Below are 41,088 nucleotides of genomic sequence, written 5' to 3'. Positions count from 1 at the left end.
TTGGCGTTAGCCGACTTGAGCTGCTGTTCGGCAAGATCGTGATCGGCAATGCTGGCTGCGTTGCTCTGGGCGAGCCTTCGCTTGCGTGTTTCGGTGGTCGCGGCGTTCTCCAACTGCGCCTGGGCGCTGCGCAGATCGGCTTCCGCGCTCTTGACCGCGAGCTGCAGAGTGAGAGGATCGATTTCCGCGAGGACATCGCCCTTGTGGACGAGGTCGCCGACGTCCACCTTGCGAGACACCATTCGTCCAAGCGTCCGGAACGCCAGGTCGGTCTCGATGCGGGCCCGCACCACGCCGGGCGAGCTTGCGATTTTGTGCTGTTCGGCCGCAGCCATGACGACTTTGACAGGACGGGGGGCCGTCTCCTGCCCTGCGACGGAGTTCTGATCGCAGCCTGCAAGCAGCGACACTGACAGAAGAAGCGGGAGAGAGGTGCATACGCGATTGAGAGTCATCTCATTTGCCATCCCAGGCGACTGCCTGGCCTTCCTTGAGGAACTTTCCGCCTTCGGTGACGATCAGGTCTTGTGCGGCGACGCCGCCGGTGACGACGAAGTCGCTCTGGCGGTATCGGTCGACCGAAATCTTCCGGAGCGAAACGGAGCGGTTTTGAGTGTTGACGAGCCACACGGCGGGTTCGCCTTCGGCTGATGCGAGCGCGGTGTAGGGCAGTACAATTCCGTCGCGCGACGAGGCCCGCAGCCTGCCGACGACAGGCGTTCCGAGCGGCCATGGCGTGCCCTCCTGGATCCCCACCTTGATCCGGATCGTGCCCGCCTTCGCGTCTATGACGGGAGAGACCTCGCGTATGCGGGCGTGGACCTCGAGCGACGGGTCCGACACCGGTGCGACCTCGATGTCGCTCAGCGGCCGGCCATCCAGAAAGAACGCCTCGAAGACATCGAACACTGCGTCTCGGGACCCGTCATGGGCGAGCGTGAAGGCGGACTGCGCCGCTGATACCACCTGCCCCGCCTCAATGCCGCGCGACGTGATGATGCCGTCCGCGGCGGGCTTCAGTACGGTGTAGGACAGTGCGTCCTCGACTGCCGCGAGCGCGGCCTCCGCGGCCTCGAGGGAAGCCTGCGCGCTCAGCAGCTCCTTCTGCGCATCGTCAAAGACCGCCCGCGGAACCGCCTGCGACTGCAGGAGCGACTTCGACCGCTCGAAGGCCAGCGTCTTCTGTACAACGACGGCCTGCGCTGACTCCAGCGCGGCGCGGGCGACACTCACGTCCGCCTGTTGTTCCGTGTCGTTGAGCCTTGCAAGGACGTCACCGGCGCGGACATGCGAGCCGACATCGACCCTTCTTTCAAGAACCCGACCGCTGACGCGAAAGGAGAGTTCGGTCTGGACCCGTGCCTTCACCTCGCCGGTGATTTCCGCACCCGGTTGATACTGCGCCTTCGACGCCGTAACGACGCGGACCTGCTGCGGCGGTGGCGCCACTTCAGCTTTCTCCTCGCAGGCAGCAAGAACTGCGCAGGCGAGACCAATTCCCAGCAATCGAAAGGACTGCATTTTTGCTCCGGTACGGTTTGCGAAGTGAGCCGCGTTGTTGATCGGCCAGCCTCAATCTGCTGCGTAAATCAGGCCATCGCCCGATGTTGACGATGCCCACTTAACGATTGGAGTGGACAATGTCAACATCTTCCGGGGCTAGAATGTTGACATAAGCAACTTGACACTCTACATGGACGGCATGACCCAAGACATTTCCACCGATGACCCGCGGCCCTACCACCACGGCGACCTTCACAGAGCGATCGTAGCGGCCGCTCTCGACGTGCTGAGCGAGTCTCAAAGCACAGAGTTCTCGCTCCGCGAGCTCGCCCGCCGGGCGGGCGTCAGTCACAACGCCCCATACAAGCACTTCGCCGACAAGCGCGAATTGCTAGCAGCCGTCTCGGCGGTGGGGTTCGAGCTGCTGGCGAAGCGGATGGCAGAAGCGACCAAGGAACTCGACAGTCCGCGCAAGAGGCTGGCAGCTATGGCGCGCGCATATGTCTGCGGCGGCGTTAACAATCCGGCGCTCTACAGATTGATGTTCGGCGGCTACCTTGCCGGTCAGGACGATGGGCGTCCCGCGATCGAAAGAACCGCGGCTTACAACATGAAGACCCTTGTAGTAGACGCGATTTCCGACGGCGCTCTCGGGCGCCCAATCGCAGATACCGAGGCCAATACCCGCACGATGGATGGGGCGATTCTCGTCTTCTGGTCCCAGATGCACGGTCTCACGTTGCTGCTGGTCGATCGCCTCGTCGGCCCTGGCGACAAGATGGAGGAGCTGACCGAGAACGTCCTGCAAGGAATGCTCGACGGACTGGTGAACAGCATCCCGACCATACCAGAAGGCGCTTGGGTAGGTCCTCCGCTAGCGGGGTAGGAGTACCGATGGCAAGCACGCTTGGTTCGGAGCTTGTCGGTGAAAGCCTTGTTATCTTCCTGGTACCCACCGCTCTCATTCCGAGAGGAGAATTCACGTGGACGCATACATCTCAGCTCTGATGGGTCTCGCCGGCATCGCGATTGGCAGCCTGACCTCGTTTGCCACCACGTGGACGACGCAGCGATCCCAGGTGAAGGAAAAACATCGCGAGGTCGAGATTGCTAAGCGCGAAAAGCTCTTTTCGGATTTCATCGCCGAAGCCACCCGGCTTTACGGTGACGCGATAAACCACCAGAAGGACGACGTCTCTGACCTCGTGCTACTCTATGCATTGGTCGCCCAGATGCGTCTGATCTCCTCCCGGCCGGTAGTCGATGCAGCCGAGCTGGCGATGGCCAGGATCGTTGAAACCTATCTGACGCCCAATCGCTCACTCTCTGAAATCCGGGACCTCGCGCGTTCCGGCGCGCTGAACTTTCTCCTCGATTTTGGTGAGGCTTGCCGAGCGGAATTGGCGGCAGGGCACCTGTCGACCCGATGATAGGATTTGGGGAACCCGGTGGGCCACCAGCAGCCTTTCGGCACGCAAACCAGCCAAACAACGAACGACGCGCGGTCGCCCTCAGTGAAAGCTTCTCGCCTTCACCTTGACGGTGTCGATGTGAAGATCCCGCACGTATCTCCCTCGGCCTGAGCGTGGCCTCTCTATCCAGTGGATCCGGGCTTCCGGGCGAACCGTGAGCGAACTCGCCTCCTCTGCCGGTCGGCAGCTTGAAGTCCGTGTCGCGTTCGGCCAGCCAAGGTCGCCCCTAAGATCAACTGCTGCGCGATCAGACGGACGACTGCCCCTTTGAGCTGCAACACATAATGTCGGGATCTGGCGATGCGCGAACAGAGTGTTTCGAGACTGATACCAAGAGATAGATTGCTGATGCCCGGCCCAGGACATAGGTAGATCCATCATAAATTCTTCAGGCTAAACGACTATGAAAGTCTCCGAACTCTCCTCGAGGCAAACCGTGCAGTCGAAGAAGGGCGCCGCTCTCAAACTGCGGCTTCTAGCGCCTGCCAACTCGAACATCCCCGCGCCTCGCACCACGCCGGGGACATTACGGGAATGCGATGATCAAGCGAACGCCCTGTCGACCGCTGATCAGATCGAACCATCAGCTCTCCTTTCCGTCGCTCTGTTTTCGCTCAGCCTCGCGATCCTTGTCGCAGCGACATCGATGATGTTCGATTCCACCTGGTCCCAAGCCCTTCGCGACGCCTTTGTAAACCTCCCGGCCAGATTGGCGATGTAGGGAGGCCAACTTCTCCGCCGGATGTCTTTTCGAGACAGAAAGTATCGGCGACCCCTCCGAGAGCCTGAACGAGGCGATCCAAGCGCAGAAAGCGATCCAGGCGATCAGAAGTATTGCTTCAGGTCGCCTCCTCTTGGGCGGCACGGACGGGTCGGCCACGCAAGGGGATCGAAGGTTGCAGAAGTAGATCTCGATGTTAGTGGCTATTGCCAGTCGCTCATGGTCGGCCCAATTCCTTGGCTCGTTCCCACATCGGTGATCGAAGTTCGCCGGGTGGTTTCTTCGACTGGTCCGGCACACCAAGCTCAGTGCTATCGCAGCGCAGCTCAACGTCGAGAAAGACCTTGCTTTATCTGACCCCAGCGGAGAGGCTCTTAGCGTCTGTTGCAGAGGCCAGTTGAACTCACCTGCGAATTTGGACAGGACCATGAACCTACCGCTTTGGAGCGACCCTATCGCTCAACTCTTCGGGCTGGCCGTCGCCGGCTTGGTGTTCAGCCGGTTTGTGTTTCACCGACACCCGATTTGGCGGCTCATCGCTCATATCGTCTTCCTGGTTGCGCTGACCGCTCTCCTACTCCACTACGGCATCCGACCCTACGCGCCTGATACACAGACCGACGATGTGTCCCGGCGGATCTTCATCGGCTTCGCTAAGGCCGTCTGGTGGATAGGCGGCGCCATGGTGTTGATCAGCTCGGTTCGCCTGTTTCTGATATTCGAGCGAAAACCACGGGAAGCACGTCTGCTCCAGGACCTGGTTGTCGGCCTCATCTACCTCGGAACCGGCCTCTCGCTTATTGCCTATGTCTTCAGCATTCCCGTGGGCACGCTGATCGCGACTTCGGGGGTGTTCGCGATTATCGTTGGTCTTGCATTGCAAAGCACCTTGAGTGACGTCTTTTCGGGCATCGCATTGAATCTCGGGCGTCCCTACTCGGTCGGCGACTGGATCGTGCTTGACGATGGCGTCGAGGGCCGGGTGATCGAAACAAATTGGCGTGCTACCCATCTTCTCAGTGGCACAAACGATCTGATTGCCGTCCCCAACAGTCGCTTGGCGAAAGCCAACGTCACGAATCTCAGCAGTCCTGACGAGAGCCATGGGATAGCGATCAAGGTGAGGCTAACACCTGCACCGCCCGCCACAGTCGCGGAGGTCATGAGGACGGTTCTTTTTGCTTCGAATAACATTCTCGATGCCCCCACACCCTCGGCAACGATAAAGGCTCTCGATGGTGAGGCTGTTGAAGTAGAGCTAACCTGCCGAGTACGAGATAGGGCGCACATTCCGATCGCGACAAACGAGATCTATGACCTGGTGTTCCGGCATTGCAAGGCTGCCGGGTTACCGCTCGCTGTGCCGGCGTCGGTCGGCGTGGCTCCAGACCAGGATCCCGCATATCGGCAGCATCCAAGCACCGCGTGGCGGCTTCTGAACGCTATACCCCTCTTCTCGCCCTTGACTGAAGATGAGAAGGAGACGCTTGCGGCGAGCATGACGCGCCAGACTTATCGCAAAGACGAGATCATCGCAGAACAAGGAATGAGGCTGGCCTCTCTGATGCTCATACGGAACGGCGTCGTCTCGATCACAAGGAAGGAAGGCGATCATGAAACGGAGCTTCTCCGCCTTTCTCCAGGACATTGCTTCGGGGAGGAGGGAATGTTGACGGGTGCGCCGGCACCTGGGACCATACGCGCCCTGACATTTGTGATCGCCTACGAGATCAAGCAGGATCCGCTTGCCGCCCTTATGCGTGACCGCCCGGCCCTCGCCGAGGAATTGGGCCTCGTCCTGTCACGCCGACTCGAGGCAGAACGCCTCCAATCGGCTGACACTTTTCCTCGCGGCTCAGAAGCAATGACGTTTGGCGATCGCATCCGCCAGATTTTCCAACTATCGTAACCGACCAGCATCGATGGCTTCCGGTCGTAGTCAGGTGATCCCCAAACTAGCCCTCTGTCCGGCCTTTGTGAGCGATATGGGTTGCATGCGGACCCTCATTCCGTCGAGTCGAAATCGACCTCCCCGGCATCAAGCATCCTGGCCAATGTGCGCAGGCCAACTTCGAGCTGGTCCATCGCCGGTGCCGCCAGTGCGAGCCTGACGGCGTTCGGAGCGTGGCCAGGCGTGACCGCGAATGTCGTCGAAGGCGTCAGTGCGATATCGCGCCTGGCTGCCGCGGCAACGAAACTTTGGGAGCGCCAATGGGTCGGCAATGTCAGCCACAGGTGATAGCAGCCCTCGTGAGACTGTATGTCGAAGCCTGACAGACATTCGGCTGCCAGCTTCTGGCGCGCGTGTGCGTCGGTCCGCTTCAATTTGGCGAGCTCGGCCGCGGTGCCGTCGCCCATCAATCGCTCCGCGGCCGCGAAGGCGTATCCAGACGCAGTCCATCCCCCCGAACGCACCGACGCCATGACGCTTTCCCGCATGCGATGCGGTGGCACGATAAAGCCGAGGGTCAGTCCCGGTGCGACCACCTTCGACAGGCTGTCGATGACGATACAGGTGTCGGGAGCGAGGGCTGCCAGCGGCGGCTCTTCGTCGAGAAAGGCGTAGACATTGTCCTCGATAACAGGAAGGCCGAGTTCGTCGACCACCCGCAGGAGATCGATACGGCGTGCCGACGTCATCGTCATACCCAACGGATTCTGGATCGACGGCTGGACATAGATGGCCGACAGATGGGCTTCATGGTGGGCCTTTTGTACGGCGTCGGGCCGCATCCCTTCTCCGTCCATCGCCAGCGGTACGAGCGATATTCCGAGCCGCGACGCGATGCCCTTGATGAAGGGATACGTCAAAGCTTCCACTCCGCAGCGACCGCCCGTGGGGACGACGGCTGCGAGAACAGCGGCAATGCTCTGCCGCCCGTTGCCGGTGAATACCAGCTGGTCGGCGTCGACGGACCACGTGCCTTTGGAGAGATGCGCGGCTGCAACGCTCCTCATGACGGGCGTGCCGATGCTGGTCCCTTGTCTAAGCGCGACATCGAGCGCGGCTGGCTGGTCCAGCCCTCTGAGGCTCTTCGCGATCAGCGCCGTCTGCTCGGGAAGTGTCGGGTAGTTGAACTCGAGGTCAATCCGGATGCCACGCGGTTCACCTGGAGCTGCGATGCCGCGCCTTGCTTCCCCGGAGACGAAGGTCCCTCGTCCGACTTCCCCGACAACGAGGCCGCGGCGCAGCAGCTCGGCGTAGACGCGGCTCGCCGTCGAGACGGCGATGCCGCGCTCGTAGGCGAAGCTCCGCTGCGGCGGAAGACGATCGCCGGGCCTTAGCTTGCCGCTCGCTATCTCGGCGGCGACGACATCTGCCAGCTTCAGATATTCGGACTTCGACATTATTGCTCCGAGTTCAATGTTTTGATTGCACTGAGAAGAATATCGGAACATTCTGCCGACATCAAATGCATTGTACCTGAAGCGGCCACGCCCTGCGATCTGAGGCGCGCCGAACTCAAAACAAGCCTCCGGACGCCGCAGCGCCGGTGCGGAGGAGCATTGGAGACGAGAGATGTCTGAAAGTATCTGGATCACAAGTCGACCGGAGGTGACAAGGAGCCTTTGGTCGCCCCCGCGCATCGTCAAAGCCGCATGGGCCGCGATCGTACGCTGCGCAGTTCGTCGGTCTGCTGTCGCCCGGCTTCGCGATCTTGATGGCGACGCACTCAAAGACATCGGCCTTGCGCGATCCGAGATCGAGAAGGCAGCCTATGGCCTCGTCACTCGCCCGAGAGAAACACAGGCGGTGTCCGGATCATAGCTGAAAGTAGATTCCCACCTGAACGATGGTACAGGTGATGCGACACGGCCCTGATGCGATCATAGTGACATACCTCGATCAGCGAGGCCGGCCCTTAGGGCAATTCTTCAACATCGTTGTTTTGCGCGCGGCAGTGCGAAGCCGACGCTGTTTGCTGCGCGATCGGAGAAGTATCATGAACAGCAAGACACATCACGCCATGACCAGACGCGGGTTTCTGGCCGCGACAATGGTCGGGGCGGCCGCATTGAGCGTGCCGTTGGGATCCACTGCGAAAGCGGGAGGCGCAGCCACTGCCCCTGCTACTTCCGCGATCCGGCCATTCTCGTTCCACGCCTCGAACGCGGATCTTGTTAACCTGCGCTCCCGCATTCTTGCGACGAAGTGGCCGGAACGTGAGACTGTGGAGGACGCGTCACAGGGCGTGAACCTCGCGACCATGAAGAAGCTCGCCGACTACTGGGCACATCATCACGACTGGAGCAAGACTGAGACCGGACTCAATCTCTGGCCGAACTTCATCACCGAGATCGACGGGCTCGACATCCACTTCATCCACGTGCGCTCCAAGCACGCCAACGCGCTGCCCGTCATCATCACCCACGGTTGGCCAGGGTCGATCATCGAGCAGCTCAAGATCATCGGCCCGCTCACCAACCCGACTGCCCACGGCGGCACCGAAACGGATGCGTTCGACGTCGTCATTCCTTCGCTTCCGGGCTATGGTTTTTCGGGCAAGCCGACGGCCACCGGATGGGATCCCCAGCGTATCGCGCGGGCGTGGGTCGAACTGATGCGGCGGCTCGGCTACGCCCGATATGTCGCTCAGGGTGGCGACTGGGGGAACGCCGTCACCGAGCAGATGGCGCTGCTGAAGCCCGCCGGGTTGATCGGCATCCACACCAACATGCCAGCCACCATTCCTGACGAGATCGCCAAGACCCTGCCTGACGGGCCGGCACCCGATGGTCTTCCGGCCGATGAACTCTATGCCTGGAAGCAGCTCTCCTTCTTCTACAAGCACGGGCTCGGCTACGCGCAGGAAATGGCGAACCGGCCGCAGACGCTCTACGCGCTGACGGATTCCCCGATCGGGCTGGCGGCGTGGATGCTCGACCATGATGACCGCAGCCGCGATCTGATCACGCGCGTTTTCGACGGCGCGCACGAGGGACTGACGCGCGACGACATCCTCGACAACATCACCCTCTACTGGTTGACGAACACCGCGGTCTCTTCCGCGCGACTGTACTGGGAGAGCAAGCTCGCCTTCTTCCAGCCCAAGGGCATCGAACTGCCGGTGGGCGTCAGCGCCTTTCCCGACGAGATCTACACCGCGCCGGAGAGCTGGACTCGCAAGGCCTATCCGAACCTCGTCCACTACAACCGCCTTCCGAAGGGAGGGCATTTCGCAGCCTGGGAACAGCCGCGGCTCCTGACCGAGGAACTTCGCGCGACGTTCCATACGCTTCGGTAAGCGTGTCAGCGCCGCCTCCAGGATTTCTCACGCGTCCTCTTCGGAGGAAGGTCACATGGAACTGACAGCTACCACGATCCTCGTCGCCTTCGCCGGCGTGTTCCTGATCTGCGTCCTCAAGGGAGCGTTCGGCGGCGGCTTCGCCATTATCGGAATCCCTCTTCTATCGCTTGTGATGGATCCCGTCACGGCCGGAGGACTCCTCGCTCCCTTGTTCATCGCAATGGATCTATACGCTCTGCGCTACTTCAGGCGCTCGACATGGTCGAAGCCGGATCTGGTGCTTCTGTTGCCGGGCCTCCTGCTCGGCATCGGGTTCGGCTACCTGCTGTTTCGGGTCCTCGACCACCGCGTAATCGCGATCCTGATGGCTGCGATCACGCTGATCTTTGTCGGCCTGTGGCTGATGAACGGCGGCGAGGTAACGACCCGTCGGCGTTCGACGCCCAAGGCGATCGCTGCCGGCCTGACGTCTGGCATCACGACCATGGTCGCGCATTCCGGCGGGCCGCCTCTCGCGATGTATCTCCTGCCCCTCGGCCTCACCAAGGACATCTACGCGGGCACGACTAGCCTCTTCTTCACTGTCGGTAACGCGACCAAGGCGGTTCCCTGGCTGTTGCTGGTAAATCCTACAGCCGGTCTGTGGGAACTGATGGCGATCTGTCTGCTCGCCGTTCCCACGGGCGTGTCACTCGGTTGGCGGCTCCACGGTGTCCTTGACCAGCGTCAGATCTACCGCATCTGCTACGGGCTGCTGGTCGTGACCGCGGTGAAACTGCTGTGGGACGGCATTTCGGGATACCTCGCATGACCACCAACTTGCCAAAATAGGTTTTCTCGGATTGTGCCATTGGCGACAAGAATGCTTGCCGGTCCCGCTGGATTTTCCGAGGTCTACACTGGTGATAGGAGTCGCGTATGACAACGGCCCCGTCAATCGAGCTGCCATCATGTTGGCGCGACGCCCTCCCCCCCACTTCCGTTCGGAACCACCTGGTCCGCAGTCGGGTTTGCCGTTCGCACAACGGCGGGCGTCAGTGACCGCGCTGCACATCGCGAAGGTGCATCTCGTCGCGCAAGTTATCGCATGAGTGAACTGCTTCCCCACACATCTCGGAATTTTCAGATGAGCGAGGGTTCCACAACGACAACCGAGGTCTCCCATATACCCCTTCAGGAAGAATCTCTCAGTTAGGGCGGGTTCTCCGTTTGAAAAGCACGCTAGGCGTTCGCCACGGTTTCTTGAGTTGCCACAGGTTACGCGGCCTAGTCGGGATCACCCCTGCCCCCTGTGAAGTCCTTGTCACACGAGCTTCATAAGAATTCACTTAAATGCCGCTGCGAGAACTCCCCTCGCGTCCTGTTTTCCCCTTCATTGGCCCGCACCGCTGTGGGCCTTCTTTTTGACATCGCCTCCGGTTACCCCATGTGGATCGCGACGAAGGACTAGCCGGCCACCGGGCGTCCCGCCGCCTCTAACCATGGAAGTCGTCGATGAAGGAACATGACCTCAAGGAACTTGGCGAAGACATCCTGCGCGAAGTGCGATCCGACGTCACTCCGAAGAAGCTGATGGCCGCTGTCCGCAAAGCACATCCGGAGGCGTCCAAAAAAGAAATCATCAGGGCCGCGTTCTACGCGCTGATCGCACATGCCGACAAAAGCCCCAAGGAACTGGTTCCAGCGAGCGCCTGACGAAGAGTTGCACTAAGAGCCCGATGCAAAGCCGTAACCGACGCTTGATCGATTTGTTCTAGGGGAGCTGCAGCTTTCGTAGGATCGCCCGCAAGCCCGGTTGGCTCGCCATAGCGGCGGCTTCTTCAAAGGAAAACCAAGCCGTCTTCTGATCGCCCTTTTCCGGATAGGATTCGGCAATCATTGCGACTCGGAGCAGATGTACCCTCACGCGTTAAGCTCGTTCGCTGGTGTCCTTGGTATAGGTGAACGCACCCAGTGCACCCCCTCGGTAATCGCACCGACCGCATCTGCCTCCTCGAATGCCTCCCTTAATGCCGCGGTGCGCGCCTCACGTTATCTACCTCATGCCCGATCTTTTAAGGCGACCACCCGAAATAGATCGCCGCCGACATCGCGATTTCGGCAAACCCGATGGCCAGACATAGGATAAACACCACGACCAGCAATCTGTTTCGGTTTAGATTTCGCATCGCCGGGGCTTAACCGCTGTCGGCCGAACGATCAAGAACAACACTGTGCAAAAGCCGACTATCGGGGCGGAAGCACGCCAGGCGCTAGGCTCTTTTTCCGCCCGATCCCCTGGGTCGTAAGCGCTTCCTCTCACACCATATGTCAGGCCGGACTTGCCGCCGATGGCGGTGGCACGCCTGCGACGTCGAGTCTTGTAACCGAAGGCCGCTGCCCTTGTTCCTGCGGGCACGCTCTAGAGCAGAAGCTTCATACGAGGGGAACTGCATGCGCCTGGAACCTAATTGGCGGTCGAGCGGTTCAACCAGTCGACGTATCGCATCGAACCCATGCGAGCGTCATTGTGCGGCAGCAACATATCGTCGTTCAGTCGGACGCCGTAGTAGCGAGCGTTATCGTCCATAACAACGGCGCGTGTCTTCATTTGCTGTCATATGCACACGAGCGATTTCGTCGAGGCCGAATTGCTCGGGGCCACTGATTTCGACCGTAGCGTTCCTGGCTGGAACAAGCCCTTCCCCCCGTCCCTGACCCCGAGCGAAGGGGACGCAGTGATCACTTCAGCGTGTGTCTGCCGAAGCTTCTCTACGAGCCGAGTTCCGATGCGACCACTTGTCCCATGACGGTGATTTTCATCGGTGTTGCTCCATCTATTGCTGTTTTCGTTGTCGAGTATCTTGGCCAGCGAGTTCACATGTCACTCCACCGGCATGACGACCGGAGCGTCCTTGTTCTTCAACAGCACGACGATAAACTTCGCCTGTTTGGACGTGCTCGCATTGCGGCTGATCAAGTGAATGTCGGAGGGACCTTCGTAGAAGGTCTCTCCAGGCGACAAGGTGGCTTCTTTTCCCCCCTTGACCTGCATCACGATCGAGCCCTCCAGAACATAGACGAACGCGTCGGCGTCATGTTTGTGAATAGGATCGGAACCTCCCGGTCCATACTCGACCGATATCATCAGCCCCTCCTTGCCAGGATAATTTGGAAGGTTCTTTTTCATGAGCGATGTGACAATTGCAGCGTTGTCCGCGGCAACCGGCAAAGTGCCAAAGAGGCAAACCGTGGCCGTGACGACCAGCGTTGAGTAAATTGCGTTCATTGCTGAAACCCCTCTCTTGGCGAGGCTGACGAGAGCTTGTCTGGTGCGACAGATCGCAGCCACCACGGTAGATTTATGTTCGGTTCGTTATGGTGTTGACGCCGGTCTTTGGCGCCGCCGCCAGTACATCGTGGCCTTCATCCCGTAAACGGGCAGCGGTCTTGGAGCCGATTCGACCGGTGCCACCAATCAGAACAATTTTCATGACGAACCTCCATGCTGGCGGCCGTTCGGGCCAAACGCCCCAATCGCGCGGGCCGCCGTCGGCCGCGGAAGGATGTCAGACGCTCATGCAAGTCGTACTCGCGTCGTGCCTTCTCGTCCTGAGGTCAACCGAAGCCCCGCTGGAGCGAGAGGCGTGGAGATCAAACCATTAGCGGACTATACTCCCGGTCACATGTGCCTGACAGGGCTTTGTTCGAAGGGTTTCGGACATGCTCCGCGACATTCGCCTTCCATGCGTACCCGGATTTTGTGCTTCTCAATTCCGCACGTAGTTTACTCACCGGCGGCCCGGTTCGGAGTTCGACTGGCTCACTTTGATAACTGAAGCGGACCAGACTATCGCCTACAGCAGTCGATACCATCAGAGCCAATGTCGGTCAGGGCGCAACAGCGCCGGCCTGGACCTACGCCCTAGCGAAAGCGAGAAGATCAGGATTCACAACCTCGGCATGGGTGGTGCACATGCCATGCGGGAAGTTCTTGTATATCTTAAGGGTCGCGTGCTTCAGTAGCTTCGCCGAAAGCGGAGCAGAATCTGTGATGGGGACGATCTGGTCGTCGTCGCCGTGCATGACGAGGGTCGGTACATCGATGATCTTGAGGTCTTCGGTGAAGTCGGTCTCGGAAAACGCCTTGATGCCTTCATAGTGCGCTTTAGCGCTGCCCATCATGCCTTGCCGCCACCAGTTCTGAACCACTGCGGAATTCGGTGTCGCGCCGGGTCGGTTGAAGCTGTAGAACGGACCGGCTGGAAAGTCGGTGTAGAACTGGGAGCGGTTGTCGGCCAGCGCCTTGCGAAGGCCGTCGAACACCTCGATCGGCAGGCCGCCGGGATTCTTCTCGCTTTTCACCATGATCGGCGGCACTGCGCCGATGATGATCAGTTTGGCCACGCGCCCGGCCGGTTGGCCATGACGGGCGACATAGCGCACGGCCTCGCCGCCGCCCGTCGAATGGCCGATATGGATCGCGTTGCGCAAATCGAGATGTTCGACGACAGCGACTACATCCGCAGCGTAGTGATCCATGTCGTGGCCGTCGCTGACCTGCGCTGATCGACCATGCCCACGTCGGTCATGGGCGATGACGCGATACCCGTTCTGTAGGAAGAACAGCATTTGGTTGTCCCAATCATCTCCGCATAGCGGCCAGCCGTGATGGAAGACTATTGGCTGGGCGTCCTTCGGACCCCAATCCTTGTAGAAGATTTCGACTCCGTCGCGTCCAGTGACTGCGGCCATCGTTTGAATCCTTTCGGCGGGTAGATTTTTGGTTCCGGGTGATTTGGCGGTAGCTGAAAAGCTCGGGAGAACCGTCAGCGCGGCCGCTCCTATGCCAAGGCCGAGCAGGTTGCGCCGGACCGGATCGGCGGTTCAGGTGAGTTGATGTTTGTCATTGGATCGGATCGCTTTTAAAATGCGCCACCCACCGGCCCCGGCCGATAGAAATGATGACGCCTTTCGGTTGTGACCTGACTGTATGCGACGCAGGCGGCCGAGCAATAGATATACGAAGGTTTGGCGAGCGGGCCTGTACGACGCGCGAAGGGAACCGATCGTCGAGGTCGAACGCGTGCTCTGCGACCGGAAGCGAAGCTACGAGAAGGCGGCACTCGTGTAGCTGTTCGGAGCCGGCTTTAGCTTCGCAAGGCTTCGTCAAAGCGCGACGATGGGATGCGAGCAAATGACCGCGCCGGATGGTGACCAATGCGAGACGCGATTTCCGTGTCTCCGGGAGTGGGAATCTCGATGTTGATGTGCCGCTCGAAGGGGCCAGACCGCAGGATTGCCGGACGAGTTCACCGACCGCGGTTGGGCGAGCGAAGAGAAGAAGGCCTTCCATCTCGCCGATCCTCTCGCCTTCGCCCCGGACTGGCAGGGAAGGCATCGCCGGCGCCTGACGGCCGATCTCGATCAAGCACTCGTGCTGATCGGTGCTTGCTACGATGGCAGTGGCATCAACGCCTCGGACACGTTGAAGAACGAAAATTTCAAGCCGCATCCCGCCCTGAAGAGTCTCCTTGAATGGCTCAGCAGGCACGGCGCGACCCAGCCGAAGCGGAATGCTTCCTCACGGGCGTTGACGATCTACAACAACTGGGCCTCCAGCCACAAAGAGGCGGTCGCGCAGATGTCGCTGTTCCAGGAGGATTGAGCGTGAAGCAATTGCTCGACAGCGTCTGGCAGCGGCGCGGCGTGAGCTGGATTTGGGACGATGAGGCGCTCTCGATCGTCGCAAAGCCCTCCGAAGTCTACAGCTTGCGCGAACTCCTCCGTGCCGCGAAGGATTGGCCGGACGATTTGCCGAGCAACGGCGGAAATACGCTGGTGGTGGCCGGCCTAGATGCGTGTCTCGATCTACTCACACCCGTCGACGCTGACGGATGGCTGACGAACGAGTTGAAATCCGCCATCTTGTCCTTCCAGGACGAATATTCGGGTGAAGCAGCCCTCGTTTTCTGGCTACCGACCGGACATCGACGTTTTCACACCGACATGGCGACGGATGCGGTCCGCTGGCGCTGTTCGGCACCCCACGGCGACCAGCAAATCGAGTTCGGCCGCCTCCTTTGGGGAGAGGCTAGAGAATATCCGCAGGAAATCATCCTATCGCAGGACGGCAAGCCTGTCGGGTTGTTCCACCTGCGGATCACCTGAGGGCGGTTTTGATGGATGGTGCAGATTTCAGTCCGGGCGAGCGGATAACCCACCCTGATTTTGGCGCAGGCGTTGTGCTCGATGCCCCACGCGAAGGTTATCTCCGGGCGTTTTTCAGTAGCGGAGAACGGCGTGTTCCGCTGGAAAGTGTCCGGCGCGAGGTGTCGCGGACGGAGCGAATTTTGAGATCGGTCGAAGGTACGCCCGAGCGGGCGCGGGCTGTGAGAGCTGAATTCCGTCTTGGAAGCCCCTCGCGATCGGCCAAGCGCGCCGGTCGTCACCCACCGTCGGTAACGCCGAAAAACACTGTTCGACTTGCCATATTCGGCGGGCAAGTAAGGCGCGGATTGCGGTTGGCGCAAGGCGTGAGAACGGGAAGATGATGCGATGATGTATTCCCGGCCCAAATGGGTGGTTCTCAACCGCCACGTGCCGTTGCGCCCGTGACTCCCAGGTCCTTGAACAAGCGGTAAGGCGTGGCCACTTCAGCGATAGCCCAAAGGCACTCAAAAACCCGCCGCAGCTCGTCTCCGGGGGCATTTGCGTCAGTTCCGAAATGCCCCAACGACTCTTGCCTTGCACAGATGGCATCGAACAAGTGGTCCACTTCAGAGCGGTCTTCGCCGACGGCAGCGACATAGTTGAGGCAGCGCAGCGCGCGCGCGCCACTGGCGATGTCGTTGCGGGAGATTGCGCGCGAGCCTCCGGCATAAAGAAGGGTACGCAGCACTGGCCCGATTTCCGCTGTTTTCATGCCAAATGCCGTTTCCGCTTCGATTTGGCCCAGGATCTGTCCAAAATTGCTGGCGTAGTTGTCGAACTTGCCAAGATCGAAGGAGGCTCCCGCGTTGAAAGTGAGCGACTTTCGGATAAGCAGCTCAAACGCTGGCACCTGCCAACGGAACAAGGATCCATCATTGATGGCATCTTCAATGTACGAGAAATACTCCCTCGCCCGGGCGGAAGCCGGCACTCCTTGCTCCTCGATGACGCGGATTGCCAAAGTGAGCTGGATGGGATTGCATTGATACAAGTCGGCTTCCGGACAGCTGTTGATTGCGTGCGAACACTTCTGTGTCATTGCCTGGAGGATGTTGCCGCTGGAAGGTGATATCCTTTCAACCAGCAGCGCCGTCAGCGTACCAAGTAGAATCTGTGGCAGGGGGTATTCTGCTTCTGGCTGAAATAGCGGGAAGTGCCAGTTGCGAACGCTCTCCCACAACCCCGGCAACCATGCCCGTAGCTTGTCCTTATCAGTCATGTCGCTTCGCATAAAGACTAGATGCAATGATGCCCACCAGGGTTTGATGGTAATGACGTTCGAACGTGTCCAACTGACTGGCTCCTGAATGATCGTTTTTTTTCTGGATGCGGCGCGGTACAGCAATTTGGCCGTCGGGAAGCTGTTGCTGCAAAATCTGCCGCCAAGCGAAATCACGCATGGGCGACTGATCCACACAAATGCATTCGTAGCCGATGAGAAACTCCCCCATGAGGTCCCAGTCTCCTTCAATCAGGCAGGCTGCCGTAACATGATCGATATACGTTGAAAGCGATTTGTGATCCGGCAGCCGTGTGAAAAAGGCGCTGTTGCCGCCAAAATCCCCAAGGAAGAATATCAGATGACTGAGCGCATACAGTTCATGCGTCGACAGAAAATGAAGCGGCGGCCGCGAGCGGAGGATTGACCAACTGTAAAGTTCCTCAAAACTCGGGAGACCGTGCCGTATGCCGCAGCGATCCAGGAAATATGTTAGGCTGACAATGCTCCATGGTGTCTGATCGAGAACATGCAGCAGGTCCTGTCTCAGGATACGACTTGAAGCTTCGCGAAACCGGTCGCTGTTCAGTCCGTTGACTTCCAACGCGAGCGTTACCCCCAAAAGGAACCGCAGGCTGGAAGAAGGATCTTCGGTCGGAAACCTGATTTTGCCGACGGCAGCGTCGAACGCGTACAGGATTTCTTGGAAGTCTCCGGAACTAGCCAACTTGCCGCTACGCCCACAGGCCATCAACATCAACCCAACCTCCCCCAGGATCTTGTAACCGCTGACGCGTCTGGGGCTTTGTTGATGGCCGTTTGGCCGCTCGGCGATTTCAAGAAAGAGCTTGGCATTTGACGAAAACCAGCGCACGCATCCGGCCGAAAGCGACGTTACCGATGCCGTGAGGTTATCATCAGGCCCTAACATGTGAGATAGTGGTGCAGCTATTTCAAAACCCGGCGCATCAGGGACGACCTGCATTTCCAATCCCCAGCTTCAAGTAGCAGGTAGAGAACAAAAACCGGGCTATGTTTGGTCACCAGCCAAAACGAACCACGGACCGACCAATGATCCTGCAGAACCTCCCAAATCAGGACCCAAATCGTTCGGATTGAAGTCAGCGGGAAGCCTTTCTACCAGTCCATCGGCAAAGCTGTCCAAATCTACGATGCCTGCTTTGACTAAGGCAACCAGCACAGCGGTCTTCTTTTCGGCGTCGTTCATGGCTGTCTTCCTTGGAAACGGAATGTTCTCGCGCCCAGGGCACAAGAGCGTGTTGTGCAATGAGTGTTGACAGCGAGGAATTCGGTGATTACGCGGCGATCTTTCGGCCGCCGGATTTGCGCCTGGGCGAGTCGTGAGTTCAGTCTTTTGGTATCATGCATCGCCGCGCAACCATTCACCAATCCTGCTGGCTAAGCGATGTTACTCTTCTGTGCCTACATACACATACCACCGCCCAACGAGGGCACCGGTAGAGCTTCCCAAATCTGGGCCTAGATTGTCCATGTTAAAATCTGTCGGCAGTCTTTCGACAATGCCATCCGCTAGACTTTCCAAATCGACGATGCCAGACTTCACCAATGCAACAAGTACGGCTGTTTTCTTTTCGGAGTTGGTCATCACGCGCCCTCTATGGCGATCATTGTCGCAACTGAGTAAGCCTGCCCAACCAAGGTTTTATCACGGGAATCCCCGGAAGCAAGGGGCAATGCAATTGGCAAGTGTAGATTCTGCGATCTACGGCTCAAGTCCTTGAATGGGTGCAAACGTGCGGAGCCGCTGCCGAAACTCGGCTGGCGTCAGAACTTGTTCATTTGCGATCGGCAGGCCGCCTGTCATGGGCGTAACGGTGAGTATGCCGGTCAACTCGTCGCCCGCGTAAAGCCCAAGCGCCGTAAGCTGGTAGGCTGGCGCGGTCAACACCCGCACCGTAGGCTCGCCTTGAACATTTGCCTTAATCCACTCGAGGCCATCGCGAATGCGGCCGGCGATAACCGAGCCCGACACGGCCGTGATCTGCACCGCTGTGTTGTCACGTCCGGTGCCTGTGGCGTGGCGCACGTAACCGACAGCCGTCCCGTTGTTTGCGCGCGTCTCCACGATGGAAATGGTCTGACCTGTCGACTGTAACAAGGATTGCTCGCCACTCTCGCCTCCGAGACCTTCAGCGGCAACCCACTGCGGCGTGATCATCACTTCGGTCATGGAAGTTCCCAGGACCATTGTCGCTCCGGGTCCACCGAGGTTTGGGCCTTGCAGTTGCAGCAGCAAGGGCGCGGCTTCTTCAGCCACCTTTTTCCGCTCGTCATGCGTTATGTTGTCAAACTGTATCATCGGAAGGTGTCTCCTGTTGCTTGCGGAGGTCCGTCCAACAATCAAACCATTGGCCCCTGCCATACGCTGACTCAAGCTGAGAAAATGGTATGATCACCTCTCCCATATCGGGCCACGGATCGCTGACACGAACCATTTGCGATTGCATGCTGATCCCCCTGACGACCGTCACGTGCCCACCACCACCGAGCCAGGCGAAAGCAACTTCAACGGGACTGCCAAGACTGGTGATCTGATCGGCAAGCGTTGCAAAGTCTATTTTCTGACCTCGATGATTGGATTGAATGCCAAGTTTGCTGTAGAGCGGACTGACGTGTGCGGCTTTGATGGTTTTGTTGCAGGACGTATCAGCCCAGAAAAAATCGGAGCCGCTGTTGCCCGTCGCGCTGTTTTCTGTTGGCGCGCCGTTGCAGCACTGCTGACCTTGGAAGTGCGTCGAAACCAACTGACAGATTCCTGTGGAACTGTTCAGGAGAAACCGCGACACCATGACCGCGCACGTCGCCCAGCACCAGTTGGAAGCGGGTTGCTGGAGGTAGGGCACGTCGAGGATACTGTCAGCCGGCGTTCCGCTTCCGAGATCGACCTGGGGTAACTCGAATTCGATCGGCATCTGTACCATGCGCGCCTCGTTCGTTTTGACCGCCGGGCCGCGACGAACTGTAGCTGCAACTGCGCCTAGTTGGAACGGCGGCCGCCCTTCACGCCGAAAGATAGAAGGTTTGATGGACAGGTGTCAATCTGCCAACCCCGGCATGCAGGGCTGCGAAATCAGGTTAACGGACTTTTGCGGTTGATGATTGACTGATTCCAAGGGTTGCCCGACCGCAATCCAGTCTTAGGCCGGAGACGCCTCAAGGATGGAAATAGGCCCTTGGGTCTGAATCAGTTGTTCAAGTCGTAGCCCGGCGTCGTCGAACAGGCTGGCATACTGTGCCTCCGTCCTCTCCAGGCCGCCGGTGACGGCGAGCATGACCACGTCGATTTCTTTAATCAGGTCCGGTTCGTTACCCGGCGGCACGAGCGTCTCGGCCACGAGCACCCTCCCGTTCGGCGGCATAGCCTTTCGGCAATTTCGCAGGATCGCTGCAGCACGCCGATCGTCCCAATCGTGAACGACCTTCTTGATGACGTAGACGTCACCGCTGGGAACGCTCTCAAAGAAATCACCGGAGATAAATTCGGTCCGCGGCAGGTCGCCTCCGGCACCCTGATGTGCTGCCGCGATGCCCGAAGGCAAATCGAAAAGCACGCCGCTCAAATGGGGATTGCGCGCCAGGATCAGCGAGAGAAGTTGACCATGTCCGCCCCCAACATCGACGATCCGCGTGAACGGCCTGAAGTCATAAGCTTCGGCAACGGCCTCGTTGCTGCCTTGGCCCAAGGCGATCATGGCACGCTGAAACAAGGCAGCCTGTTCCGGGTGTTCCGACAGCCAGTCAAACCGTGAGCTCCCGAACACCTTGTTGAAGGCTGGCATTCCTGTGCGGACAGAATACAGAAGCTGCTCGAAGGCGAGATAAGCCTCGCTGTTGGTCATACGCACGAAGTCAGCGGGACCCGGCCGATCGGAGCGCAGCGCGGCGCCAACCTCCGTCAACTCGAAATGCCGGGGCAATACTTCCCTAAAGACCCCTTCAGCCGCGAGAAGTCGCATGACACGATAAAGCGCGTCAGCATCTGACCGAGTGGTAGCCGCCACGTCATCCACCGACTGCTCGCCGGTGGCCACGAAATCGGGGACGCTAAGTTCGATTATGACGCGCAGCGCCTGTGACACGGCGAACCCGAATCCTAGCCTCATAATCTGTTGCGACGGGCTGGGCATGGCTTTTTCCCCGAGTGTCAGCGCAAGTTTAGCAGAATGGAGCGAGCTCAACACTTCCCCAAATTGGAGGACCACCGAGGTGGCTGTCGAAAGCCTCGATTCGCTCAGACACTGTCACGGTAGGTCCCCTTTCCTACGTTCGCGATTGATCATCTTGGCAAAACGCTCCAAACCGGCAAGGTCGCATCACCGTTCCTCTGGCGGTTTGAGGTGCCGGAACTGCATAAGCAGCAGTAGATCGTATATGATTTTCAGGGCACCGCAGATCAGGAGGGGCCATGCTCGGAAAGAGGCAGCGAATAGAGCGCCGGCCAGCGCTGGACTGGCTGCGGCGGCCAGGCTTCGCGGGACAGACGTGAAGCTCGCGGCCGCCGCCCGCTCTGCCTCTGTAACGACGGCCATGACGTAAGACGATCGCGTCGGGACGTCCATCTGCGAAAGCGCGGCGCGGATCAGCAACAGAACCAGCGTCAGAGGGAGCGTTGGTGCAAGCGCCGCCAGCATCAGGGCGATGCTGGACGGAATGTGTGTGAACACCATTGTGTTGATGAGTCCGATGTGCCGGGACAGCCAAGCTGCAACGGGAAATGAGAACGCCGAAAGTACGCCAGACCAAAAGAAGAAAAATCCAGCTTCCGCGAGCGACAGGTCGAATTTTTCGAAAAGCCATAGGGCAAGCAGCGACTGGACGACAAAGCCGCCGGCGAAAGCATCGAGGCTAAAGAGGGCCGCAAGCTTGAAAACAAAATTGCGCGAGGGGCCGAGCGCGGACGCGATGCCGGACCCCGGCGTTGGACCGCGTTGCGGGATCCGCGCGTAGAGAAAGCCGCCGAGCAGACCCAGCAACGCGTAGAGCACGAACATCGCCTTGATGCCGGTGAGTTGGTCGAGGCCGGCTGGAGCCAGAAGATCAGGGGTCGCCGAAGCGAGCGCGCCCACCGCGGCTGCGAGCGCACCCACAAGGCTGTAACGCGCGAACATCTTGGTCCGCGCGGCATCAGTGACTTCGCGTGTGAGCACGGCATGCTCCAAGGGCACGAAGACGCTGACGCTGCCTGCCGACGGGTTGATGGTGCCGGCGAACGCGATGACTAAAAGCAGCGCGTACTCGTGGACCACCGCAAAGGCCACGCCCGTGGCGACCATCAGACTGGCGGCGGCAAGCAGGAGTTGGCGGTGATCGTATCGGGCGCCAAGGATCCCGACGCCTATAGTCAAGAGCGCCGAACCGAGAAGCGACGCGGTTGCGATGACGCCGACCTGCAGAGGCGCGAAGCCTAATGCGAGGAGATAGACCGGCAACAGAATGGCCACGAAGCCGTCGCCGATATCACGCAGAGCTCGGGCCGCAAAAAGGAAAGTCGCGTGGATCCGCTGCACTGATCTAGCTGCCCTCATCACCTGCGTCGGCGTCACCGGCCTCGGCAGACACGTCGCGCGCTGCACGTGAGTCCAACGTGCGGCGGCAGAAATTGTTCAACCAAATTTCAAGTCACTGAGAGGGAAGAAAGGGCTCTGCCCTCTCTCCCCCACAAGCAGAAAACCGGCCTTCCCCATGCTTCGGCCTTCGGCCTGCAGCACCGTCGGCGTCCGCGCTGCGGACACCGGACGGGCCCTACGGGTGGGTGATCCCCTTCCGGTTTTCAGCTTGTCCCCCGTTCTCCCGGTCCTCGCCGGACGGGCAGGGGCAGGACGGGGCCTGCCCTGCCTTCCGGAAGGCTCCGTCCACTCGGGATTGCAGCGTTGGAAGAAAAAGTCGTGCAGATGGCCGTGTCCACGGTTCTGAACGCGATCTATGAACAGGACTTCCTCGGCTTCTCATACGGGTTCCGGCAAGGCCAGCACGACGCGCTGGACGCCTTGTGGGTTGGGATCGACAAGCGGAAAATCAACTGGATACTGGATGCGGATATTCGCTCGTTTTACGATGAAATCGATCACGAGTGGATGCTTCGTTTCCTGGGACATCGAGTAGGTGACCGCCGGCTGATACGCCTGATCCACAAATGGCTGAAAGCGGGCACGATTGAGGACGGCCGCCGCGTCGCATCAACGCGAGGAACTCCTCAAGGCTCTGTAATTAGCCCCGTGCTATCGAATATCTACCTGCATTACGCATTGGATTTATGGGTCCAGCAATGGCGCACTCGAAATGCTAAAGGCGACGTGATCATTGTCCGTTATGCCGACGACAGCGTGATCGGGTTCCAGTACGAAGGAGAGGCGCAGCGCTTCCTGCAAGAACTGCGGGAGCGCTTCGCCCAGTTTGGCTTGCAACTGCACCCGGAAAAGACGCGGCTGATACGCTTTGGGCGGTATGCTGTGCAACAATGCCGGGAACGTGGTATCCGCAAGCCAGAGACCTTCGACTTTCTGGGATTCACGCATTGCTGCGGCAGGCGGCGCAATGATGGAGGCTTCAAGATTGTCCGTCTGACGATCAAGAAGCGCATGCGCACGACGCTGGCGGCCGTTCGAGAAACGCTAATGCGACGACGCCATGAACCGGTGGCAGTAGTAGGTCGGTGGCTACGGCAAGTGTTACAGGGGTACTTGAACTACCATGCGGTGCCAGACAATCTAAGACGGTTGGGAGGGTTCCGCTGGGAAGTTGGTCGAGCTTGGCGACACGCATTGATGCGTCGAAGCCAGCGACACCGCATGCCTTGGGATCGTTTCCAAAGGCTGCTTCGCAAATACCTGCCACCGTGCCGCCTGATGCATCCGCATCCAGATGCTCGGCTTACCGTTACAACATCCGATAGGAGCCGTATGCGGTAGTGCCGCACGTACGGATCTGGCCGGGGGGCGATGGGCAACCATCGTCCCTACCGGGACCTGATCCACATGTAAGGGATCCGAATATCCTGAACACCATCTACGCGCTCGCGATAAAGCACCGAATGGATGAGGTCGGCTCGGCGATCGATCCCGACGATGAGGAGAACCCTGCCGAGAAAACCCCAGTTCTCCGCAAGCTGAAGAAGAAGGCGGAATCGTCGGCTTTGGCAGCCCTTCAGGCGCATCCGACGTGATTGGGAAGCGGTTATACCGAGGCGGCACCCGGAAAGGCGACCAAGATGCAAAAAAGCCGGGGTTAACCCGACCAGGCCATCAAGGCCATCTTCCGGATCCGCGCCCTGGCGTCGGGAAAGCGGCGAGAACTTTCCTGCGACTGGGAGGCCGACAGATGATAATGTCGGGGTCGGGCGGCGTATTTGACCGAGAGGACAGGCGCCGCCCGCAGGGGGGGGCCATGCCGATCGCCGCCGTGTCCAGCCGGATGCTCGCCGTAACAGAGGAAATGCGCGCGGTCATGGACTTCGCGCAACGGGTGCTCGAAGGAGATGGCCAGAATCTGCAGGGGTCAGGCGCGCCCAGACTTTAGCCATCGTGAGATCGCTCTTCCCGGTATTCTGGCGCGCGCTCTGTCGACCATGCCTGATGTCAGCCTCGAGCAATTGACGGAGCGCGAGCGCGACGTGGCGCTGCTGGTAGACGTGGATGCTCCGATAAGGATATCGCGCGCGTTCTGAATATCGGGTTTGCAACCGTCCGGACCCACCTTGAAAACTGCCTGACTAAGCTTCAATGTTCAAACCGAGCAGAAATGGCAGCCCTCGTATCTAGATTATCGCACTAAGAAAGCGTCATTGTCCGGCCCCTCTCGCCATCCCGTCATTGCGCGCAACGGCTGATCGACGAGCCCGACATCCTGCATCGCGCCTATCTGGCGCAGTAGGAGGCGGATTCGGCCATGGCGATCTCCTTGAGGCTGAGCTCGTCACGCTCCTTGCCTGGCCGACCAATTGTCGGGAGTTGCTTCGCGACTAGCCTTCCTTCCGCTGCCCATGCAAAAGGGCAAGGGCAATATCGAAGAAGTCATCGAGTGGCTCCCGGGCGGCCACGATCTTCATTCGAATGACCGCCCCTTCCCAGGCATTGATCAGAAATCGGGCGGTTTTTCTCGCATCTATGCTCGACGGCACCTCGCCGAGTTCCTGGCCTTCCTTCAGGGCCTCTTCGAGCAAGCCGGTCCATCGGCTGAGGGATTCGGCGAGCGCTTGCCTGACGAGCGGGGCTTCGTCGGTGGATTCGGCGGCGAGATTTCCGATCAGACATCCGCGAGCGTATCCGAACCGGTCATAGCGATCCGCCATGAAGCTAAAGTGTTGCTTGATGCGCTCTAGCGGGCGGAGCGATTTATCCGCGAGGATCTCTCGGCCTGAGCCGGCAGAATAGATCTTGAGAACCTCGAGCGCGAGGAGCTCCTTGGCCTTGAAATAATTGTAGAAGGATCCTTTCGGGACGCCTGCGCGTTCGACGACGTCGTTCACACTGGAGCCGTTGTAGCCGAACTCGTGGAACTGCTCGAGTGCGGCATCGACGATCTTTTGCCGTGTCCTGGAGACCATTGGAATCCTTTCTTCGATCGCGAGCGTGGGCACACTTACATGTGCCCACGCCGACGTTGTCGGTGTCCCTTACGCCGCCTGGTTCAGGTCTGCAACCAAGTCATTGAACTGGTTGACGAAGCCGTGTTCCTGCGGGCCGGGATTGTTGCGGAGCCCTGTGGCGGCTTCGACCAGGACCTCGGTCGACGCGGTCTCGAGCGCAGTCATCGTCTGGGCGATGAAGTCGTCGAGCGGCATCGCGCGTTCCTCCTCGCGGCTGTTCAGGAGGTCTGTTCGGACCCACGGTGGGGCGATTTCCAGCACTTCGACTGAAGTGTTGCGCAGCTTGTATCGCTGCGACATGGCATAAGAATGTACGGCTGCTTTGGTTGCCGAATAGACGGCGGTGCCGGCTAACGGCACGAAGGCGAGAACCGAGGACACGTAGGCGATGGTGGCATTAGGCTGCTTTTTCAGGTGGTCAATGAACGCCGAGGTGACCCGGATCGGCGCCAACAGGTTCGTGGAAACCGTGGACACCAGCACCTCATCGTCGATCTCGCGTTCGGCTGCGTCCAACTGCATGATGCCGGCATTGTTGATGACGACGTTGAGCGAAGGATATCGCTTGATCAGGTTTTCGATTGTTTCCTTCACAATCTGAGGATCGTTCACATCAAGCGAGACCGCATCCATGCCGGCATTGGCGTCAAGGGTTTCCTGCAGGTTCTGCTTCCGGCGGCCGGAGATGATGACCTTGTTGCCGCGTTTGTGCAGCGCCTCAGCAAGGCCGCGGCCGATGCCGGAGCCGCCACCCGTGATGAAGATCGTGTTGCCTGTGAGTTTCATTTCCAGTCTCCTTTGATTTTAGGATTGAACAGCTTGTTTGCGGCCCGCTTCACGTGTTGTGGTTACGAGAAGGCTGAGGGCCACGGCTTCGAACAGCGCGCCAATCCAACCGAGATCGGCCACCGAGCCACTTGAAATCACGACAGAACCCACGGTCGCGCCTACCGCAAATCCTGCGTACATAAACGATGTGTTGAGGGACACGACGATGGGAGCCACCGGATGGCCGCCGACTTCGATCAGACGCGCGATCTGCGAGGGATAGAAGCCCCATGCCGTCAGGCCCCAGACAATGACCGAAATGACGACCGGCGCGACAGCCTCGCCGGGCGTCAAGAAATAGGCACTTGCGGAAAGCGTCAGGAACGCCATCGCAAGAAGGGTGAGCGCCGGGACCATGACTGTGTTCGCGCCGACACGGTCATTGAGCGCGCCGCCGCCGAAGACACCTGCCGCGGCCGAAAGCCCCCAGATGGAGACGATGGCGCTGATGCCGTTGCTGGAAGCGCCAATGGTCGACGTCAGATAGGGCGCGATGTAGGTCCAGGCCGTGTAAGCGCCTGCAGCCCAAATGAAGGTGACGAGCAAGGCGGCGAGAACCTGCGGATTGCCCACGACGGCGACCCGTTCCTTGAACGACGCCACCTTCATCTGGTCACCGACGCCCTTCTGCAGGCCGAAGACAAGGCCGGTGACGGCGATCAGTGACAAAATGCCAACGCCGAGGAACGTCATGCGCCAACCGAAGGCGTCGCCGATCAGCGAGCCCAGGGGAAGGCCGAGTGCGATGGCGAGTGTGATACCGCCATTGACGACCGAGAGCGCCCTGCCCCGCCTCTCTGGAGACACGATCGCACTCGCCAGCGCGTTGGCGTTCGGCGCATAGAGGCCCGCCGAGAGAGCAAGCAGGATGCGGGCCACCATGATGCCCCAGTAATCGCGTGACGCGAAGGCTGCTAGATTGGCGGCGGCGAAGGCGAGCATTGACCAGATGAGCAGCTTGCGGCGGTTTATGGCGCCGGTGAGTGTCGTGAGGACAGGAGAGCTGATGGCGAGGGTGAGCGTGAAGATGGTGACGAGCGATCCCACTGCCGCGATCGGGACCGAGAGGTCGGCCGACATACGCGGCAGGAGGGGAACGATCATGAAGCCTTCGGTTCCGATAGCGAAGGTTCCGAGAGCCAGGAAATAGATCGGCTTGAAGGAGCCGGAGTCTGCTGACGGCGACATGATTTCATTCCTTCAGATCGAAAGCATCCAATATGACCAGTCGTCTTATATATGACCGGTCGTATTATTTTGTCAATTGGGTTTTGCAAGCGCGGGCTTCAGAGAGTTGTGAAGCGCGCTTCGTCCTTGGTCAGGCCTGTTCGGGCCATTCCCTGCTGCGGAGCGAAAAGCGGCGGGTTCAAGACTCGTTGGAATCAGGAGCACGAGCCGCGACTTACCGCTGGCAACATCGTACGCATCTAAGTGGTTGAGTTCAAAGTCGTTTCGGCGTTGAGCATTGCCTTTCGACGACGATCCGACCGGAGGACGAGCAAGGAGCGAAACGAGCCTAAAGCCCGCTGCCGGGTCGTCATCACCAGCCCCGAGTCCCGGACATGTTGACACGACCCGGCCCCGCGACGCGTCTCTAAAGAGCGTTCAACCTCGGAATGAGACCGATCGATACCCGCCATCCAGCCACCGCGTAATCTCGTCAGCGTAAGCCTCCGGTGCATCCTCCCAAATCAGGTGCCCACCGTCGAGTTCGACGTAGTGGTTGCGAGGAAGAAGTTGAGCGATGAATTTTCCATTTTCTGGCGGGACGATCGGATCGTTTCGACCGACAATGATAAGAACCGGCGTTTCTATTCCGGCCAGCATTTGCCCAAGGCGCGGCAAATCGCGCCGATAGGCGCGGACAAAATTGACGGCGTCTTCAAAACGCCGGCCTGCGGATGCCAGCCGGTAGTCCTTCAGCACGGGGACGGGAATTTCCCGCAACGCCGATTGCCTCACAAAATCCGCACCGAGAGCGCCGCCGTCGATGTCGGACAATGCCCCGACCGGCGAGGCAATCAGCTCTTTCAACTGACCGGCCGCGAGGTCCACGTTCGTCGCGCCGCCGCCAACGACAAGGCTTTCGAACAGGCCGGGCTGCTTTGCCGCGGCGAAGAGAAGCGTCGGCGTCCCAATATCCGGACCCACCGCATGCATGCGCGTGATGCCGAAATGTGCGGCCGCATTGATAACGAAGTCGGCCATTGCTTCCGGCGACAACACGTCGCTGCGGCTTTCGGAGTGTCCGAAGCCGGGAAGATCAAGCGCCAGTATCGGGTGCTCACGACCGACCGCCGACTGGAGATCGCGGAAGGCATAGAGGCTTTCGGGCCAGGGGCTGGTGAGTAGGACCGGAACACCCTCCTTCGGCCCTGAGTGGGCAAACCGGATGCGCAGACCCTCAATCGTGTCGATCTCGACAGACCCTATTTCGGGGAGTTGATCATTCATGTGATGTCCTTGCGGGATGTTTGAACGGGGAAAAGGCGCGGTGCTGGAAGGGGTGCCGCTGCGCCGCTTTTCACTTGTGGTCGATCGGGAACATCGGATTGCCGTTGACGGCTTCGGTCGCCGGTACTTCTTCCTGCATCACGTCCCAATGTTCGGCGACTTTGCCGTTGGCGACGCGGAAGACGTCGATTGCCACCATGGGCTTGGCGCCCCACCCGACATATCGCCCGTGCACGGCAACATAGTCTCCGTCGGCCATCACCAGGCCGGGCTGATAGGCAAAATTTTCCGACAATTGCCCCAAGAGCCCCTTGATCGCCTCGATTCCATTGGGGATTTGCGGATTGTGTTGCCGATAATCCGGGCTGAACAATTCGTCGAGCACGGCGGGGTTGCGATTGACAAAGACGCCGGTGATGGCTTTCAGCACCAGAGCTTTATTGGCTGCGGCGATATCGGATGTTGTCATGGCAATTTCCTCCCGAAATGGACGCTGATTTGCATAATCCGAGCTGCATGCTATCTGGGAACTGAGTGTTACCTTTATAGATACAGCTCGGTCCCTTTATAGGAACAGATCTGTATCTATGTCAACAACCGGTGGCGGGAATGAATGGAACAGCAAGGCGGGGTGCGCCGCGACGTGATGAGCCCTCGGCACGTGAACGGCTGGTCGCGACCGCAACCGAGCTTTTCTATCAGGATGGAATACGCGCCATCGGAATCGATGCCGTGCTTGCGAAGTCCGGGGTGGCGAAATCGACCCTCTATCGCACCTTCGCATCGAAAGACGAGCTGATCGCTGCGGTCGCAGCCGAGCAGAACCAGCGGTTTTGGCAGTGGTGGGATGATGTTGCGCAGCAGAACGCGGGTTCGCCTCGGCAGTTGGTCGAGGCTTTGTTCGCCGGCCTCGTCGAACAGATTGCGCGTCCGACCTTCCGCGGATGCCCCTTCATCAACATGGCAACCGAGTTGCCCGACCGTGCCCATCCCGCTACCGTAATCGCCTGCGGCAACAAGCAGGCAGTACGCCAACGGCTTCGGGAGTTAAGCGCGGCGATGGGAGCTCGCCACCCGGAACGCCTCGGCAATCAACTCGCGCTTCTAATGGATGGCGCCTACGGTCAAGCCATGACGCTCGGCACGTCCGATTTGCGGGAGGAACTTCTGAGCGCCGTCGCGCAACTGATCGACGGAAAAGGATCGCAACCGTGATACTTCTCCGCCGAGTTTGCTGCAGCGCGCTATGCCTCAGGCGTCTTCGAGAACTTTTTCGTAGGGCTTGAAGTCGGTGTAGCCGCGGTAGTCCCCACCCCAGAAGCTGTCGCGGTCGTACTTGTTGAGAGGCAGGTCGTTCTTCAGGCGATACGGCAGGTCCGGGTTGGCCGAGAAGTGGCGCCCAAAAGCGACCAGATCGACTGTGCCGTTCTCGACGATCGCTTCGGCACCTTCGCGGTCGAAGCCTCCCGCGGCGATGATGCGGCCCTTGTACGACTTGCGGATCTGGGCCGCTGCGACCGGCGGCTTGCCTTCGACCGGAGCCTCACTGCCGACGATGCGCGGCTCGATGATGTGGAGGTAGGCAAGATCGAATTTGTTAAGCTGGTCGGCGGCGTAGCCGAACGTCGCTTCGGGATTGCTATCGGACATTGATCCGTAGGTGCCGCTGGGTCCCAGACGGACGCCGACGCGATTCTTGCCCCAGACCGAAGCTGCCGCCTCGGTGATTTCAAGCAACAAGCGCGCTCGGTTCTCGACCGTACCGCCATAGGCATCTGTACGCTTGTTGGAACCGTCCTGCAGGAACTGGTCGAGAAGGTAGCCATTCGCGCCGTGAACCTCGACCCCGTCGAATCCGGCTCGCTTGGCGCGCTCGGCGCCACGGCGGAAGTCCTCGACGATTCCCGGAATCTCGCTCGTCTCGAGCGCACGCGCCGGAGAGACCGGGACCCAGCCGTCCTTCGTAAAGACGATCTGATCGAACGGGAGGGCCGACGGTGCGACCGGCTGTTGCCTGTTGGTCATGTCGACATGGCTCTGGCGACCGACATGCCATAGTTGCAGGAAAATCTTGCCCCCCTTCGCATGGACGGCGTTGGTGACTTTCTTCCAGCCAGCGATCTGGGCGTCGTCATAAATGCCCGGAGCGCCTAGATAACCGCGACCCAGTATGGACACTGGCGTCGCCTCTGCAATCTGAAGACCGCCGTCGGAAGCGCGCTGGCCATAGTGCGTGGCCATCAGATCGCCGGGTATGTCACCAGGCTGTTCGGATCTGAGGCGGGTCAACGGGGCCTGCACGACGCGGTGCTTCAGGGTAAACGAGCCGAAGTCGATCGGCGTATACAGCTTGGACATTTCACTCTCCATCGGTTTCGATGGACTGAATTTATGTATTCCCAGCGCTCACAGAATGAGGCTAGTGTGCGTAACACAATGGACAAAAATGTCTTTAAAGGGTTCTTCGATGGACAGTCTTAGTTCTTTGGCAGTCTTTGTTCAGGCGGCGGAATCGCGCAGCTTCACGGCTACCGGAAAGCAACTGGGCGTTTCAGCCTCTGCCGTCGGCAAGGCCATATCGAGGCTCGAGGATCGACTGAAGGTCCGGCTCTTCAACCGCAGCACCAGAAGCATTGCATTGACCGCGGAGGGCACGCTCTTCCTCGACCGTTGCAAGAAAATCTTCGAAGAAGTGCAGGCTGCAGAACTGGAGCTCGCCCGAACCTCCTCAGCACCGCGGGGTAAGCTGAAAATCAGTCTGCCACTGATCGATATGCTGCTGATGCCGACGATCACAAGGTTTGCAAAGGCGTATCCTGAGATCGAGCTTGAACTCGATTACAGCGACCGGCTTGTCGACGTCATCGAAGAGGGGTTCGATGCCGTCGTCCGGACTGGCGATGCGAGTGATTCACGGCTGAAGACGAAGACCATTGGCACCTTCTCGCACAAGATCGTGGGCTCCCCAGGGTATTTCAAGCAGCATTCCATTCCCCAGGCGCCAGCCGATCTGCTCGTGCATGTCTGTCTGCATCACCGCTTCCCATCGACCGGAAAGTACGAGCCATGGCCGCTCAACGACGACGGCGCTCCTATCGAGATCGAGCTGCCGAGGCCGTATGTCGCCAGCACGTTGCAACCGCTTATCGGCTTTGCCGAAGGAGGACTTGGGCTGTGCTGCGTTCCGCTGTTCACTGTGCAGCGGCAGCTTGAGAGCGGAAGCCTGGTCGCCGTGCTCGATCCCTATCTGCGAAACAGTCGGCCGCTACGTATCCTCTGGCCAGCGACACGGCATGCGTCCCCGAAGGTGGAGGCATTCGTGAACTTCATGGCCAAGCATTTGTTTGCTGCCGGCAGCTGACGAAAGGGTTTCGTGGCCGCTGAACTGACGTTCCCCATGGTTGGAAACCTCCAGACGTCCTCTAGGAAACGCCAAACTATCCGGTGCCCCGCACCGCGCGCCTGATCGATTGAGGCGGCTGCCCGTAGATGCGGATGAAGGCCCGCCTCATGTTTTCCGCGTCGCCAAAACCAACGGCCTCCGCAATGCCTTCGACAGATTCGTCGGTCGTCTCAATCCGACCGCGAGCCAGATCCGCACGGAGCCGCTCGACCACGCGGGCGGGCGTTGTGCCGGTCTGTGCTCGGAATACACGGCTGAACTGCCGCAGGCTCATGCCCGCCGCCTCCGCCAAACGGTCAACCGTGAGCGCTTCGGCAATGTGATCGCGGGCATAACCAATCGCAGCGGCGAGCCGATCGTTCCTTGGAGCCAAATCGACGGAAGCTGCGAATTGCGATTGGCCGCCATGGCGACGATGGTAGACGACAAGATGTTGCGCTACGCCTTTGGCAACCGCAAAACCATGGTCCTCCTCGATCAGCGCCAAAGCAAGATCGATGCCGGCTGTGATACCGGCCGAGGTCCACACGTTGCCGTCGCGGCAGAAGATGCGATCTGCCTCGACATGGATCAACGCGTAGTCCCGTTGGAGGCGCGCTGCGTATTGCCAGTGCGTCGTCGCTCGACGCCCATTCAGCAGTCCTGCGGCCGCCAGCGTAAACGCGCCGGTGCAAACGCTTGCAACGCGCCGGCTTCGCTTCGAAGCCGCCACGATGCCGCTTAGCGTGTCTGCGGAAGGGAGCTGATCAATCGGTCCGCCGATGACGACGAGTGTATCGAGCTCGATGTCGTCGAGCGATACGGCAGGCGTCGCCATGCCGAGGCTGTTTGCCACGTCACCCGCTTCCAAGGCAAGGACCTGGATCCGATAGGCGGAGATTCCAAGTTGGCGATTTACCGCTTCAAACGCCCCTGCCGGACCGGCAAGGTCGAGCATTTGAAACCCCGAAGAAACATAGAAACCGATTCTGTGCATGGCTGAAAGATAGGGAACTATGGCCTTTCGGTCAAACGCTGTCAGCTATAGTTTGCGATCAGGAGAACGCATCATGTCAGAACCAATCAGTGTAGTAATGCCGGTCTACGACGGGGTGACCCAACTCGATTTCACCGGCCCCCACCAATTTCTTTCGCGGACGCCCGACCTGAATATTCGGGTGGCCTCGCTTGGCGGACAATCGATCACGGCGGACGGCCTGACATTCGCGAATCTGGAGGACTTGACCGCCATCAAGTCGTGCGACGTACTATTGGTACCCGGCGGTAGTGGCTGTATCGCTGCCATTGAAAACGATCTCTACCTCGAACAGATCGTCCGGCTCGGAGCGACTGCGCGTTATCTGACCTCGGTCTGCTCGGGTTCGCTTATTCTAGGCGCCGCCGGGCTTCTTCACGGCCGCCGTGCAGCCTGCCACTGGGCGTGGCAGGAACTGCTTCCAATCTTCGGCGCGATCGTTGACGAGAGCCGCATCGTGAGGGACGGCAACATCCTGTCTGGAGGCGGCGTCACGGCCGGCATCGATTTCGTTTTGGCCCTCATTGCCGAACTGCGCGGGAAGCGCGTGGCGGAAATGGTGCAACTAGGCTTGGAATATGCCCCTCAACCGCCCTTCAATTCCGGCCGCCCGGACACAGCGCCAGCAGAAATATTGGAGGCGGTGAATGCACGCACGGCGGCCAACCGAGCTGAACGGCGCGCTCGACTTGATGCCTGGGCCGGCTCGCGTCGCGTCAGCCGTCACGCCTGAGATCCCAGGTTCGCGTGAACGCCGGCGCAGTGATCATTGCCGAAACGCGAGTTGCCGTGAGGTCGATGTCGTACCTGTTTGAACGAAATCATGTGCACACGGACCACCGGTGCCGCAACTTCTACTCTGGGGGAAAACTATGAACCGACCACACATGATAGGCTGCGCCTGCGGTTGCTTCTTGAGGTCTCCGACTGAACTGGGTTCTGGGCCAGGCGCGCCATCGACGTCAAGCGGGTTCACGCTCCCTCGGGAGATAGCCGGTGTGCGCGTGCCGGATACCGCGCTTGCCAAGACGGTGACCACGCTTGTGCGGGAGGCGAGCCGGCCCGGCCTGTTCAACCACGTGGTTCGAAGCTACGTCTTCGGAACAAAGGCCGGCGAAGTGATGGGTTTGAAGTTCGACGCGGAGCAGCTGTTTGTGGCTGCCATAATGCACGACCTGGGGTTGACTGAGCCCTACTTGGCAGACGCGCGCTTCGAACTCGACAGTGCCGACGCGGCAGCGAAAATCCTTCGGGATAACCAGTATCCCGAGAGTAAGATTGACCTTGTTTGGCAAGCCATCGCCCTGCATTCAACTCGGGAAATTCCGGAACGCATGGACCCGATCATCGCCCTCGTTCACCTCGGAGCATTCATGGATGGAGGCTTCAAAGCTGAACTGCTGACGCGGAAAGACCTCGGCGAGTTGTTGGAAGCACTGCCACGCCTGGACAGCCAAGGTGGCTTCATTGAATCACTCGCCGATGTACTGCGCAAGAAACCGCATACGGCATACCTCGCCTTCGAGAGGGACATTGCCGAACGGACGAACCCAAATTTCAGGGCGTGAAATTCTCGACGCAAGGACTCAGTGCTTGAGGATCTGACTGAGGAAAAGCTTCGTCCGACCATGCTGCGGGTTAGTGAAAAATGACTCCGGATTCCCCTCCTCTGCGATCTGACCGGAATTCATGAAGATCACCCGGTCGGCAACTGTGCGGGCGAACCCCATCTCGTGGGTGACGCAGACCATTGTCATGCCGTCCCGGGCAAGGCTGGTCATGGTGTCGAGAACCGCCGAAACCATCTCCGGATCAAGCGCCGAGGTCGGCTCGTCGAAAAGCATGACTGCCGGCTCCATGCAAAGACTATGGGCAATCGCCACGCGCTGCTGCTGGCCGCCGGATAGCTGGATTGGGTATTTTTGTCGGCCTGCTCCGGAATGCGGACACGCTCCAGAAACCGCAGCGCGGTCTTCTTGGCCTCGGCAACTGGCACACCTCTTGATCCACATAAGCCCGACCATGCAGTTCATCAGCACCGTCTTGTGCGGAAACAGGTTGAAGTGCTGGAACGCCATGCCGACATTCTTGCGCACCTCGGCGACATTGCGCATCCTGTCGTGCAGCGTGATGCCGTTGACGATGATCTCCCCCTGCTGGTGCGCTTCAAGCCGGTTGAAGCAGCGGATGAGGGTCGACTTTCCGGAACCGGAAGGGCCGCAGACGACGATGCGCTCCCCTTTCTTCACCGTCAGGTTGATGTCCTTCAGCCGCCTTCCAGACGATCGCCTTGTCGTGCTTCCGGCAGTTTCGGCTCAATGAGGACGTCCTTCTGCGTCGCAGTACGCCCGAAACACTGCATTAGGCGCGAGTGGCGCTCCCGGCGATTGCGCTCGGCATTCGCTCTATTCAAGCCGAGCCTGTCGGGCGAAGGAACCTCGGCGGTTGAACGGCGAAATGCGCTGGCTGGCCGGCGTGCTCGGTGATGCCCGAAATATCGACGTGCTGCTCGCGAAGGCGAAGGACGCCGACCTGCGGTTCAAGTTGAAGGACGCCCGCCAGGGGCGTTCGACGATGCGATCGGGGCGCTGAATTCGTCCTTGCTGGGGCGCTCGCGCTCGACCTCAACGAATGGCCTCAATGCGGCGACTACCTCAAACGACCGAATGTGCGCAGCGCGATAAACACGCGTCAAGATCGCATTGGTCGCGTATGTCGCAGCCAGTCCCGTTATCGTGAACCACCGTCTACTACTACAGGCAGCCAGATTGTCATACCAGGCTCCAAGTCCTGATCGCCGGCTAGCGGATCGAGCCGCACCCAGAAGGTGTTGAGATCGTGATCGCCGACCGCTCTGGCGGCCCGCCAGGTGGCGAACTCGCCGAGCGGCCTAAGTTCGCTGATGCGGGCTCCGATGCTGCGTCCGTCGTTGGCACGCAGCGTGACGGTCTTGCCTACGGCCATGTCCCCAAGAGCGTCCTCCCGCAGCGTGAACGCGATCCATCGCTCGCCGTCAGGCTCGATCGTCAACACCGGCTTGCCCGGTGAAAGAGCCTCGCCCAGCTCTGCCACCTGGATCAGGACGGTAGCATCAACGGGCGCCTTCAACATTGTCTTGTCCAGCGCGATCTGGGCCTCGTCCACGGCCGCTTGCGCGGCTGCCACTTTGGCGTCGGCGAGCGCCAGTTCCTCCTTCGTCGGCCCGGCGCTTGCTGCCGCCAGTTGCGCGCGCTTCAGGTCGAGATCGGCTTGTGCCTTGCCGAGCTGAGCCGTGGTGTCGTCGACTAATTGCCGGCTGCCGGAGCCCTTGGCAGCCAGCGCAGCGGCACGGGTATTCTGTTGCTGCGCGAGCAGCAGGTTTGCCTCGGCGGTCTTCACCGACTGTTCGGCGATGGCGACTTCTTCCATGCGGACGCCGACATAGACATGATCCCGGTCCGCCTTGGCACTGGCGGCGGCGGCCTTCGCCTGCCCGAGCGCTGCGGCCAGTTCCGGGCTGTCCAGGGTCGCGAGGAGATCGCCTTTCCTGATACGCTGGCCCGAATGGACGGCAACATTCAAGAGCCGTCCACCAACTTCCGGCGCGATGCGGATTTCCGTGCGCTGGACCATGCCTGGGACAACGTCGCCCGCGTTGCTTGTGACACCGGATAAGGTCGCGGCACCCCCACCCGTTGCCATCACGACGACAGACAGCGCTAGGGAAAGTGTCCTGGTCCGTGATGTAAGAAAGTCGACCGCGCTAGTCGTCATCGTTCCCTCCCCGAAAGCCTGACCACCACGCCGACGTGATAGCGAGTGCCGCGTATACGATTGCCAACGTCCACAGCCTCTGCCAGTTGCTCCACACATCCGTCAGCGAGGCTCCCATCTGATTGACGCGCACCAGGCCGTCGATAGCTGCGGTGCTTGGCAACACCTGGCTTGCAATTCTGATTGCGTTGGGCATCGCCTCGAGTGGCCAGGCGACGCCTACCTGGAAAAACAAGGGCAGGCTAATCGCGATAAAGAGCAGCACCGCCGTCTCGCGGCGCTCGAACCACGAGCCGACGAATTGTCCGAGGAAACTCACCGACAGGATGAAGGGAATGGCAAGCACCAGCATGTCCAGGAATCGCCCGTTGGTCGAGAATCCGTAAACGTGCGGCAGGATGATCAGGTAAAGCGCAAAGCCGGGTAGAACTAGCAGCAGATGCGCGAGTGCCTGGCCGAGCACCGCGATCGGTCGGCCGCGGCTGTGCCGCGCCTGATGTCCGCCTCGCTCGAAGGCAACGCCGCCGAGCGTGGCCGAGCCCATCAGCAACGTCTGTTGCAAGATGAGAATAAAGGCCGCCGGCACAACATAGCTGGCATAGCCGCCAGTCGGATTGAAGAGCGGTTGATTGAGGATTTCGACAGGTGAACTTCTAATGAGCGCCGCCCGGCGCAGACTGCCGTCAGAACGCGCACTGCCGGCCGCAAGATCTGCAGTAACGGTCGCCGCCGCCTCCGTAATGCCCTGAAGGGTCCTGTTATAGAGCAGGAAATAGGTGGAATCGACATAGATCGGCAGTCGAGCGCTTGCCCCCTTCAGCACCTCGCGTTCTGTCCCTGCCGGAATGCCGACGATACCGAACACTTCCCGCCGGGCGAGCGCTGTCTGCGCCGCTTCAAGCGTGCTCGGACGGGCGGACACCTGCGTTGCTTCGTCGGTGTCGAGCATTTGTATAAAAGTCCGGCTGAGATTGGAAAAATCGTCATCGACCACCGCGACCGGGATCTTGCGGACGAGCTGCCCCAGGTAAGGCTGGGGATAGAGCAGGCCGTAGATGATGGGGGCGAGCACGATGAGGCCGAAGACGGCGCTGTCGGCGAGCACGCGTTTGTATTCAGCGGAAAATGCCCCGACGATCCCCGGTGGTGCTGCCGCCAGCGGAGCCGCCTGCTTTGCCGCTTTGGCAGGGCTGCGGGCGATGACGGTCAGTCTCAGCCAGGACAGACTGAAGCAGGCGACGGCGAGCACCGCGAGCGCCATGAAAGGCCTTACCGAATCATGAGTGGGCACGCCGCGGGCGGCCTGGTCGAACAGGATCTGGATATACCAGCGCAGCGGCAGCATATCCCCCCAGAGACGCGCAAACCCGCCCATCGCCAGAACCGGAAAGCCGACGCCGGCAAACCCGAATGAGGGCGAGCAGATCACGCCGGTCAGCGACAGCCCGAGCGGCAGGTTCCTCACCAGAAGCTGCAGCAGCGCTCCGAGCGACAGATAGGCGATGACCAGCAGGATGGCGGAGGCGCCCATCAAAATGGCATCGCCCCGGAAGGGAATCTGGTTGAGCCCGTGGATGATACCGAGGCCGACGACCATCAGCAAAATGAACACCCCGAAGTAGGGAGCAAGCTTGCCGACCAACGCTGTGAGCGGGCTGCCGCCGGCGGCGGCAAGCCATTCGCGCATGCTGCGCGAACCGAACTCGGAGCCGACCGCGTAACCTCCGGCAACCGCGGTAAGAACATGGAGCACCGTGGGCAGTATCGCTCTCAGCAGGAACTGGACGTAATTGAGGGCGGGATTGGTCAGCACATATTGTTCGGTCACCAGCGAGCCCGGCGCAAACCCGGTGCTCCTGCCGGGCGGTTTGGGTAAGGTCGCGGCCGCAGCCGCGATCGACGACTGCAGCCCGCCGGAGGCGATATTGCCGGGCGAGAAATACTGCTTGTTGTAGAAGATCACGATCTGCGGGCGCTTGGCAGCAAGGATGTCACGTTCGAAGTCTTGCGGGATGTAGACAGCAGCAATTGCAGCGCCCGAGCGGATCGAATGCATCGCGCCGTCGAGATCAGACGAACGGCGCGCCACGGCGACGGATGGAGCCGCGTCGATGGTCTGGATGAAACGCAGCGACGTGTCGGTACGATCCAAGTCGACGACATCGACGCGCAGATTGCGAACGACCGCATTGCTGAAGGTCGCCGTCAGGATCAAAAAGGCAATCAGCGGGATCGCCAGCACAAGCAACAGCGCCACCCGGTCGCGCCAGATCCAGGTCACCTCGCGGGTGGCGACGCAGAGCAGGCCGGGTGAAACGGGCGACGGCATCAACGCCCTCCGCTCCATTGCAGATAGGCGCTCATGCCGGGGCGAAGCTCCGGGATCTTCACGGTCGGATAGGCGCGCACCTCAAAGGTTCGAAGGTCGAAGTCGCCGGTCGCGCGGGTCGCGCGCCAGCCGGAATATTCGCCGCGCGTCGCGATTGTCCTGACCTCGATCGGAACCACCCGGTCGCCGAGCGCCGGAATGCGAACCTCGAGCTTGTCGCCGACCTTCAGGCCTTTGACGAGGTCTTCCCGGAGATCGAAGCTCAACCAGACATCGCTGAGGTCGACTAGGGAGAGGAGCGGTACGCCTGGCGAGACGTATTCGCCGAGCTCGGCGCCGATTTGATAGACTTGGCCTCCAACCGGCGCCCTTACGGTCATTTCGTTGACCTGGGTGTTCAGCGTCGTCACAGCCGCCGCCGCCTTGTCAACATTGGCCTGGGCAATGCCGCGCTCCTCCTTGGTGTAGCCGGTGACAGCTTCGTCATAGGCGAGCTTTGCCTGCTCGAGACTGCGTCTGGCGACGTCGAGCGACGCGGTCGCCTCGTTGAGCGTCTGGATGGCCGCTATGCCCTTGGTGGTCAGTTCGTTGGTGCGATTATAGGTCTGCTGCGCCAGCGCCAGATTGGCCTCGGCCGAGGCGATCGCCGCCTTGCGCTGCGCGACCACCTCCTCGCGGACTCCAGCATCGATGCGGGCGAGATCGGCGACGGCGACCGCCTTTTGTGCTTCCGCCTCTTTCAGCTTGCTGAAGATCTGCGGGTTGTCGATCGTCACCAGTACCTGGCCGGCCGCAACATTGTCGCCCCGCGCCACCGGACGCTGGCCGACGCGTCCGTCGACGCGGGCTGCGATGTCGATGCGCGTCGCGTCCGACTCGCCTTGAACAAGCAGCGGTTGCGGCTGGACGAGATACCATAAAGAAAGGCCGACGATCATCGCAACTGTCAGGATGACGATGAGCGCCGCGGCTCGGGAGGTGCGAGGGCCAGGCGCGCCGCCGCCTGTGGCAAGCCGGGAGCCTCCAGGTGCTTCCTCGATGACATCAGATCCATCATTGGGAGACTGCAACAGCTCACTCATCGCAACGCCCTCCGCGATACGCAACGCGTCCTGTCCATAGCATTTTTCCCTCGGCCAGCCGATCTCAATTCAGCAGGTCGTGGTAGCCCCAGATCGCCCTTCCCACGCTGCCTGTCAGATCGCCGAAATATGAGCACAATACGCTCCCATGTCTGGATCAACCGCGCCACGACGTCTCGCGCTCGCGCCGCCACATCGACGGGCTTTGGCCAAAGGCCTGCCTGAACAGCTTGCACAGATGTGCCTGATCAGAAAACCCCACGCTCAACGCAATCTCGCTCAACGAAACTGAACTGGTCAGCATCAGATGACAGGCTTCCTCAAGGCGCCGCCTTACGATGTAAGCATGCGGCGGCTCTCCGAACGCTTGTTTGAACGAGCGTGAGAAGTGCGACGTGCTTCGCCGCGCGACGGCACTCAAATCACTTGCGTGAATGGTCCGATGCAGGTTTCTGTCAATGTAGGATCGGACACGCGCCATTTGCCAACCCGCCAATCCACCCGTTCCGGAGCCCTCGCCGCGTGAACGGCGCTCGATCTCCGACTGGAGTATGGACGACGCAGTGGCCAAGGAGGTCCTTGCCGCCTCCTGGTCATGCTCGATCTCGGTTTTGGCCGCTTCAAGGAGCAATACCAGGCTGTTTGCCAGGGGGCCGAACTCGAGATCGATTGGAGATGAAACGTCTGCAATCTCGCCATACGGGCTTTCCATATCGAACCTCAACAAATATTTCGTACCAGCCGACGAACTTGGTGTGCCGGCTCTCAACGAAAGCCGTCTTGAGGTGCAATTTGATGATTTGGGATGCCGCGATCTATTGCACTCAGGTGGTGCGAGATGGCACCTTGGTATAGCTTGCCTAAACTTTGGATTACACGCGGAAGGGCTGTCGATCGAAAGCCTGTGTAACCGCCATTGCTCGTGCGGCTTGTCCTCAGCAGTGTTGCAGCTCCTCGGGTACGAGTTGCAGTTTTTCGGCCATTGGCCGAGCGCGAGAAGCGAATGGGCGTTCATCTTTTGCATCAGACGGCTGCGGTGTACCTTCACCGTCGCTTCAGCGATGCCGATATCCCCTGAGCATCCTGCCGCGCAGCGGGGAATTCGCGCCCAGACATAAGCCAAAGTTTACAGGCATTGGTATTGCTCCGGCACTACTTTTGGGCGCAGGCTAACCCTATTCGCATCCGGGTGCGCCGGTGTCGTCGGCGCGCTCGCGTCGCAGTTTGTGCGCACTTCCGGAG

The 41,088-nt window shown here is 60.0% G+C and carries 45 protein-coding genes and 3 pseudogenes; 19 read left to right on the top strand and 29 right to left on the bottom strand.

Going from position 1 to position 41,088, the window contains the following annotated elements:
- Together PMI09_RS03940 and PMI09_RS03935 are read right to left on the bottom strand one after the other, a co-directional pair.
- On the bottom strand, positions 1-335 hold a 335-nt coding region (locus PMI09_RS03940), incomplete at its 3' end, for an efflux RND transporter periplasmic adaptor subunit (RefSeq protein WP_157213340.1).
- 121 nt (positions 336-456) lie between these two features.
- Positions 457-1,521 (bottom strand): efflux RND transporter periplasmic adaptor subunit, encoded by a 1,065-nt coding sequence (locus PMI09_RS03935; RefSeq protein ID WP_007789108.1) that lies wholly within the window; start codon positions 1,519-1,521, stop codon positions 457-459.
- 181 nt (positions 1,522-1,702) lie between these two features.
- Between PMI09_RS03935 and PMI09_RS03930 the strand changes: the two genes are divergently transcribed.
- Complete coding sequence (locus tag PMI09_RS03930) at positions 1,703-2,389, top strand: TetR/AcrR family transcriptional regulator (protein WP_037081853.1); 687 nt, start codon at positions 1,703-1,705, stop codon at positions 2,387-2,389.
- A 97-nt stretch (positions 2,390-2,486) separates the two neighbouring features.
- Positions 2,487-2,933 carry a hypothetical protein gene (locus PMI09_RS03925; RefSeq protein ID WP_007789103.1) on the top strand — a complete coding sequence of 149 codons (447 nt, stop codon included), beginning with the start codon at positions 2,487-2,489 and terminating at the stop codon, positions 2,931-2,933.
- Positions 2,934-3,014: 81 nt separating this feature from the next.
- On the opposite strand, the pseudogene PMI09_RS32770 reads toward PMI09_RS03925, so the two are convergent.
- A pseudogene (locus tag PMI09_RS32770) lies at positions 3,015-3,253 on the bottom strand (hypothetical protein); the annotation flags it as partial.
- Between the two features lie 125 nt (positions 3,254-3,378).
- On the opposite strand from PMI09_RS32770, the gene PMI09_RS03920 reads away from it, so the two are divergent.
- A complete protein-coding gene (locus tag PMI09_RS03920; RefSeq protein WP_007789101.1) occupies positions 3,379-3,696 on the top strand; it encodes a hypothetical protein in 318 nt (105 codons plus the stop codon).
- A gap of 427 nt (positions 3,697-4,123) precedes the next feature.
- Positions 4,124-5,605 (top strand): mechanosensitive ion channel domain-containing protein, encoded by a 1,482-nt coding sequence (locus PMI09_RS03915; protein WP_007789098.1) that lies wholly within the window; start codon positions 4,124-4,126, stop codon positions 5,603-5,605.
- A gap of 95 nt (positions 5,606-5,700) precedes the next feature.
- Here the strand turns inward: PMI09_RS03915 and PMI09_RS03910 are convergent, their stop codons facing one another.
- Positions 5,701-7,044: an aminotransferase-like domain-containing protein gene (locus PMI09_RS03910; RefSeq protein WP_007789096.1), complete on the bottom strand. Its 1,344-nt coding sequence runs from the start codon at positions 7,042-7,044 to the stop codon at positions 5,701-5,703.
- A 172-nt stretch (positions 7,045-7,216) separates the two neighbouring features.
- Between PMI09_RS03910 and PMI09_RS03905 the strand changes: the two genes are divergently transcribed.
- The 4 genes from PMI09_RS03905 (at position 7,217) to PMI09_RS03890 (ending at position 10,640) form a co-directional block, all read left to right on the top strand.
- The gene (locus tag PMI09_RS03905) at positions 7,217-7,465 is read left to right on the top strand and encodes a DUF1127 domain-containing protein (RefSeq protein ID WP_007789094.1); all 249 of its coding nucleotides are present in this window, start codon (positions 7,217-7,219) and stop codon (positions 7,463-7,465) included.
- 175 nt (positions 7,466-7,640) lie between these two features.
- On the top strand, positions 7,641-8,942 hold the full coding sequence (locus tag PMI09_RS03900) for an epoxide hydrolase family protein (protein ID WP_007789092.1): 1,302 nt from the start codon (positions 7,641-7,643) through the stop codon (positions 8,940-8,942).
- A gap of 55 nt (positions 8,943-8,997) precedes the next feature.
- Positions 8,998-9,756, top strand: a complete 759-nt coding sequence (locus tag PMI09_RS03895) for a sulfite exporter TauE/SafE family protein (RefSeq protein WP_007789090.1) — start codon at positions 8,998-9,000, stop codon at positions 9,754-9,756.
- A 683-nt stretch (positions 9,757-10,439) separates the two neighbouring features.
- Entirely contained in the window at positions 10,440-10,640 is a 201-nt protein-coding gene (locus PMI09_RS03890; RefSeq protein ID WP_007789088.1) for a hypothetical protein, read from the top strand.
- Positions 10,641-11,391: 751 nt separating this feature from the next.
- Here the strand turns inward: PMI09_RS03890 and PMI09_RS31195 are convergent.
- From PMI09_RS31195 to PMI09_RS03875, 4 genes and pseudogenes are all read right to left on the bottom strand, one after another.
- Positions 11,392-11,535, bottom strand: coding sequence for a hypothetical protein (locus PMI09_RS31195; protein ID WP_157213338.1), 144 nt, complete (start codon positions 11,533-11,535; stop codon positions 11,392-11,394).
- Positions 11,536-11,808: 273 nt separating this feature from the next.
- Positions 11,809-12,213, bottom strand: a complete 405-nt coding sequence (locus PMI09_RS03880) for a cupin domain-containing protein (RefSeq protein WP_007789084.1) — start codon at positions 12,211-12,213, stop codon at positions 11,809-11,811.
- Between the two features lie 85 nt (positions 12,214-12,298).
- Positions 12,299-12,418, bottom strand: a pseudogene (locus PMI09_RS30885) (NAD-dependent epimerase/dehydratase family protein); the annotation flags it as partial.
- Between the two features lie 424 nt (positions 12,419-12,842).
- Positions 12,843-13,679: an alpha/beta fold hydrolase gene (locus PMI09_RS03875; protein WP_007789080.1), complete on the bottom strand. Its 837-nt coding sequence runs from the start codon at positions 13,677-13,679 to the stop codon at positions 12,843-12,845.
- Between the two features lie 544 nt (positions 13,680-14,223).
- Between PMI09_RS03875 and PMI09_RS03870 the strand changes: the two genes are divergently transcribed.
- Positions 14,224-14,592: a hypothetical protein gene (locus PMI09_RS03870; protein ID WP_007789078.1), complete on the top strand. Its 369-nt coding sequence runs from the start codon at positions 14,224-14,226 to the stop codon at positions 14,590-14,592.
- A gap of 2 nt (positions 14,593-14,594) precedes the next feature.
- Positions 14,595-15,095 (top strand): hypothetical protein, encoded by a 501-nt coding sequence (locus tag PMI09_RS03865; protein ID WP_007789076.1) that lies wholly within the window; start codon positions 14,595-14,597, stop codon positions 15,093-15,095.
- A 418-nt stretch (positions 15,096-15,513) separates the two neighbouring features.
- On the opposite strand, the gene PMI09_RS03860 is transcribed toward PMI09_RS03865, so the two are convergent.
- The 8 genes from PMI09_RS03860 to PMI09_RS03830 all read right to left on the bottom strand — a co-directional run bounded on the left by PMI09_RS03860 (position 15,514) and on the right by PMI09_RS03830 (position 21,923).
- A complete protein-coding gene (locus tag PMI09_RS03860) occupies positions 15,514-16,356 on the bottom strand; it encodes a hypothetical protein (protein WP_037081838.1) in 843 nt (280 codons plus the stop codon).
- Positions 16,349-17,341 carry a DUF6895 family protein gene (locus PMI09_RS03855; RefSeq protein WP_007789071.1) on the bottom strand — a complete coding sequence of 331 codons (993 nt, stop codon included), beginning with the start codon at positions 17,339-17,341 and terminating at the stop codon, positions 16,349-16,351. Before PMI09_RS03855 ends, PMI09_RS03860 begins: the two co-directional genes overlap by 8 nt.
- Positions 17,342-17,386: 45 nt before the next feature.
- Positions 17,387-17,584 carry a hypothetical protein gene (locus PMI09_RS03850; protein WP_007789069.1) on the bottom strand — a complete coding sequence of 66 codons (198 nt, stop codon included), beginning with the start codon at positions 17,582-17,584 and terminating at the stop codon, positions 17,387-17,389.
- Positions 17,585-17,785: 201 nt separating this feature from the next.
- Positions 17,786-17,983: a hypothetical protein gene (locus PMI09_RS30005; protein ID WP_007789067.1), complete on the bottom strand. Its 198-nt coding sequence runs from the start codon at positions 17,981-17,983 to the stop codon at positions 17,786-17,788.
- Positions 17,984-18,100: 117 nt separating this feature from the next.
- Positions 18,101-18,697 (bottom strand): hypothetical protein, encoded by a 597-nt coding sequence (locus PMI09_RS03845; RefSeq protein ID WP_007789066.1) that lies wholly within the window; start codon positions 18,695-18,697, stop codon positions 18,101-18,103.
- Entirely contained in the window at positions 18,684-19,319 is a 636-nt protein-coding gene (locus tag PMI09_RS03840) for a papain-like cysteine protease family protein (RefSeq protein ID WP_007789064.1), read from the bottom strand. Before PMI09_RS03840 ends, PMI09_RS03845 begins: the two co-directional genes overlap by 14 nt.
- Positions 19,320-19,535: 216 nt before the next feature.
- Positions 19,536-20,525 (bottom strand): methyltransferase, encoded by a 990-nt coding sequence (locus PMI09_RS03835; RefSeq protein ID WP_007789062.1) that lies wholly within the window; start codon positions 20,523-20,525, stop codon positions 19,536-19,538.
- Positions 20,526-20,711: 186 nt separating this feature from the next.
- Entirely contained in the window at positions 20,712-21,923 is a 1,212-nt protein-coding gene (locus PMI09_RS03830; RefSeq protein ID WP_037081848.1) for an MFS transporter, read from the bottom strand.
- Between the two features lie 345 nt (positions 21,924-22,268).
- Here PMI09_RS03830 and PMI09_RS03825 point away from each other — a divergent pair, with 345 nt between their 5' ends.
- The 4 genes from PMI09_RS03825 (at position 22,269) to PMI09_RS32600 (ending at position 24,168) form a co-directional block, all read left to right on the top strand.
- A complete protein-coding gene (locus PMI09_RS03825) occupies positions 22,269-23,306 on the top strand; it encodes a reverse transcriptase domain-containing protein (protein WP_244423717.1) in 1,038 nt (345 codons plus the stop codon).
- Positions 23,306-23,560 carry a hypothetical protein gene (locus PMI09_RS30000; RefSeq protein WP_007789057.1) on the top strand — a complete coding sequence of 85 codons (255 nt, stop codon included), beginning with the start codon at positions 23,306-23,308 and terminating at the stop codon, positions 23,558-23,560. The genes PMI09_RS03825 and PMI09_RS30000 overlap by 1 nt, the downstream gene beginning before the upstream one ends.
- A 312-nt stretch (positions 23,561-23,872) precedes the next feature.
- The gene (locus PMI09_RS32010; protein ID WP_244423716.1) at positions 23,873-24,061 is read left to right on the top strand and encodes a hypothetical protein; all 189 of its coding nucleotides are present in this window, start codon (positions 23,873-23,875) and stop codon (positions 24,059-24,061) included.
- Entirely contained in the window at positions 23,986-24,168 is a 183-nt protein-coding gene (locus PMI09_RS32600; protein WP_081499017.1) for a LuxR C-terminal-related transcriptional regulator, read from the top strand. Before PMI09_RS32010 ends, PMI09_RS32600 begins: the two co-directional genes overlap by 76 nt.
- A gap of 187 nt (positions 24,169-24,355) precedes the next feature.
- Here the strand turns inward: PMI09_RS32600 and PMI09_RS03815 are convergent, their stop codons facing one another.
- The 5 genes from PMI09_RS03815 to PMI09_RS03795 all read right to left on the bottom strand — a co-directional run bounded on the left by PMI09_RS03815 (position 24,356) and on the right by PMI09_RS03795 (position 28,733).
- Positions 24,356-24,940 carry a TetR/AcrR family transcriptional regulator gene (locus tag PMI09_RS03815; RefSeq protein WP_007789054.1) on the bottom strand — a complete coding sequence of 195 codons (585 nt, stop codon included), beginning with the start codon at positions 24,938-24,940 and terminating at the stop codon, positions 24,356-24,358.
- A 69-nt stretch (positions 24,941-25,009) separates the two neighbouring features.
- Positions 25,010-25,768 (bottom strand): SDR family oxidoreductase, encoded by a 759-nt coding sequence (locus tag PMI09_RS03810; RefSeq protein WP_007789052.1) that lies wholly within the window; start codon positions 25,766-25,768, stop codon positions 25,010-25,012.
- A gap of 18 nt (positions 25,769-25,786) precedes the next feature.
- Positions 25,787-26,998 (bottom strand): MFS transporter, encoded by a 1,212-nt coding sequence (locus tag PMI09_RS03805; protein ID WP_007789050.1) that lies wholly within the window; start codon positions 26,996-26,998, stop codon positions 25,787-25,789.
- 417 nt (positions 26,999-27,415) lie between these two features.
- Entirely contained in the window at positions 27,416-28,264 is an 849-nt protein-coding gene (locus PMI09_RS03800) for an alpha/beta fold hydrolase (protein WP_007789048.1), read from the bottom strand.
- A gap of 70 nt (positions 28,265-28,334) precedes the next feature.
- Positions 28,335-28,733 (bottom strand): nuclear transport factor 2 family protein, encoded by a 399-nt coding sequence (locus tag PMI09_RS03795; RefSeq protein ID WP_007789045.1) that lies wholly within the window; start codon positions 28,731-28,733, stop codon positions 28,335-28,337.
- Positions 28,734-28,873: 140 nt separating this feature from the next.
- Here PMI09_RS03795 and PMI09_RS03790 point away from each other — a divergent pair, with 140 nt between their 5' ends.
- Entirely contained in the window at positions 28,874-29,479 is a 606-nt protein-coding gene (locus PMI09_RS03790) for a TetR/AcrR family transcriptional regulator (RefSeq protein WP_007789042.1), read from the top strand.
- Between the two features lie 36 nt (positions 29,480-29,515).
- Here PMI09_RS03790 and PMI09_RS03785 read toward each other — a convergent pair whose 3' ends face one another.
- Positions 29,516-30,622 carry an alkene reductase gene (locus tag PMI09_RS03785; protein ID WP_007789040.1) on the bottom strand — a complete coding sequence of 369 codons (1,107 nt, stop codon included), beginning with the start codon at positions 30,620-30,622 and terminating at the stop codon, positions 29,516-29,518.
- A 109-nt stretch (positions 30,623-30,731) separates the two neighbouring features.
- Here PMI09_RS03785 and PMI09_RS03780 point away from each other — a divergent pair, with 109 nt between their 5' ends.
- On the top strand, positions 30,732-31,625 hold the full coding sequence (locus PMI09_RS03780; protein ID WP_007789037.1) for a LysR family transcriptional regulator: 894 nt from the start codon (positions 30,732-30,734) through the stop codon (positions 31,623-31,625).
- 76 nt (positions 31,626-31,701) lie between these two features.
- Here the strand turns inward: PMI09_RS03780 and PMI09_RS03775 are convergent, their stop codons facing one another.
- Positions 31,702-32,643: a GlxA family transcriptional regulator gene (locus PMI09_RS03775; protein WP_007789036.1), complete on the bottom strand. Its 942-nt coding sequence runs from the start codon at positions 32,641-32,643 to the stop codon at positions 31,702-31,704.
- Between the two features lie 73 nt (positions 32,644-32,716).
- Here PMI09_RS03775 and PMI09_RS03770 point away from each other — a divergent pair, with 73 nt between their 5' ends.
- Positions 32,717-33,415: a DJ-1/PfpI family protein gene (locus PMI09_RS03770; protein WP_007789035.1), complete on the top strand. Its 699-nt coding sequence runs from the start codon at positions 32,717-32,719 to the stop codon at positions 33,413-33,415.
- A 265-nt stretch (positions 33,416-33,680) separates the two neighbouring features.
- The gene (locus PMI09_RS03765; RefSeq protein ID WP_007789033.1) at positions 33,681-34,250 is read left to right on the top strand and encodes an HD domain-containing protein; all 570 of its coding nucleotides are present in this window, start codon (positions 33,681-33,683) and stop codon (positions 34,248-34,250) included.
- Between the two features lie 18 nt (positions 34,251-34,268).
- Here PMI09_RS03765 and PMI09_RS03760 read toward each other — a convergent pair whose 3' ends face one another.
- Entirely contained in the window at positions 34,269-34,931 is a 663-nt protein-coding gene (locus tag PMI09_RS03760; RefSeq protein ID WP_007789031.1) for an amino acid ABC transporter ATP-binding protein, read from the bottom strand.
- A gap of 196 nt (positions 34,932-35,127) precedes the next feature.
- On the opposite strand from PMI09_RS03760, the gene PMI09_RS32000 reads away from it, so the two are divergent.
- Positions 35,128-35,274 (top strand): CHAD domain-containing protein, encoded by a 147-nt coding sequence (locus PMI09_RS32000; protein WP_244423714.1) that lies wholly within the window; start codon positions 35,128-35,130, stop codon positions 35,272-35,274.
- A 138-nt stretch (positions 35,275-35,412) separates the two neighbouring features.
- Here PMI09_RS32000 and PMI09_RS03755 read toward each other — a convergent pair whose 3' ends face one another.
- From PMI09_RS03755 to PMI09_RS32765, 5 genes and pseudogenes are all read right to left on the bottom strand, one after another.
- Positions 35,413-36,435 carry an HlyD family secretion protein gene (locus PMI09_RS03755; RefSeq protein WP_007789029.1) on the bottom strand — a complete coding sequence of 341 codons (1,023 nt, stop codon included), beginning with the start codon at positions 36,433-36,435 and terminating at the stop codon, positions 35,413-35,415.
- Positions 36,425-38,764, bottom strand: a complete 2,340-nt coding sequence (locus PMI09_RS03750; protein WP_007789028.1) for an ABC transporter permease — start codon at positions 38,762-38,764, stop codon at positions 36,425-36,427. The genes PMI09_RS03755 and PMI09_RS03750 overlap by 11 nt, the downstream gene beginning before the upstream one ends.
- The gene (locus PMI09_RS03745; protein ID WP_007789026.1) at positions 38,764-39,846 is read right to left on the bottom strand and encodes an HlyD family secretion protein; all 1,083 of its coding nucleotides are present in this window, start codon (positions 39,844-39,846) and stop codon (positions 38,764-38,766) included. Before PMI09_RS03745 ends, PMI09_RS03750 begins: the two co-directional genes overlap by 1 nt.
- A gap of 157 nt (positions 39,847-40,003) precedes the next feature.
- Positions 40,004-40,558, bottom strand: a complete 555-nt coding sequence (locus PMI09_RS31995; protein ID WP_007789024.1) for a helix-turn-helix domain-containing protein — start codon at positions 40,556-40,558, stop codon at positions 40,004-40,006.
- 291 nt (positions 40,559-40,849) lie between these two features.
- Positions 40,850-40,969: pseudogene (locus PMI09_RS32765) on the bottom strand (LuxR C-terminal-related transcriptional regulator); the annotation flags it as partial.
- Positions 40,970-41,088 lie beyond the last annotated feature (119 nt).

Origin of the sequence: Rhizobium sp. CF122, assembly GCF_000282035.1 — a bacterium.
Lineage (GTDB): Bacteria > Pseudomonadota > Alphaproteobacteria > Rhizobiales > Rhizobiaceae > Rhizobium.
Note: the sequence above shows the minus strand (reverse complement) of the source record. Positions and strands in the feature narration are given on the sequence as shown.

Excerpts from the sequence above, each read along its gene's own strand:
- PMI09_RS03935 (WP_007789108.1), bottom strand. The coding sequence starts at position 1,521 with ATGCAGTCCTTTCGATTGCTGGGAATTGGTCTCGCCTGCGCAGTTCTT.
- PMI09_RS03930 (WP_037081853.1), top strand. The coding sequence starts at position 1,703 with ATGACCCAAGACATTTCCACCGATGACCCGCGGCCCTACCACCACGGC.
- PMI09_RS03920 (WP_007789101.1), top strand. The coding sequence starts at position 3,379 with ATGAAAGTCTCCGAACTCTCCTCGAGGCAAACCGTGCAGTCGAAGAAG.
- PMI09_RS03915 (WP_007789098.1), top strand. The coding sequence starts at position 4,124 with ATGAACCTACCGCTTTGGAGCGACCCTATCGCTCAACTCTTCGGGCTG.
- PMI09_RS03910 (WP_007789096.1), bottom strand. The coding sequence starts at position 7,044 with ATGTCGAAGTCCGAATATCTGAAGCTGGCAGATGTCGTCGCCGCCGAG.
- PMI09_RS03905 (WP_007789094.1), top strand. The coding sequence starts at position 7,217 with ATGTCTGAAAGTATCTGGATCACAAGTCGACCGGAGGTGACAAGGAGC.
- PMI09_RS03900 (WP_007789092.1), top strand. The coding sequence starts at position 7,641 with ATGAACAGCAAGACACATCACGCCATGACCAGACGCGGGTTTCTGGCC.
- PMI09_RS03895 (WP_007789090.1), top strand. The coding sequence starts at position 8,998 with ATGGAACTGACAGCTACCACGATCCTCGTCGCCTTCGCCGGCGTGTTC.
- PMI09_RS03890 (WP_007789088.1), top strand. The coding sequence starts at position 10,440 with ATGAAGGAACATGACCTCAAGGAACTTGGCGAAGACATCCTGCGCGAA.
- PMI09_RS31195 (WP_157213338.1), bottom strand. The coding sequence starts at position 11,535 with ATGAAGACACGCGCCGTTGTTATGGACGATAACGCTCGCTACTACGGC.
- PMI09_RS03880 (WP_007789084.1), bottom strand. The coding sequence starts at position 12,213 with ATGAACGCAATTTACTCAACGCTGGTCGTCACGGCCACGGTTTGCCTC.
- PMI09_RS03875 (WP_007789080.1), bottom strand. The coding sequence starts at position 13,679 with ATGGCCGCAGTCACTGGACGCGACGGAGTCGAAATCTTCTACAAGGAT.
- PMI09_RS03860 (WP_037081838.1), bottom strand. The coding sequence starts at position 16,356 with ATGACTGATAAGGACAAGCTACGGGCATGGTTGCCGGGGTTGTGGGAG.
- PMI09_RS03855 (WP_007789071.1), bottom strand. The coding sequence starts at position 17,341 with ATGCAGGTCGTCCCTGATGCGCCGGGTTTTGAAATAGCTGCACCACTA.
- PMI09_RS03850 (WP_007789069.1), bottom strand. The coding sequence starts at position 17,584 with ATGAACGACGCCGAAAAGAAGACCGCTGTGCTGGTTGCCTTAGTCAAA.
- PMI09_RS30005 (WP_007789067.1), bottom strand. The coding sequence starts at position 17,983 with ATGACCAACTCCGAAAAGAAAACAGCCGTACTTGTTGCATTGGTGAAG.
- PMI09_RS03845 (WP_007789066.1), bottom strand. The coding sequence starts at position 18,697 with ATGATACAGTTTGACAACATAACGCATGACGAGCGGAAAAAGGTGGCT.
- PMI09_RS03840 (WP_007789064.1), bottom strand. The coding sequence starts at position 19,319 with ATGGTACAGATGCCGATCGAATTCGAGTTACCCCAGGTCGATCTCGGA.
- PMI09_RS03835 (WP_007789062.1), bottom strand. The coding sequence starts at position 20,525 with ATGCCCAGCCCGTCGCAACAGATTATGAGGCTAGGATTCGGGTTCGCC.
- PMI09_RS03830 (WP_037081848.1), bottom strand. The coding sequence starts at position 21,923 with ATGAGGGCAGCTAGATCAGTGCAGCGGATCCACGCGACTTTCCTTTTT.
- PMI09_RS32010 (WP_244423716.1), top strand. The coding sequence starts at position 23,873 with ATGGCCAGAATCTGCAGGGGTCAGGCGCGCCCAGACTTTAGCCATCGT.
- PMI09_RS03815 (WP_007789054.1), bottom strand. The coding sequence starts at position 24,940 with ATGGTCTCCAGGACACGGCAAAAGATCGTCGATGCCGCACTCGAGCAG.
- PMI09_RS03810 (WP_007789052.1), bottom strand. The coding sequence starts at position 25,768 with ATGAAACTCACAGGCAACACGATCTTCATCACGGGTGGCGGCTCCGGC.
- PMI09_RS03805 (WP_007789050.1), bottom strand. The coding sequence starts at position 26,998 with ATGTCGCCGTCAGCAGACTCCGGCTCCTTCAAGCCGATCTATTTCCTG.
- PMI09_RS03800 (WP_007789048.1), bottom strand. The coding sequence starts at position 28,264 with ATGAATGATCAACTCCCCGAAATAGGGTCTGTCGAGATCGACACGATT.
- PMI09_RS03795 (WP_007789045.1), bottom strand. The coding sequence starts at position 28,733 with ATGACAACATCCGATATCGCCGCAGCCAATAAAGCTCTGGTGCTGAAA.
- PMI09_RS03790 (WP_007789042.1), top strand. The coding sequence starts at position 28,874 with ATGAATGGAACAGCAAGGCGGGGTGCGCCGCGACGTGATGAGCCCTCG.
- PMI09_RS03785 (WP_007789040.1), bottom strand. The coding sequence starts at position 30,622 with ATGTCCAAGCTGTATACGCCGATCGACTTCGGCTCGTTTACCCTGAAG.
- PMI09_RS03780 (WP_007789037.1), top strand. The coding sequence starts at position 30,732 with ATGGACAGTCTTAGTTCTTTGGCAGTCTTTGTTCAGGCGGCGGAATCG.
- PMI09_RS03775 (WP_007789036.1), bottom strand. The coding sequence starts at position 32,643 with ATGCACAGAATCGGTTTCTATGTTTCTTCGGGGTTTCAAATGCTCGAC.
- PMI09_RS03770 (WP_007789035.1), top strand. The coding sequence starts at position 32,717 with ATGTCAGAACCAATCAGTGTAGTAATGCCGGTCTACGACGGGGTGACC.
- PMI09_RS03755 (WP_007789029.1), bottom strand. The coding sequence starts at position 36,435 with ATGACGACTAGCGCGGTCGACTTTCTTACATCACGGACCAGGACACTT.
- PMI09_RS03750 (WP_007789028.1), bottom strand. The coding sequence starts at position 38,764 with ATGCCGTCGCCCGTTTCACCCGGCCTGCTCTGCGTCGCCACCCGCGAG.
- PMI09_RS03745 (WP_007789026.1), bottom strand. The coding sequence starts at position 39,846 with ATGAGTGAGCTGTTGCAGTCTCCCAATGATGGATCTGATGTCATCGAG.
- PMI09_RS31995 (WP_007789024.1), bottom strand. The coding sequence starts at position 40,558 with ATGGAAAGCCCGTATGGCGAGATTGCAGACGTTTCATCTCCAATCGAT.